At 36.4% G+C, this 57,671-nt stretch carries 48 protein-coding genes and 1 other RNA gene (1 of these 49 running past the window's edge); 16 read left to right on the top strand and 33 right to left on the bottom strand.

Translation table 11 applies throughout. The annotated features are described in order from the left end of the window. The 4 genes from hemN to ACVWYN_RS15620 all read right to left on the bottom strand — a co-directional run. A protein-coding gene (hemN, locus tag ACVWYN_RS15635) for an oxygen-independent coproporphyrinogen III oxidase (RefSeq protein WP_457289813.1) crosses the window boundary here: on the bottom strand, window positions 1-238 show its 5' end (the start). Its footprint begins 1,130 nt before the window's first position; the window shows 238 of its 1,368 coding nt (coding positions 1-238); it begins with the start codon at window positions 236-238; the stop codon falls past the left edge of the window. 96 nt (window positions 239-334) lie between these two features. After that, window positions 335-1,684 (bottom strand): PhoH family protein, encoded by a 1,350-nt coding sequence (locus ACVWYN_RS15630; protein WP_457289812.1) that lies wholly within the window; start codon window positions 1,682-1,684, stop codon window positions 335-337. Window positions 1,685-1,779: 95 nt separating this feature from the next. Next, window positions 1,780-2,415 carry an outer membrane beta-barrel protein gene (locus tag ACVWYN_RS15625; RefSeq protein ID WP_457289811.1) on the bottom strand — a complete coding sequence of 212 codons (636 nt, stop codon included), beginning with the start codon at window positions 2,413-2,415 and terminating at the stop codon, window positions 1,780-1,782. Window positions 2,416-2,999: 584 nt separating this feature from the next. Beyond that, a complete protein-coding gene (locus tag ACVWYN_RS15620; RefSeq protein ID WP_457289810.1) occupies window positions 3,000-5,294 on the bottom strand; it encodes a DUF7133 domain-containing protein in 2,295 nt (764 codons plus the stop codon). 125 nt (window positions 5,295-5,419) lie between these two features. Here ACVWYN_RS15620 and ACVWYN_RS15615 point away from each other — a divergent pair, with 125 nt between their 5' ends. Further along, a complete protein-coding gene (locus ACVWYN_RS15615; protein ID WP_457289809.1) occupies window positions 5,420-5,905 on the top strand; it encodes a peroxiredoxin family protein in 486 nt (161 codons plus the stop codon). Window positions 5,906-6,096: 191 nt separating this feature from the next. On the opposite strand, the gene ACVWYN_RS15610 is transcribed toward ACVWYN_RS15615, so the two are convergent. Continuing rightward, entirely contained in the window at window positions 6,097-7,269 is a 1,173-nt protein-coding gene (locus ACVWYN_RS15610; protein ID WP_457289808.1) for an MFS transporter, read from the bottom strand. 478 nt (window positions 7,270-7,747) lie between these two features. Here ACVWYN_RS15610 and ACVWYN_RS15605 point away from each other — a divergent pair, with 478 nt between their 5' ends. Next, window positions 7,748-8,131 carry a YtxH domain-containing protein gene (locus ACVWYN_RS15605; protein WP_457289807.1) on the top strand — a complete coding sequence of 128 codons (384 nt, stop codon included), beginning with the start codon at window positions 7,748-7,750 and terminating at the stop codon, window positions 8,129-8,131. Here the strand turns inward: ACVWYN_RS15605 and ACVWYN_RS15600 are convergent. After that, window positions 8,118-9,200 carry an MFS transporter gene (locus tag ACVWYN_RS15600; RefSeq protein WP_457289806.1) on the bottom strand — a complete coding sequence of 361 codons (1,083 nt, stop codon included), beginning with the start codon at window positions 9,198-9,200 and terminating at the stop codon, window positions 8,118-8,120. The genes ACVWYN_RS15605 and ACVWYN_RS15600 overlap by 14 nt on opposite strands. Before the next feature lie 189 nt (window positions 9,201-9,389). Here ACVWYN_RS15600 and ACVWYN_RS15595 point away from each other — a divergent pair, with 189 nt between their 5' ends. Beyond that, window positions 9,390-9,695, top strand: coding sequence for a hypothetical protein (locus ACVWYN_RS15595; RefSeq protein WP_457289805.1), 306 nt, complete (start codon window positions 9,390-9,392; stop codon window positions 9,693-9,695). 49 nt (window positions 9,696-9,744) lie between these two features. Next, a complete protein-coding gene (locus ACVWYN_RS15590; RefSeq protein ID WP_457289804.1) occupies window positions 9,745-10,590 on the top strand; it encodes a CvfB family protein in 846 nt (281 codons plus the stop codon). Here ACVWYN_RS15590 and ACVWYN_RS15585 read toward each other — a convergent pair whose 3' ends face one another. From ACVWYN_RS15585 to ACVWYN_RS15525, 13 genes are all read right to left on the bottom strand, one after another. Further along, a complete protein-coding gene (locus tag ACVWYN_RS15585; protein WP_457289803.1) occupies window positions 10,591-13,182 on the bottom strand; it encodes a BamA/TamA family outer membrane protein in 2,592 nt (863 codons plus the stop codon). After that, the gene (locus ACVWYN_RS15580) at window positions 13,179-15,557 is read right to left on the bottom strand and encodes a GAF domain-containing protein (protein WP_457289802.1); all 2,379 of its coding nucleotides are present in this window, start codon (window positions 15,555-15,557) and stop codon (window positions 13,179-13,181) included. Before ACVWYN_RS15580 ends, ACVWYN_RS15585 begins: the two co-directional genes overlap by 4 nt. 136 nt (window positions 15,558-15,693) lie before the next feature. Beyond that, window positions 15,694-16,563 (bottom strand): SdiA-regulated domain-containing protein, encoded by an 870-nt coding sequence (locus ACVWYN_RS15575; protein WP_457289801.1) that lies wholly within the window; start codon window positions 16,561-16,563, stop codon window positions 15,694-15,696. Next, window positions 16,560-18,503 carry a polyphosphate kinase 1 gene (gene ppk1, locus ACVWYN_RS15570; protein ID WP_457289800.1) on the bottom strand — a complete coding sequence of 648 codons (1,944 nt, stop codon included), beginning with the start codon at window positions 18,501-18,503 and terminating at the stop codon, window positions 16,560-16,562. The genes ACVWYN_RS15575 and ppk1 overlap by 4 nt, the downstream gene beginning before the upstream one ends. Window positions 18,504-18,508: 5 nt before the next feature. Continuing rightward, window positions 18,509-19,708: a Pycsar system effector family protein gene (locus ACVWYN_RS15565; RefSeq protein ID WP_457289799.1), complete on the bottom strand. Its 1,200-nt coding sequence runs from the start codon at window positions 19,706-19,708 to the stop codon at window positions 18,509-18,511. 41 nt (window positions 19,709-19,749) lie between these two features. Next, window positions 19,750-20,820 carry a DUF4185 domain-containing protein gene (locus ACVWYN_RS15560; RefSeq protein ID WP_457289798.1) on the bottom strand — a complete coding sequence of 357 codons (1,071 nt, stop codon included), beginning with the start codon at window positions 20,818-20,820 and terminating at the stop codon, window positions 19,750-19,752. Between the two features lie 23 nt (window positions 20,821-20,843). Next, the gene (locus ACVWYN_RS15555; RefSeq protein ID WP_457289797.1) at window positions 20,844-23,771 is read right to left on the bottom strand and encodes an SNF2-related protein; all 2,928 of its coding nucleotides are present in this window, start codon (window positions 23,769-23,771) and stop codon (window positions 20,844-20,846) included. Between the two features lie 151 nt (window positions 23,772-23,922). Beyond that, a complete protein-coding gene (locus tag ACVWYN_RS15550) occupies window positions 23,923-24,381 on the bottom strand; it encodes a hypothetical protein (RefSeq protein ID WP_457289796.1) in 459 nt (152 codons plus the stop codon). A gap of 9 nt (window positions 24,382-24,390) precedes the next feature. Then, a complete protein-coding gene (locus ACVWYN_RS15545; RefSeq protein WP_457289795.1) occupies window positions 24,391-25,701 on the bottom strand; it encodes a sialidase family protein in 1,311 nt (436 codons plus the stop codon). A 7-nt stretch (window positions 25,702-25,708) separates the two neighbouring features. Next, window positions 25,709-28,084 (bottom strand): TonB-dependent receptor domain-containing protein, encoded by a 2,376-nt coding sequence (locus ACVWYN_RS15540; RefSeq protein WP_457289794.1) that lies wholly within the window; start codon window positions 28,082-28,084, stop codon window positions 25,709-25,711. A 220-nt stretch (window positions 28,085-28,304) separates the two neighbouring features. Next, window positions 28,305-28,601, bottom strand: a complete 297-nt coding sequence (locus tag ACVWYN_RS15535) for a hypothetical protein (RefSeq protein ID WP_457289793.1) — start codon at window positions 28,599-28,601, stop codon at window positions 28,305-28,307. Between the two features lie 95 nt (window positions 28,602-28,696). Then, on the bottom strand, window positions 28,697-29,083 hold the full coding sequence (locus ACVWYN_RS15530) for an acyl-CoA thioesterase (protein ID WP_457289792.1): 387 nt from the start codon (window positions 29,081-29,083) through the stop codon (window positions 28,697-28,699). A 42-nt stretch (window positions 29,084-29,125) separates the two neighbouring features. Beyond that, window positions 29,126-30,133, bottom strand: coding sequence for a beta-ketoacyl-ACP synthase III (locus ACVWYN_RS15525; RefSeq protein ID WP_457289791.1), 1,008 nt, complete (start codon window positions 30,131-30,133; stop codon window positions 29,126-29,128). A gap of 507 nt (window positions 30,134-30,640) precedes the next feature. Between ACVWYN_RS15525 and ACVWYN_RS15520 the strand changes: the two genes are divergently transcribed. Together ACVWYN_RS15520 and ACVWYN_RS15515 are read left to right on the top strand one after the other, a co-directional pair. Further along, entirely contained in the window at window positions 30,641-31,240 is a 600-nt protein-coding gene (locus ACVWYN_RS15520) for an SCO family protein (protein WP_457289790.1), read from the top strand. After that, on the top strand, window positions 31,241-31,660 hold the full coding sequence (locus tag ACVWYN_RS15515) for a c-type cytochrome (RefSeq protein WP_457289789.1): 420 nt from the start codon (window positions 31,241-31,243) through the stop codon (window positions 31,658-31,660). Between the two features lie 28 nt (window positions 31,661-31,688). Here the strand turns inward: ACVWYN_RS15515 and ACVWYN_RS15510 are convergent, their stop codons facing one another. Next, complete coding sequence (locus tag ACVWYN_RS15510; protein ID WP_457289788.1) at window positions 31,689-32,684, bottom strand: DUF3500 domain-containing protein; 996 nt, start codon at window positions 32,682-32,684, stop codon at window positions 31,689-31,691. Window positions 32,685-32,799: 115 nt separating this feature from the next. Between ACVWYN_RS15510 and ACVWYN_RS15505 the strand changes: the two genes are divergently transcribed. The 4 genes from ACVWYN_RS15505 to ACVWYN_RS15490 all read left to right on the top strand — a co-directional run bounded on the left by ACVWYN_RS15505 (window position 32,800) and on the right by ACVWYN_RS15490 (window position 36,014). Then, on the top strand, window positions 32,800-33,387 hold the full coding sequence (locus ACVWYN_RS15505; RefSeq protein WP_457289787.1) for a hypothetical protein: 588 nt from the start codon (window positions 32,800-32,802) through the stop codon (window positions 33,385-33,387). A gap of 279 nt (window positions 33,388-33,666) precedes the next feature. Next, complete coding sequence (locus tag ACVWYN_RS15500) at window positions 33,667-34,086, top strand: ISAs1 family transposase (RefSeq protein WP_457289786.1); 420 nt, start codon at window positions 33,667-33,669, stop codon at window positions 34,084-34,086. 84 nt (window positions 34,087-34,170) lie between these two features. Then, an RNA gene (gene rnpB / locus ACVWYN_RS15495) (RNase P RNA component class A) lies at window positions 34,171-34,547 on the top strand. A gap of 57 nt (window positions 34,548-34,604) precedes the next feature. Then, window positions 34,605-36,014 (top strand): sigma-54-dependent transcriptional regulator, encoded by a 1,410-nt coding sequence (locus ACVWYN_RS15490; RefSeq protein WP_457289785.1) that lies wholly within the window; start codon window positions 34,605-34,607, stop codon window positions 36,012-36,014. 48 nt (window positions 36,015-36,062) lie between these two features. Here ACVWYN_RS15490 and ACVWYN_RS15485 read toward each other — a convergent pair whose 3' ends face one another. The 4 genes from ACVWYN_RS15485 to gatB form a co-directional block, all read right to left on the bottom strand. Beyond that, window positions 36,063-36,785, bottom strand: coding sequence for an RluA family pseudouridine synthase (locus tag ACVWYN_RS15485; RefSeq protein WP_457289784.1), 723 nt, complete (start codon window positions 36,783-36,785; stop codon window positions 36,063-36,065). Window positions 36,786-36,815: 30 nt separating this feature from the next. Beyond that, entirely contained in the window at window positions 36,816-37,505 is a 690-nt protein-coding gene (locus ACVWYN_RS15480) for a response regulator transcription factor (protein ID WP_457289783.1), read from the bottom strand. Between the two features lie 108 nt (window positions 37,506-37,613). Next, window positions 37,614-38,726, bottom strand: a complete 1,113-nt coding sequence (locus ACVWYN_RS15475; protein ID WP_457289782.1) for a redoxin domain-containing protein — start codon at window positions 38,724-38,726, stop codon at window positions 37,614-37,616. A gap of 4 nt (window positions 38,727-38,730) precedes the next feature. After that, a complete protein-coding gene (gatB, locus tag ACVWYN_RS15470) occupies window positions 38,731-40,191 on the bottom strand; it encodes an Asp-tRNA(Asn)/Glu-tRNA(Gln) amidotransferase subunit GatB (RefSeq protein WP_457289781.1) in 1,461 nt (486 codons plus the stop codon). Between the two features lie 194 nt (window positions 40,192-40,385). On the opposite strand from gatB, the gene ACVWYN_RS15465 reads away from it, so the two are divergent. Then, the gene (locus ACVWYN_RS15465) at window positions 40,386-40,727 is read left to right on the top strand and encodes a hypothetical protein (RefSeq protein WP_457289780.1); all 342 of its coding nucleotides are present in this window, start codon (window positions 40,386-40,388) and stop codon (window positions 40,725-40,727) included. Between the two features lie 286 nt (window positions 40,728-41,013). Here ACVWYN_RS15465 and ACVWYN_RS15460 read toward each other — a convergent pair whose 3' ends face one another. From ACVWYN_RS15460 to ACVWYN_RS15430, 7 genes are all read right to left on the bottom strand, one after another. Continuing rightward, complete coding sequence (locus ACVWYN_RS15460; RefSeq protein ID WP_457289779.1) at window positions 41,014-42,414, bottom strand: hypothetical protein; 1,401 nt, start codon at window positions 42,412-42,414, stop codon at window positions 41,014-41,016. Window positions 42,415-42,439: 25 nt separating this feature from the next. Beyond that, window positions 42,440-43,063, bottom strand: coding sequence for a YceI family protein (locus ACVWYN_RS15455; RefSeq protein ID WP_457289778.1), 624 nt, complete (start codon window positions 43,061-43,063; stop codon window positions 42,440-42,442). Window positions 43,064-43,150: 87 nt separating this feature from the next. Beyond that, entirely contained in the window at window positions 43,151-43,561 is a 411-nt protein-coding gene (locus ACVWYN_RS15450; protein WP_457289777.1) for a hypothetical protein, read from the bottom strand. A gap of 5 nt (window positions 43,562-43,566) precedes the next feature. Continuing rightward, window positions 43,567-44,157, bottom strand: a complete 591-nt coding sequence (locus ACVWYN_RS15445) for a YceI family protein (protein ID WP_457289776.1) — start codon at window positions 44,155-44,157, stop codon at window positions 43,567-43,569. Window positions 44,158-44,235: 78 nt separating this feature from the next. Further along, a complete protein-coding gene (locus ACVWYN_RS15440) occupies window positions 44,236-44,691 on the bottom strand; it encodes a lactate dehydrogenase (protein ID WP_457289775.1) in 456 nt (151 codons plus the stop codon). Window positions 44,692-44,772: 81 nt separating this feature from the next. Further along, a complete protein-coding gene (locus ACVWYN_RS15435) occupies window positions 44,773-45,828 on the bottom strand; it encodes a response regulator (protein ID WP_457289774.1) in 1,056 nt (351 codons plus the stop codon). A gap of 19 nt (window positions 45,829-45,847) precedes the next feature. Continuing rightward, window positions 45,848-47,032 (bottom strand): PAS domain-containing sensor histidine kinase, encoded by a 1,185-nt coding sequence (locus ACVWYN_RS15430; RefSeq protein ID WP_457289879.1) that lies wholly within the window; start codon window positions 47,030-47,032, stop codon window positions 45,848-45,850. Window positions 47,033-47,223: 191 nt separating this feature from the next. On the opposite strand from ACVWYN_RS15430, the gene ACVWYN_RS15425 reads away from it, so the two are divergent. Both ACVWYN_RS15425 and ACVWYN_RS15420 read left to right on the top strand, forming a co-directional pair. Beyond that, window positions 47,224-49,068, top strand: coding sequence for a hypothetical protein (locus ACVWYN_RS15425; protein ID WP_457289773.1), 1,845 nt, complete (start codon window positions 47,224-47,226; stop codon window positions 49,066-49,068). 65 nt (window positions 49,069-49,133) lie between these two features. Then, a complete protein-coding gene (locus ACVWYN_RS15420; protein WP_457289772.1) occupies window positions 49,134-49,814 on the top strand; it encodes a 3-keto-disaccharide hydrolase in 681 nt (226 codons plus the stop codon). Here the strand turns inward: ACVWYN_RS15420 and alaS are convergent. Next, window positions 49,811-52,519 (bottom strand): alanine--tRNA ligase, encoded by a 2,709-nt coding sequence (gene alaS / locus ACVWYN_RS15415; protein WP_457289878.1) that lies wholly within the window; start codon window positions 52,517-52,519, stop codon window positions 49,811-49,813. The two genes, ACVWYN_RS15420 and alaS, sit on opposite strands and share 4 nt — an antisense overlap. A gap of 190 nt (window positions 52,520-52,709) precedes the next feature. Here alaS and ACVWYN_RS15410 point away from each other — a divergent pair, with 190 nt between their 5' ends. Further along, window positions 52,710-53,045 (top strand): MerR family transcriptional regulator, encoded by a 336-nt coding sequence (locus tag ACVWYN_RS15410; RefSeq protein ID WP_457289771.1) that lies wholly within the window; start codon window positions 52,710-52,712, stop codon window positions 53,043-53,045. On the opposite strand, the gene ACVWYN_RS15405 is transcribed toward ACVWYN_RS15410, so the two are convergent. Beyond that, window positions 53,029-53,589: a thioredoxin family protein gene (locus ACVWYN_RS15405; protein ID WP_457289770.1), complete on the bottom strand. Its 561-nt coding sequence runs from the start codon at window positions 53,587-53,589 to the stop codon at window positions 53,029-53,031. The genes ACVWYN_RS15410 and ACVWYN_RS15405 overlap by 17 nt on opposite strands. A 154-nt stretch (window positions 53,590-53,743) precedes the next feature. Between ACVWYN_RS15405 and ACVWYN_RS15400 the strand changes: the two genes are divergently transcribed. Beyond that, window positions 53,744-56,251: a glutaminase domain-containing protein gene (locus ACVWYN_RS15400; RefSeq protein ID WP_457289769.1), complete on the top strand. Its 2,508-nt coding sequence runs from the start codon at window positions 53,744-53,746 to the stop codon at window positions 56,249-56,251. A gap of 647 nt (window positions 56,252-56,898) precedes the next feature. Then, complete coding sequence (locus ACVWYN_RS15395; RefSeq protein WP_457289768.1) at window positions 56,899-57,411, top strand: transposase; 513 nt, start codon at window positions 56,899-56,901, stop codon at window positions 57,409-57,411. Window positions 57,412-57,671: the final 260 nt, after the last annotated feature.

Genomic DNA, 57,671 nt, shown 5'->3' with positions numbered 1-57,671 from the left:
GGTTTTTTGTGATCCGTGTATTACAGCCACAATAGCTACAAAGATCTTCGCAAAAAGGTAAGTGCAGGTATAAACTAATTTCATGGTCGTTTTCCTGATAAGATACAAGCAATTTATCGAGATACTTTTCTAAAGAAAAATCGGCGTTATCCCAAAAAGGTACAGTTGGATAACTAGTATATCTGGGTGCTGGCGTACGGTATTTTTCTGCGAGGGAACTGCTTGTATTAGCTTTCATGCGTATTGATTTTATGTTTCAAATTTCGCAACTGTCAAATCAACACGTCATGACCTGTATCACATATTTATGTGATTTGCAAACTGCTGGCTATTGCTATAGAAGATCGTTAGCCAGATTAGCAAGCTCGCTGCGTTCTCCTTTATCTAAAGTGATGTGCGCATATAGCGGATGATTGCGGGCATTTTGGATAAGATAAGATAACCCATTACTTTCCGCATCCAGATAAGGGGTGTCAATTTGGTAAATATCACCGGCAAAAATAATCTTAGTGTCTTCACCGGCTCTCGATATGATCGTTTTTATTTCATGAGGAGTAAGGTTTTGCGCCTCATCAACAATAAAAAAGATCTTGGTAAGCGTACGGCCACGGATGTAGGCCAGCGGAGTAATAACAATCTTTTCAGTACTAACAAATTCATCTATACGTAACTGTGCTTTAGGGTCGTTTTGATATTGATCTTTAATAAATTTAAGGTTGTCCCAAATGGGTGCCATATAAGGATCAATCTTCGATTTCACATCACCTGGCAAATAACCCAGGTCTTTGTTACTCAACGCCACTATGGGCCGTGTTACAAATATTTGTCGGTAGTTTTTTCGTTGCTCAAGCGCAGCGGCGAGTGCCAGCAGTGTCTTTCCTGTACCAGCTTTACCTTGGATAGTTACTAGTTTAATTTCTGGATTCATCAAAGCATGCACAGCAAATGCCTGTTCATTATTACGGGGCGAAATACCGGAAACAGGCTGTCGTTCAACTGGGTAAAGTTGTCTGGTTTTTGAATCAAACCAGACAGGAGCAGATTTTCGTCCGCTTTTTAAAATATAGAAAAGATTAGCTGCCTCTTCTGGTAAATTTAGAACAGCCGTTTCTGCACTTCTATTTTCTTTTAAATTAGTAATGTATTGTTCTGGAACTTTATTGATGGTCAATTTACCAGTATATAACTCATCTACATTTTTAACTTTTCCGGTTTCATAATCTTCAGCATGAAGATCAAGCGCCTTCGCCTTTAGGCGCAGGCATATATCTTTCGACACCAGTACTACCTTTGCTGCTGGAAATTCTTGTTTAAGGCTTAGTGCGGCATTTAATATCCTGTGGTCAATTTTACTTGTTCCAAATATGGCTGCCGCATCTGCATGTTGCGTTTTATTGTCCATTACGACTTTAAAACGGCCATTCTTACTTCCTACTAACGGAATCCAATCATTAATGATTTTATCAACAGACATCCGATCGATGAGTCTGATGAAGCTTCTTGCTTCTGCGTTGCGGGTTTCGTTTCCACTTTTCATGTTGTCAAGCTCCTCAAGTACCTGAATAGGTAGTGCCACATCGTGTTCCTGAAAATTTGTAAAGGCATTGTGATCATAAAGAATAACTGAAGTATCCAAAACAAAGATCTTTTTTTGTGCAGAAGGGGAATTTTTCGCTTTACTCATGTTAGCTAAAAATAGTTATTTAATAATAAAGGCACCAAAACTGATGCCTTTATTATTAAATGGGAAACATAAAAAATTATTGTTTACCAACTCAACTAGAATGTTAAGAAAATTTTGAAGGCAAGGTTATTGACAAACCCTGTAGTGGCTAAATTAAAGTTTGTTTGATCGATGTAGCGTAATTTATCTTTTCTCTTAGATTCTCCATAACTTGCATTTGCCGATAATAATTCTGTTTCCAGCGCCCAGCGCTTATTAATAAACCATGCCAGACCACCATTTGCTCCAATAGAATAGTTATTAAACTCATTGTTGTTAGAAGATGGAATACCTTCATTGTAGTCATTGTAAGTCGTTTTGGAACTTGAATACCCAGCTCTTCCACCTGCGAAAGCATAAAGTGTTTTAAATACCGGGATATATTGCTGATAATTTAAATTGATACCCCTTGATTTGACTTTATAGTCAGGCATGCTAATGCCATACTGGTTTTTACTACTACCGTACAACAGGTCAATACCAATCTTTGCTTTGTCCATGATGAAATAGCCATAACTAAGACTGAAATTTGACTGGCGGTTGATGTTTTTTTGATCTGTTGCCGACCCTACATCAGTAGATTGAAATTTGCTCGAGTTGATACCGAGACCTAAGGCATTAGTGCCCTTCATTTGTGAATACCCGTTAATGGATAAAATAACGGCTAACGCAGTTAAGATGCTTAATTTCATATTTGTGTGTGTTTTGTGTTAGACAGCAAGACAACACAAAATATATGCATAAAAAGAAAACGGAGCCCTCTTCTTTCGATTTGGATCTCCGTTTTCAACTTTCGTAACCGTAGCTAATGAAAGTTCTCTAATACCTCGTTAATTTGACATTTCCACAGGCTTTCAGTTCTTTCGAACTTCACATCTGCTAATGATCACCGCCGTGTGATTTTCTCCTTAGAGTGAATCACCTTTAGTAACGTCTGCTCCGACTAGACTATTATTCCGAACCCTAAGGTTCTTTTTTAATGATTGCTCCATCTTCGTTTCCGAAGGATTTAAGCGCTCTGCTAAATCGACCAGTAAACTCCAGAACTAGTGTCCTTAGACTCTTTTTCTTTTTAGAATTACTTTCAGACTGTCAATGTACTCCGTATTTGATAGAACTAATATACAACGTCTTACGTCTAATATCAAATAAATAATAGCGTAGTTATACACATTTTTTGCACATGCACAGACCTATTTATTAACATAAAATTTTAACCTTGTTAACATCCCTACTATGTTTGTAAACAAAAAACTCTAGGTTATAAACAAAATAGCTATTTAATACTGTTCAATTCAGTTTGAGTAAATGCCTTTTGCCTTCCTTTTAATTTAGCCCTAACAGCAGAAACATCTTTTGTTTCTATTTTGGAAGAATTATTTTGCCAGGACGATCTTATAAAACTTAGTAGTTGTGCGATGTCTTCATCAGTAATTTCTTCATTATGCGAAATGGCTGGCATATCTCCTGAAATCTCTGGTGCTTCATAAACCTTACCGTTTACTTTCACCGGACCAGTTAAACCATACAGAACTATAGAGATAACCTTGTCACGATCGCCATTTACCCACTCCGACTTATTTAATGGTGGTGCCAGAGATTTGATGCCATTACCGTCTGGTCCATGGCAAGTTTGACAAGTAGATTGGAAAACAGCCAAACCTTTAGGGTACATTTTAGCAAGCACTTCAGGATCCCTGTTTTTCTGAGTAGCCCTAATGCTATTGATCACCTTTTGTAATTGTTTATTGATACGCAGGTTTGTATCAGGTAATATTTTGGCTATTTGAGTTTCAAAAGCCTCTTCCCGATAAGCAAGATTGCTAATCACGGCGTCAGCAACATAGTTGTTGTTCTTATATTTTTCTGCAAGATTAACCAATAACTTCTCCGATACTTCAGGATCGTAAGACTTCAGGTAATATGTACAGTAAGCTACATAAGGCATTAAACGTTCATCACCTTCATTAAAAACATCCAATAAAGCTTTTCCCAAACTACGATAGGAGCTGTTGTTGATCATCGAAGGGAAAACAGTTAGCGCCTGTGTTTTAACATGCCAATCCTTCTGATGTAAAAAAGCTATGACTTCATTGGTAGTTAAAGCATTTAGTCCCTCCAATGTCCACATGGCATGGATTATCTTTAACGGATTGGTATCTTCCATTAACGACTGATGCAAATAAGGTACTGCAGCTGTGAGATTTCGGTCTATTATAGACTGTTGCGCCATATCCCGGATAAATCCATTTGCATGACCTAATTGTATAACCAATTCTTGTCCAGATTCTGCTATTCTAGTACTTACTCTGCTTTTACCTTTTGGAAAAATCTTGTAAATCCTGCCGCAGGTTATTGGTGCTGATAAATCTCTCTTTTTAATTTCATTTATTAAATACGGTGTTTCGTAAGTTTTGTGCTGAATTATACCGCGATACATATCTAACACATACATTGCGCCATCCGGGCCATTATAAAGTGCTACAGGTCTGAAGCGCTCATCTACACTGGTTAAAAATTCTTTTCCAGCATAGGCTTGTTTACCCTTTACCTTCCAGCCATCTTCGTTAAGGATGTTTCTTTTGATCAGGTTGGCAGATGGTTCTGCAACAAATGCATTAAAATTATAGGCGTCACCAAATAGATCGCCACGATAAACTAGTGGACTACATGCTGCCGTAAAATTAACTAACCTTAAACTATCATCTAGTGTACCCGGCATATAACCCCTATTAACACCTGGTGTTGGTCTGGCAGGATAAACACGATTATTTGGTACTGGCCGTTCATTATAACCACTTACCCCTTTTTGGTTGACATTGGTAAAACCGAAACCAGGGCTAAAAAAATCTCCCTCTACATTTGAAGAATTACCATTGTAATAAAGTCTACCATAATTATCCTGACTAATGCCCCATTGGCCTCTAAAATGCGTATTTTCTAGTATCCATTTTCCACCTATTCTGCGGTATCGCTTGCTGGATTTGGCATTGTATATCCAGTTATCCAGTCCCCGTAAAAGTCCATTTGGCTGGTGCTCCACATTTCCATCTATGGCATATTTTGGATCAACAAGTGTTTTACGGACAGGTTTTTCATTTTCAATATCATAGTACCAAAGGTTTGGAGACTCTGCTACCAAAATACCACCATCTATTAAACAAATCCCCCTTGGTAATACCAATGAATCTAAAAACACTTTACGATCGTCGAATATCCCGTCGTTATTCTGATCACTTAGGATCACTATTTTTCCATTTGGTATTTCCTCACCACGGCCTAAAGTATCAGGCATGTAACCTATCATTTCCACTACCCACATACGGCCTTTTGTATCAAAAGACATGGCAACTGGCGTATTTACCAGTGGCTCTGAAGCTATTAGCTTAATGTCAAAACCTTGCTCGAGCTTCATTTTACTAACAGATTGATCTGCCGGGATAACCGGCGAGCGGCTAAAATCAATTTCCTTAGGCGCAACGGTATTAATAGATGCCGTTTTCTTATAGCTTTGACATTGATATAGGGTAAAAATCAATGCGGCAATCAGGATGTATTTGTATCGTTTCATTTTTATCGTGTAAACAAATCTAAAAAGTTATATCATAATATAGTAGTGTTTTTAATATCAGTGTTGTTACCTGATCTCTGTTTACATACATTTGTAATAACATACTATTGCTTTAACTCAACCCTATGAAACAAATATTGCTAACAATATCTTTATCGTTATTAGGTTTATTCTTGTTTGCACAAGATCCTTTACCAGGATCAATTGTCCCAAATGCAGTGTTTTATAAACTGGATGGCAAAAGTTTCTCAACAAACTCTTTGCCAACCGACAAGAAATCGCTGTTGATGTTTTATGATGCAACCTGTGAGCATTGTCAGCGCGTTGGCGCTGTATTGTCTAAAAGAAGCAAGGAACTTTCTGGCATCAATTTATATATGATAAGTCTGGACGAGGTTGAATCTATCAACTATTTTATGAAAAACTATGCGAAAGGTTTACCTGCTATGAAAAATGTTACCGTATTGAGGGACAAAGACATGGTATTTATACCTTTGTTTCACCCCAAACAATACCCTTCTCTTTATTTATATGGGAAAAATAAAAAGTTAATCTATTTTTCTAGCGCTGAAAAGGACTTACCTAAATTCTTTCCGTTATTAAAAAAATAAGGTACTTTTAATGTATTGTATTGGGAATCCTTTAGGTTTTTTATATTTTGAACTTTTAAAAACACCGTCTCAGGTCGTTCAAAAGACTGTTGAAGGACCATTTCCATTTGCTATTCTTATCTTTTTCCTATAATGTCATATAATCGCGATCTAAGCGGAATATAAAACAACTGTGAAGACACTTTTGCAAATTATACTGCAGGAGAGATATGAACAATGGCTCTTTTGGTTCTGGCGATCAGCAACCAGGCAAATGAAGCCCCTACCAATGCCATTAAAGAACCTACCCATACAGGAGAAGTATAATCATATCCAGCTGCCAAAGGCAATCCACCTAGAAATGCACCTAAAGCATTACCTATATTAAAACTAGCCTGGCTTACAGAAGCTGCTAGCATTTCAGAACCTTTAGCGGTATTAATCATCAGCATTTGAATTGGGGATGCCGCAGCAAAAGCAACAGCACCAGTAACGAAAGTCATGATGAGTGACATGGTTTGATTTACTGATACGTAGTGGACAATAAATAAGGTTATTGACATGGTTAACAGTAATACTACAGTAGCCTTTGCAGGGGAAACCTTATCTGCCAGGCGACCACCTATAAAATTCCCAACCATCATTCCAAAACCCGCTATAATCAATATATAGGTTATGGAGTTAGCAGAGAAACCAGAAACCTCTGTTAGTAATGGAGCTATATAAGAATACCAGGAAAATAAACCTCCTGTACCCACAGCAATCATTAGTATGATTAACCAGGACTCTGGCTGTTTAAAAAAATTAAACTCTTGCGCCAGATTTCTATTTTTAGTAGCTGGTAAATTTGGCATCCAAGTTTTAATACTCAACATTGTAATTAGGCCTACTATAACAATAATAACGAAAGTGTATCGCCAGGAATAATTATGACCTATATAAGTTCCCAATGGTACACCAACGATGTTTGCTATAGTTAACCCAGCAAACATAAGGGATACAGACTGCGCTTCTTTTCCTTTTTCTGCAATTCTGCTGGCCACAACAGAGCCAACACCAAAGAAGGCACCATGAGGTAAACCCGCAAGCAACCTGGCAGCAAACAAAGTGTTATAGCCTGGAGCAAATGCCGATAGTGCATTAAATACCGTAAACATGAGCATCAGCACCATTAAGATTTTCTTTGGCGGATAACTACCCGCAATAACCACTAATAAAGGTGCTCCAATTACTACCCCTATCGCATAAGCAGAAATTAAGTGCCCGGCCTGTGGTATGCTTATAGAAAGATCTTTAGCAATATCTGGAAGGAGGCCCATCATTACAAATTCTGTAATCCCGATACCGAGGCCACCTAGTGTTAAGGTGAGCAAACTTTTCTTCATAAATTCTATAGTTAGTGTACAAAATACACGAAGCAAAAATAACTATAAATGAGGCTATTTCCGTCTTTATTTGGTAAAAAAACTATGGTGGTAATTTTCTAAATTGCTACAAATTGATTTTGTTTTATATGAGTCAGATATAACCTCGCGTTATTTCTGGGTGTTTTCGGCCTTCTAGGGGTATGTTCTGGGTGAATACACCGAGCCAACACCCATCAAACACCGAGAACACACCCATTAAACACCGATTTTTATGTATTTCATATCGAAGAAAACCTTTTTCTTACTTTTTAATAGAAGATTTGAAATTTCAGTATGATTTACAACTTATTTATTCATTTTCTTCTTTTTCGTTTAATCGCACAACACGTTAGTCTAGCTGTTTTACGATTGCAAACCTTAAAACTCTTTAACAAATATTATTATTTTAAACACATTGGTACGGAATGTGTTGTGAAACATATAAAATAACATAACCATGAATTACAAGAAATTAATATCAGGAAGTATATCAGATTTAACAAATAGATCTAGTGATAAATCAGGTGCAATAGTTGCACTATTGGCAGGTCTAGCAGTAGGTGCAGTTTTAGGAGTTCTATTTGCACCGGAAAGCGGAAAAAAAACACGGGAGAAAATATCAGATACTGCGCTTGATTTGGCAGACAATGCTAAAGACAGCATCCATTCTTTAAAAGATAAAATCACCTACGGAAAAGATAGTCTTACAAACTTAAAAGATCGTGTTGTTGAAACTGTGAAACACAAAGTAGATAGTGCCACACAAGAATTTAAGGATTTTAGAGACGAGGAAATCGCTAAATCTAACGGTGCACCTGTAGAAGAAATTACAAGCGCTTAAAAAATGAATTGGTTATTGGTATTAATGCCAAGCCACATATAGCAAAAATAACAAAAGATATTTTCAGGTTAAATGCATGGGCTATATAGCCAATTATTGGTGGCCCAAGCAACATACCTGTTATAGAATAGGTGGCGATTATTGATATAGCCATTCCAGGCGAATATTTTTTTGATGCACCAGCCAGCGCATAAGACATTGGGATTATTGATGCAGTACCGAAACCCACGAGGGAGAAGCCCGCCATTGCGGTCCAGAAATACGGAAATATAATGGCTATCAATATCCCCGCAGAAATGCACAAGCCACTTGCTATGTAGGTAACGTGCATACCAAATTTCGCGATTATAATATCTGATAAAAATCTGGAAATTGCCATGAATGTCATGAAGATTAAGTATCCATAGGTAAAAACATCTACCTTAATAACCTCCTGAAAATATATTCCACTCCAGTCAAACATTCCCCCTTCGCAAATTGCACATAAGAAAACAACTAAACCCAGATGTAAAATATAGGGGTCTGGCTTACTTAAAATCAGTTTATTGCCAGTACTAGAACGATCACCTTTTAAAAGATAGTGGTAGGAATATACGGTTACCAAAAGCATAATTAATGCAACTACCAAAAAATGATAGTTCAAGGAAACATGGCTCATTAATAAAAATGTGGACAATAAGATTCCTGCAATTCCACCAAGGCTCCAAAATCCATGAAACGATCCAATAATTTTTTTATCAAACTGTTTTTGAAGTGTCAATGCCTGCGTATTTACGGAGATATTAAAGATTCTTGTAGTGAAAGCAAATATACTTATGGCAATAAGTAATGTAATAGTGGTATTGGCATAAGCAATGCCTGCTAGTGATAAAGCATTTAAACCATATCCTATTGATAGTGGAACACGGCTGTTATATTTTGATACCAGCCAACCTGAAATGGGCAAACCCAACAACGAACCCAATGGCATAGCCAAAAGGATTGAACCCAATTCTGCTTCATTGAAATCAAAATGTTCTTTAATAGTAGGTATTCTGGATGCCCATGTTGAAAAACTGAAACCAGACATAAAAAAAAATAAATTAAGAAAGAACCTGTGCTTTACCTTTGAAATCATTGGTGCAAAAGTAAGCAACGTTATTATAAAATGCTTAATATTTGAATTTCTTAAAAATATTTTACTTTTTTTTACCGCTATAATTTCCATTATGTAGAGACTTGCACTAGTTAATTACTAAATATTAAAAACTATTGCAAAATGACAGAAGAAAATTACGTTCAAGTTGAGGAAAAAAAGTACAAACTGGAAGAAAGTTTAAACAAGTTGACATACAATGAATACCGGTTTGCAAGGAGCATACTGCCTAAAATTATAGGAAAATGCAACAACACTTTAAACAATTATTCTAATATATTATTGGACTCTAAAGAAGAGATCCCATATACCATAGGAATAAAACTAGAACGCTTTTTTGGACTTGCACCTGGTGAGTTGAGTAATGTGAAAATTGACAATTCACATTTTAGAGAGTTGTACAATGATAGGATGAAGAAAAAGAAGTAACTTTGCATTTCATTAAAGGGGTTAATTCTTGTCCTCTAAATAAATAGCAATGGTAGCAATTGGTCAATACAACGACTTAAGAATAATCAGTAAAACTGATATCGGACTCATTCTAACTGAAGGCAACAGTGAAGTACTGTTGCCTTATAACCAAGTTCCTAAGAATGTAGAAATAGGCGATAATATTAATGTTTTTGTCTATGTTCAAAAAGATGGAAGAGTTACAGCTACAACCAAAAGACCCCTGGCATGTGTTGGAGATTTTGCCTATCTAAATGTAGTTGATGACAATGAAGATGGGGCTTTTATGGGCCTTGGTTTGGAAAAAGATATCTTTGTGCCATCTAGAGAACAAAAAAGACCGATGTTTAAGGGAGAAAGCCATGTTGTTTTCTTGTTTTTAGATGAAACAAATGACCGTATGGTTGCATCTTCAAAGTTGCTTAATTTTGTGGAATCGGAGGAAATTGATCTTGAAGAGGGTGATGAGGTTAGCTTACTTATTGCAGATAGGTCTGACCTTGGCTATAACGCCATTGTAGACAACAAATATATTGGACTGTTATATACCAATGAGTTATTCGATATACTCAATCCTGGCGAACTAAGAAAAGGCTGGATCAAAAAAATACGCGTTGAAGGTAAAATAGATTTAAGTCTGCAGCCGATGGGTTACGGGCACATATTAGATACAAAAGATGATTTATTGGCAGAATTGAGGGAAGCTGGAGGGGTGATTGCATTAGGCGATAAAAGTTCACCAGAAGATATCTATGAGCGTTTCAAAATCAGTAAAAATGCATTTAAGAAAGTAATAGGTGGTTTGTACAAAGATCGTCTCATTACTGTCTCAGACTTTGAAATTAAGCTTTTGATAGATAATGAAGCTGACTAACTAGAAGCTGAAGCCTATAGAAATGTAAGGCATGGTTGCTTCTTTTGAAAAGCCAAGTGCAGCTTGTATCAGTATAAATTCACCAGGAATTACATATACTCCTCCTCCATAACCCTCATGCCAAGTACTTGATTTATCATTTTTAACCCAAACACGACCAATATCATTGAATCCAATTAAACCAACTGTACCGGGTACCAAATAGGAAGTAAAATTAAATAGTTTAAGTCTAAGGTCCAAGTTATGATACAACATGGTTGTTCCTGTAAAACGTTTACTATTAAATCCCCTCATGCTATTAATGCCGCCAATTTGCATCATTTGGAAAAAAGCAGGCTTTCCTGTAACAGACCCTACTCCAATCCTATTTGCGATAACCAGACCAGATTTGCCTGGATTTAAGAAAAACCTAAATTCTGAGGTAGCAGATCCATAACCGACTCCATTTTTATCCAGCCTCTTTTGTGCTAAGAGGGTCGTTTTCCAATATATACCTTTAGTAGGTATGGCCGCATTATCACGGGTGTCATAAGACCATCCGGCTACCAAACCACCGTAGTACTTTGATGAAAAGATATCCTGACTGGGATACTCAGCATTGTAGTCATAAAAAAAGCGTTTTTCATTACCAGAAGACCCGCTGGTGTAAAATGAACCAATAAACCCAGCCTCTACTTTGAGACTATTTGTTAATTTTCTACTGAGTCTAATATCAGCATTCAAATAATCGTATCTGTTTCTGTAGTAAGAAATACCGTCCTTACGCAAGTCTTTCCCAAATGTATCATCGGCATCAATGTATTTAGAGTCGTTTCCAATACCAAAGAAATTACTCAAATTATTCGGCCCAAGAAGATTGACATGAATTAGCAAATCATTTTTTCCAGCTACTTTCTTGAAATCACCCAAATAATCAATAATAAAAGACTGTCTCCCAGTTGAGTAGTTAACCCAAAAATCATTCTTGGATGCAAAAGGTGTCTTCCTGAAGCCTTGCTTTTCTATCACATAACCTAGTCCAAATTGTAAACCTTGATCAATGCTATAATTAAAGCTAACCAGCGGACCAAATCGATCGTATAAGAAATTATTTTTATTAAATGCATTTACACTCGTATCCTTATCTAACCGTAACCTGGCAACAGATCGGTCCGGAAACGTATTTTCTTTGTCAGATCTAACATAGATATAGGGTTTATTAACTACATCACGAGAAACCGCAAATTTATCTATACCAGTGCTTCCAATGGTCCTTATCTTAATCGGCGATGCTGCATTACCTTTTACTTCAAACACATCGTCCCCTCCTATTCCAAATAATCTTATTTCTTTAGTAATACCGGGCTCAAAAGTTCTTTTAAATATAGATCGTCCAATCTTTCCCTCTTTGTTTATGTTGTTAATTTTTATTGAAACAGAACCATCCTTATTGTTGGTGATATCAAAAAATTCATTTTTATCAGATGCAGGAACATCAACATTTATCGAAAGGAACCGATAATAATGCATTGCCAGGCTATCCAATTTTTCTCTTCTAGAGATAAAATTCGTGACAAGTTCTGCCCCGCTTAGCTTATAAATTGTATCTGGCATTTGCCTGAATGCATTATTTATAACAGGTGTGGTTAACTGGGACTGCACATACCTTACGGTTTCTTTCCAATCGCTTTCATCCAGTTCATTTAAAAAGTAACGATCGAGATATCTCTCATTAAAGTTCCAGTGATCTACATCTCTGATATTATTACTATATGGCTGTAGGTGTGACTTTAGCCATTGGTGATTTAATACCCAAGGAAAAATGCCTGAGGTTTTGTAGAAAACCTTGTCCCTATCACGCGGAACAGGTATGTAATTTGTCTCACCATTATCTTTTTTCTCTAACCAGCGCCAGTTGTCTTCATGCCTGTCCCAATCACCAAGAACAAAATCCAGAAGTCTGGCACGTAACATCAGCTTCTGATCGGCACGGGTATCATTATCCTTCTGGATCTTTCGCTGAACCTTGATCGTATTTTCTGTGTCCTCTTCAAAGGGAGAACGAGGCTCTAATAAATAAGCCGCATTTGCAAATTTCTTTCTGTATTCTCCAAGTGCGGGATCATCTTTTACGTACACCATTTCTGGAGTAGCGTAAGACAATCCAAGTGCTTCTGCCAATTTTGGCACTATCAGAGCTGCAAAAGGATGATTTGTTGATACCTGATCCTGCACAATGTATTTAGCAATTGTAGGTTTTAGACTTTCGGGCAAACCCTGTTCAGGATATTTCTGAATGGTCCTTAAAACCCACTCCTTTCCTGAATTATCCAAAAAGCGTAAAGATCTAGTTTGCATACCGCCGCCGAGTTTTACAACTTTTAAACCACCTTTTTCTGTTTGTAGATCAATTACACGTATTTTAACAGGTGTTGCCCAAAGTTTCCGATAACTTTCTCCAAGAAAAAAGCGATGAAATGCGCTTACATCATTATATTCAGGTGCAATAGCAATTGTTATGGAGTCGTTAACTTGACTAGAATTCTGCGCAAAAACAACGCCATTACCAATTAACAAAAGGATGGATAATAAAAACTTTCTTATTCCAATCATAAAAATGATATTGCCCGTTTTAAACTCACTCCTATCCTTAAAGCCTTTAAACCCTCTACACCTTGTAATTCTTCTATTTCCAGATATTCCAAATCATTATTTAAAAGACCCTGCTTTTGAAGTATTTTAATATAGCCAAGATACTCCCTCGCCTTGGAGCTGTTAAAATAAACGATTGCAATTTTTCCTGGCTGTGTTAAGCGCTCATCTGATCCTTTAATATGGGCCTTGTCGATACGTTTTTTAACCATTTGATATCGAATATTATAACTGCCCTCTACATCAAATCGTTGTTCATCAATTCTAAAACTTACATCAATCGGCTTATCATAAACAAATATAAGTTGAGTTGTTTCTAAAGGCAAGGAAAAGTATGGACCAAGATTGTTAGTTGTTTGTGCTATTTCAGCTAATACACGCAGCTGTTTAAGCCTAAAAGTTGTCAGTAGCTCCTCGTAAAAAGGCCGCTTAGGCGATATTGACTGACCCAGGTAAATATCAAACTCAACACCATCAGTCCTGAACTTCTCAAAATAGCAAGGAAAAATGGTTTGCAATTCTACATTAAAATCATCAAGATGCCTAGTTACTGCAACGTTGATCATTTGCATGCTTTTTTCATAACGCTCCCTATTGATAAAAACCTTGCCATATGTACCTGTTAGCTTAAAGTATTCATCAATAATATAATTAAGTTTAGGGTGGATAGTCTTAAGATGCGCTAATGATTCAGGAATTTGTCTCTGAAGATAATCTTCTGTTTTCAGTATCTCTCTATCAGAAAGCTCATCCAAGGACTTATTATTCCAAATGGACTTTTCATGTGGGATTTCATCTTCCTTACCTAGCGATATTGTACTTTTAATCGACGATATTGTACTTTCCAATATTTCAAAGTGTGTATAGAGATCCCTTCTTATTGCTGAATTACGTTGTATGCTAGAATTCCTGATATCAACAGCACCATAAAAAGGATATACCGCCTTAAAGAACACGGACTCTATTGGAAGGTTGCGTTCCCTTGCACCGGACTGCATATAGTTATACGCAGCCTCATTAAAACGCCACTGTATTGACGGTTGCAATGCAGTAAACTTATCTGTAATGACATCTTGAATATCATTACTAAAATCAATAATGATATTCTGACAAAGCTGTGCAAGCAGAGGAAATGCCGCCTCTATTTTAGTCAAAGTGCCTCCATTAAACTGAGTCACATCTTTAGTGTATAATTCAAGGCAGCCCACTAACTTTCCATTATAGTACAAAGGAAATAAGGCGTAAGCCTTTACATCAATTTGCCCTAAAAGCTTTAACATGGGGTAATTTTCAGACTCCTCATCAGAAATCTCAGGAAAAATAAGGGTTCTTGGATTTGCCAGGTATTCTTCGATTAGACCCTCATGATTGTCATTTTCAATGCTCTGATCCTTCGCAAGCTTAATTAGAATACTTGTAAACCCAGAAAATTCATTAACCTGAAGTTTCCCATTCAACTTTAAGTAAGGCACTAAGCCAAATTCTAATTGGTCTGAACCTAATAGCGTCTTCAAAGCAATTGATATATCTTTAGGATATTGTCCTCTTTGAGTATCACTGTGTTCGATAACAAGATTTTTGATGCTTTCCAATGCATATTCACTGGTAACATCAGTAAGGGTTATAATAGAAATACCCTCGATAGTGAAAATTTCAGGTGGGATAAGTTTGGATAGTATCTTTAATGTATTCCGTTCGTCTTTAATATAATCTTTAACATCGCTTAGCTGATAATTTGGCAACTCTACATTAGCCTTTATGTCTAGAAATCTAGTATCAACGTTTAACCGATAATATTTTAATAACTGCGTATGGTGATCAATTATAGAATTTACTATTACATGGTTACCGGACATTGATATATTGTAGAATCGTTCCAATACAATATTATAAAATGCGCCAAGCATATTTTTCTCCATTTCCCTTTTAGAGGGTAAGCTGAGATCATTTCTTAAACTGCAATTGCTATGATCCATCAATACATTATAAAATGCATCTGTTCCATAATGAAAACAACCGGAAAGTGGGGTGCCGAGCGCCCAAAACTGGTGATTTTCATCATTTATGATTGGTGAAAGTGCCGTGTAGATTAGCTCATAAAGCTCAGTATATTTGTTTGAATTTTCTAAGGATATCGGATCTTTTAGCTCGGGAAAGTTACTAAACTGTTGTATAATATATCTGTAAAAATTAACCTTGGTTGTTTTTTCAGTCTCAGCTCTTTTGGTAATATACAGTATAAATGGATTTAAAGAGAGTTTAATATCAGCACCAATCAGTCTTTTTACTGGTTCAAAATTAGCACTATTATTAATATTTAGCGTTATAGTCTGCATTGGATTTAAAATACGTGTTCAAATTTACCATCTGTTTCCGCATTATAAGTAAATGTTAGGTAATAATATAATAACTATACAATAGGTAAACTAGGATTCAAGAATGCATTTCCTATTAGTCACGGAAGAAATTATTTTATTTTGACTTTAGATATTTGAATTTAAGTACGTTTCCATCTGTCAATTCATCACCTTCGTTTGAGATAAATAAGTTATTCTGCCGGTCAAAGGCAAGCCCTTCTGGTTGATTAAATACGGACGAATTTAATTTGTGTAATTCCTTAATATTCCATGAAGAATCTGTAACTACTAATAACTTATTCATTGTAGATAAAATATACCATTCATTAGTTAATATATTTTTGGCAAGTGCGGATGGATTGAGATTTGATTTTAACTTTGGATTTAACACAGGTATTTTCTTAAGATCTACCTTAAAACTATCTGCTAATGCAAATGCAATCTGATCCACATTAAACTTCAAAATGTATCCCGTAACTTGCTTTTTCTTCTTATCTATCGGACAACTTTTACATAAAACATAGATCTCACTATTTTTTTGATCAGCATAAATACCTTCATACTCTCCTTTAGGAACTAGCTTTTTTGCTTCCTTTACATTTTTGGTTTCTTTCTTGCCCATTTCATTCAAAGGAAATGTGTAAAAACTCCCATTACTTTTAAATGCGATAACCATGTCTTTAATGATAGCCAGATCTTCGAAATCGCCCTTTGATGCAAACTTTAAATTTTGTTGCTTCTTAACTTGCCACTGTTGCCTAAATAACTTTCCATCTTCATCTTGTATGCTGTATACCGTATCGCTTTTTCCATTTTTAAAAGCGATACCAGATATCTCAAGCAGACTTGAAGGCATGTTAAATTTTTCTGCTTTGGTAAAATCATAACCAATTGGACTACTGTATTTATTATCGTTCTTACACGAACTTATAAAGCACAATAAGAATAAGCATATCACTTTAGCACCAATAAATTTTTTCTTCATGAGTTGCTTAATTGTTCTAGATACTGGTAAACAGCCTGTTGTTCATTTTCCATTAACTGCAAATCTATTATATGTTGAATGGTTTCTTTAACGTGCCTTGAATACAATGGAAAACAAACTTCTATTCTACTGTAAATATTCCTGCTCATCCAGTCAGCAGAACCCATAAAATATTCAGGATCATTATTGTTATGAAATATAAAGATCCGCCCATGTTCCAAATACCTATCTACAATCCTTTTAACGATAATGTTGCCACTTGGAACTAAACAGCAAATACCTCTAATAATAAGTATTATCTTGACTCCCGCTGAAGATGCCTCATAAAGTTTATTAATAAGGATTGGCTCTTCCAAATTATTCAGCTTAATGGTGATCGCAGCAGTCAGGCCAGCTTTAGCATGATCAATCTCCCGTTGAATGAGGATTAAAAACCTATTGTGTAAATTAAACTGTGCAACTAATAAATCTTTAAAAATAATTTCGCTGTTTAATCCTTTTTTTGGCTTTGTAAGAAAAGAAAATAATTTTTCAAGTTCCATGAGCATCGACTGATTAGCTGTTAGCAAAATATGGTCTGTATAAAATCTTGCCGTATTTTCATTCAAATTACCTGTCGCGAACAAGCCTAAATGCCTATTTTCAATACCCGAGAGTCTTTTTACCAATACTACCTTAGCATGAACCTTTAAGTCGAGACTGCTATAAACTATCTTAACACCAGCAGTTTTCATCTGCTTTGCCCATTTAATATTATTTGCCTCGTCAAATCTGGCCTTGAGTTCAACAATTACCACAACCACTTTACCGTTTTTTACAGCTGTAATTAAAGCACTTACAATACGAGAATTACTTGCTACTCTATATAAAGTAGTAAAAATCTCGCCAACCGAATGGTCATTTGCAGCTTCATTAAAAAATCTTAAAACGGGATCGTAACTTTGGTATGGCACATTGATCAAAATATCGGTTTCTTCTATTTTATCAAATAAGCTTTTATGAGCGGGTATGGTAACAGCCGCAATTGGGTTCCATTTTGGGTAAACTAAATCAGTCCCGGTTAATGGAAACTCTGCCAGATCTTTAAGGTTATGATAATTTCCTCCCTCAACTACAGAAGCCCTTTCAAGACCCATCCGGTAAACCATATAATAAAGGATCCGAAGAGCAATACCTGGCTGTGCTAAAAATCTGGTTGCAAACCCAAAATCTCTCCTTTCCAGCTGTTTTTCAATTGCATTGGTAAGGTCACCCCTATAATTTGGATCTATATCAAGAGCTGCATCCCTTGTAATCTTTAAGTTGAATACATCTAGTATTTTCTCATTTGGGAAAAGATAAGCTACATTACTTTTAATGATATCTTCTAAAAAAAGTACATAAGTTAATCCTTCAAATTTAATGGAGTATAGTCGTGGAATAACATCCGATGGGGTATTAATCAATTTGATGCGCTCGTTTCCATGGGCATCAATTAGAACAACAGCCTGATAAAGTTTATTGTTTTCGGCAAAAAAAACACTCAGGTCATCATTTACGTCTACTGAATAAATATGAGCGAGCACTTGGTTATAAAATAGTTCCCTTATTTGATCTTCAATTTTAGCTGGTAATGGTGAATTATAAATCCAGAATATATTATGCTCTTCAAGAGCAGGTAATATTCCTTCTTTAACTATGTTACCAAATTTCTGTTGTTGCCTGTTAATTTCCGCTTTAGCTGCCTGATATAGATCAACAAAATCATTAACTGTTCTTTGTGATAGCGCCATTAGAACTGGTATTCTCACCCTATAAAATTCATCCAGATTAGAGGAATAAATAGAAAGGAATTTTATTCTTTCCAGTAAAGGAACAGTTTCCTTTGCGGCCTCTGATAACACCCTATCATTAAAGCTTAACCAACTTAAATCTCTATTCAGGTAAATGTCCTGTTCCATAATAGTTAAAGGGTAACTACTGCCACTGAAATTGTAAACGCAAGTACCGCAGCAATTATCCCGAACATGAAAACGTTGTACGCTATTCTTAATAATCGATATTTTCTACCCAAAACAACACCTTGAGCATATACATCCTTTATTAAGCTACCATAAAGAAAGTCCCTGTCTTCCATCATTATATTCATTCCATTCTCATAATCCGGTAAACTCATTCTATAAAAATTTCCGAAGAACAAAAGATTGACCTTTTTTTTCTGTATGTCATCAGGAGTAAAGACACCTTCAGGTATTGATGGTCTGGTTGCCAATATTGAGAATACCATAGTGACCACGCAAATAATTAACAGCAGCATTGTTGGAATGATTAAATGTGGATTATCTTCTAGTTTTCTAAGTAGTAAACTCAATATTACTGATAGTATAATAGAGTTAGTAGAGATCATAATATGAGCCTTATTATCAGCCATATCACTAAGTCGCTGATGATTGGTAGAAGTAATTCTAAACATCGTTTCTACGCCTCTTTCAGGTTTATCCTTCTTTTTGTTTTTTCCAGACATGTTAGTTATAATTTTTGGTTTATGGGTCTGCTGGGTTGCAACTTCTTTGATTTCCAATTTGCTTTTTAACTCATCAAGGTTTTCCTGCTTCTTTTCATTTAATAAATGTTGTGCATATTCAGTATGAAAATGATGCATATTAAACAGATGTATTGTTTTGCTATGCCACTCTACTTTATTCAATTTGTGATCTAAAAAAGCCTCTGCTTCTTTCCGCATCAACTTATTGCGATCTTTAAAACTATTACTACCCAAATGAAACAGATCTGCATCGCATACAATTTGTTGTAGCAACCCATCAGGTTCCTGCGGCATCCTGGTAGCCATTATGCAGCCTTTAATCTTATTTATAACCTCCTGATCGATAACTTTATCACGCAGAAACTCTTCTAGTAATTCTGCTCCTTTAACCTCGTGATTGGATTTATCAAAAAGATAACCTATATCATGAAACCAACTTGCTGCAACAACTATAAAGAAGTCATGATCCAAAAGCTGATAATGATTGGCTATTTTTACTGCATTTTCTACAACCTGCTCTGTATGTTCCAGGTTATGGTAATAAAATTTATCGGCTTTTTCAGTCTTAAAAAGCCAGGTAACATGCGTTCTAAGCTGTTCTAATATTTCTCGGTAATTCATTATCTATTATGATTTTCGTCAATCTTTATAAATATCATGGTTTAATTTAACTCTTCAAACTTTAATCTAGTTCGCATTAAAAATACATTATAAGGTTGCCACATGGACATCATGAAATATAGTTCGTCGCTATCTGTTAAAGGATAAATAAATGCCCCATATAGCGCAGGGTATTCTTTTCCTGAAACCAATATTTTTTCATAACTCCAATCGTTGGTAATCTTTTCTGTATCTCTCAAAACCAATGCTGATTTATCCTCATTTAAATAGGTGATTATCCAACGTTTAAATTTGGTATGATAAAGTAATGATGCTTCTCCCACTGGTCCACTAATTATTTCGTCGGCAAATAGTTCGTTGCCTTTACACCATCCCATAACTTTATTATAGAATTCATATAATTCTAGATGCTCTATATCTTGCTCTTTAACACGAGCTAGATAAGCTGGCCCACTCCTGCCTGCGTGTGTGCCAATCATATAAACATAACAATCCTTTTTTGCGTAAGCTACCTGAGCAAATTTACTTGATTCAGAAAACTTCAATTCCTTAATTGGATACCAGCTTACTCCGTGATCAGCAGATTTAAATAATCCGGAATAATTTGTGAACCAATTACCTGCTTTGCCCCACTTTTTTATGTCCATAAAATGAACATAATCTAATTCATTGGCATGAATTGCGGACGTTGGGATCGAAGTATGACTACCCTTACCATCTGTTTGATGTGGACTTGGGATAATCTCCTGGCTAAATATTTTATCAAACTTTATTCCGTCAGACAGGATTTTATCACCAGAGATACCGAGAACGTTCGATCGCCAATCACCTGCTGCTCCGGGACCACCACGCTTTGTTAGTAACCATCTCTTACCATAGGTATCTCCAAAAAAGAACCCTGTTTTACCATTTTCCATATCCCATGCAATCCCCAAATCTGTGCCTCCAACATTGTATAACTCATCAGTTCTGCTTGGATTGGGCAACTGTTCTCCAGGTAAAGATTTTCCTGTGATTCTTGCAATACGCTGTAAATCAAAAGGTAAAATATGTTTCACCTGAGCATATATAGATGTGCTTATGAAAACAAGTAAATAGATCAGCTTCTTCATAATGATTTCGTATACAATAAACCTTAAAGAAGATCAAGCAAATCTGCTTTGGTTAGATTTTTAAAAATGGAATCGTCTGTTTTGATCAATTCATCTGCAATATCCCTTTTTGATGCCTGCAACTTCATAATCTTCTCTTCAACAGTATCTGGACAGATCAACCTTACTGCCACAACTTTTTTCTGTTGACCAATTCTATATGCTCTGTCTATCGCCTGGTTCTCCACTGCTGGGTTCCACCATGGGTCAACCAAGAAGACATAATCGGCCTCAGTTAAGTTCAAGCCAGTTCCTCCGGCCTTTAAACTGATTAGAAATACCCGCTTATTTTTATTATTTTGAAAGGAAGATACCACAGTTTCTCTTCCTCTAGTTTGGCCAGTTAGGTATTCAAAGTCTATATTTCTCGCCACCAATTCAGCTTTTATCAAGTCTAGCATCGTCACGAACTGAGAGAATACAAGAATTTTATGGTCTGTCGACTTATTTTCAATCTGTTCTATCAACATATCCATTTTGGATGAAATATTACCATAGAATTTATCATCCTTTATCAAAGCAGTTGAATTACATATTTGCCTTAACTTAGTAATTCCACGCAATACATGCATACTACTTCTTGTCAGCTCGTCTTGAGTATTTCCCATTAAGAAATCCCTGATTTCGTCCCTGCAAGAGTTATATATCTCACGTTGCTGATTTCCCATTTCACAATAAATGACCATTTCGGTCTTATCCGGCAACTCAGTAGCCACCTGCTGCTTGGTCCTTCTTAAGATGAAGGGTTTGATTCTTTTTTGCAACTCTTCGGCCCGCTTGCTATCCTTAAATTGATCAATCGGTACAGAATAAAATCGCTTAAATTCCTGCTTATTACCTAGTAAACCAGGGCAAGCGAATGACAATTGACCATAGAGATCAAAGGTATTATTCTCTAAAGGTGTGCCAGTTAACACTACTTTATTGCGCGACTGCAGTAACCTTACCGCTTTATACCGTTGTGAATCAGGATTCTTAATCGTTTGAGACTCATCAAGAAATATATAGTTAAACCTATAATCTTTTAAAAATCTTACATCGGCGAGTAAAGTTCCGTAAGAAGTTAATATGATCTCGTATTGATCAAAGTCGCTCACCACCTTTGCTCTCTCCGCACCATAAAGCGTAAATATCTTCAAAGAAGGGGCAAACCTAGCGACTTCCTGTTGCCAGTTAAAAACCAACGAAGCAGGCACAACTACAAGATTTGTATTGAAACCACCTTTTTCTTTTTGCGATAACAAAAAGGCAATTACCTGAATCGTTTTTCCTAAACCCATGTCATCGGCCAGACAAGCGCCAAAATTAAACTCATCTAGAAAGTTCAACCAGTTTAACCCCTGCTTTTGATACTCACGCAATTTCGCATTTAAGCCTATAGGAACTGAGATATCTTTAATAGACTCGAAATTAGAGATCTTATCACTATATAACTGAAGTTGATCTTTAACCTCATCATCTAGAAATTCACTTTCGTAAAGCTCATTTACAGCATAATAATTAATAGCTGGTGTCCTGATTGTTTCGTCAATTAATTCTCCTGCAGCAAAATAACCCTCAAATTTAGTAATCCACTCATCGGGAAGTATCCCCATAGTTCCATCATCCAGTTGCACAAACTTATTCTTATTCCTGATGGATCTATGTAAATGTTTTAACGATACTGTTTCGTTGTTAAACTTTACTTTAATCGCAGTTTCAAACCAATCCAAACCACTAATTACCTGTATAGCTATTTCTGCCTTAAAAGCGTTAAATTTATTGTCTTTCAATTCATTAAAACCCAAAACAGCCATCCCTTTGCTCCTCCAGGATACAAAGGCATCTAAAAACCATCCAGAATCCATGAAATGTTTTCTATGCATGTAAAAGCAGTCCGCGTGCTTTTGATCAGGAAATTCATTCATCTGTTCTATAAGATATGGGTGCGCCCTTGCAATATCAGATATCATTTGCAGTTCCTTTTCCTCGTCTCTATTCAATTTAAACATGTTTCCAAGTTTATCTTTAGATCTGATTTGCTTTTGTGAAATAACAGGAATCTCCAGGCTACCATACTTAATCACAGGGGTAATTAGCACAAAATCTCCAGACTCCGATAAGTAGACATTTTTTTCATTTTCCAGGTCAAAACCCTTTTCTTCGATCTGTTTCCGACTGGCAGGTTGCAAATATGAATAGTTAATTTTTACCTTCTCTTCTATCTTTGAAAGTACTTGTTCCTGAAAATCCTCATATTCAGAATCATGAACAACAATAATATCTGTATGTTGCTTAAAAAATGAAAGCACACTTAAAAAATAAGGGTTATTAATTAGATATAAATGATGCTTAATTTGTATAAAATATTGGTATTTCAGCTTAAAACTATCCAGAGGATAAAACTTACCCTCAAGTAATAGCTTGCCAGATAACTCATAGTGATTGTTCTTCTTATTTACCCAAAGCGTTAAGTCTATCTTTAACACATACAATTTAGCTGGTACCAGAGACGAAGCACTTATGGTCGATGAAATACTTTCATTATGAATGTAAACATCCAACTTAAGAGGATTTCTAGCCAAAGCCTTTAACCCTTCCAAATCAGAGTCAGATTTACCCTCGTGCAGGTTATTTCTAAATTTATTAACCGCACTGTAAAACTTCAACTCATTCTGATCATTGGTCTTCCAGATTTGTTCAGAAGCATCAATAAACTTTAAAGGATTCTTTAACTTTCCCTTAGCGCTAATGGCTGCTCCAGCCAATTCAATAACTAGGTTTCTATAAAAACGGTGCTGACTAAATATCAGCACCGTTTTTTCATTTTCTATTATTGATAAGGGTATTTTAATGCTTTTATTGCTATGTAGCAAATTACTTAACCTAGACAGGTCAATATTCTCCAGCTTAAAATCTTCTTTTTCCTTCATCAATACTTTAAATGGCTATAAAACTAGTCATTTAGTAGCACATCCATATCCGCCATCATCATTTTTACTTCCAGTTTCAATGTCCCATAATAAGCTTTAATTTTCTTCGAATCTTACTTACCTTTAACGATATAATTACATAGCTAAAGCATCACTTATATGCCACAGAATTTCGTAGCTTTTTAAAATTAAGCAAATATGAATCAGATATTTTAAGCTGATTTTTATACATGCTGTCAATATCTTTAATTTTAACTTCTTCCTTTTTAAAGTAGTCTACTGCATCCTGGTCTGATTTACCGCTCACATCGGGTTCAAATTGCTGCATCCAATTATTCATCCGATCATCTGCATCTGCCAGTGCTTTTAATAAGCTATGAATTTGCGCTTTCTCCGTATTTGTATCCAAAGAAGGAATTTTCAGTTTAATCAAGCTCATAGTTTTAAGCAGAGTATCCAACTTCATCTGATTGCTTACTATCTTTTCCTGATCATCCATTACCAGGTTGTGAAAGCCCATAACCTCCTCTCTAACCTTCTTATAGTCTTCCTTTTGCGTACAAGCTGCCAATACAACAACTATAAATAAAATCATTTTTATTCCTTTCATAATTTTCATCTATTTATTTTCAATATTCAGATTGGCATAAAATATCTTTGAAACCCCAGATTGCTCCCTAACCCAGGCTACCAGAGTGTTTTTTCCATCATTGGCTAATACTGCATGGTTATCTGCTTCTTTTCCATCAGTTAGGTATATCTTTTTTTCTACATTTCCATTTGAAATTAATCTCAATATCAACTTTGCATTCGCTGCCGGTCCGTGACTCATCATGTTCATACTTGCACTAGCAGGATTCATCTTCATCTCTGTAGTCCCCATCTTCATCTCATGATGCTCATTTACTACTGTTTCCTCACAGACCATCAAATCTTTGCCGCCTATTAATGAAATCATCTGTGGGTGTCTTCCTGTTGCAGAAATCAGCTTACGTAAACCAAAATCTTTTGCACCTGGTTGTAAAGAGGAATAATATAATCCGGCACCGCCTCCGGCGGTAAACCAAACTACGTTTACTTCATTATTGGAACAAGTTAAAGAGGGACCCGAATGCGGACAACCATCTATTTGCCAATTGTCATTACTTATAGGTTTTGATAAGCCGAAAGTCTTTCCATCATCTATAGATGTCTTATAAACCATAACTCTTACCTGTTTATCTGATAATAGAGATGGGAACTGTATACTTCTATAAGCCAAATGTATATTTCCTTTATCATCCTTAAAAATATTGGTTCTACAACACTCACAGGTTCCTTTATCAATACAAGTATCCTTATCGAATCCTTTACCCTGTGTAGTTCTACTAAACATCAGGGCTGATCCCTTTATTGCTTTACCAAAACGGCCGTCTAGCCAAACGGCCGCTACCTCTCCATCTTTAAGATTAACAACATCAAAGAAACTACGTCCATAAGTATGCGCTGTATCACTATGTAAAAACCTAGCTAACGACCATGTCTTACCCAAATCAGAAGAACTGCTGTAATAAATAGCACCCGCAAAAGGATTCTTCTCTTTCATGAAACGCTTAGAAAAAATAGCAATGACTGTTCCATCGCTTTTAAAAGCTATTTTACCCATACTTTCTGCAGAGGTGTTGCTACCCTGAGATACCCCAACAGTAACAGGTAAACCAAAATTGCTTGCGGCTATATTATAGATTGCGTATTTTAAACGATAAAGGGAGTCCTTTCCTTGTTCAGTCCAGCATAAAACCTTATTTCCTTTTTGGTCTTGTGTAAAATACGGACCAACAGCAGATATTCCTTCCATTGGCATCCTTTTTAATACCAATTCTTCTGTTTTGTTTTTGCAACCTGCCCACAATAGCAGACATGGGATTGAAAATATCAATTTATTCATCATAGAAAATTTAAAAGATGTATTTAAGGTTTAGCCCTCCATATCCTGTGCGTTTAGGAGAGGGGTTGAAATATGCGGGCTGGGAACCGTTAAAGCCTGCAGCATTAATAGAAAGAATTGAGGAATAGCTTTGGTCCAATATGTTATCTATACCGGCATATACATTTGCTTCAAGATGTTTGAGAACCAATTTCTTATAGCCAACCTTTGCATTCAGTAGTTGGTAAGATGGATTGTAATCTGTACTTGCGTCATTTAGTGGAATCCGATCGTTATAAAAGTAATTTCCAAACAGATAAACTCCTGTATTTGTTTCTAAATCAAGTCCGGCATTTAGTACCCAAGGGGAAATTCCAGTTAGCTTGTTGCCACTATAATCAGACGTAACAACATTTTTCGCATTTAAGATTTTATAATCTTTAAATTTAAAATCCGAATAAGTAATTGCCACAAAAGGCCTTAAAGTAGTAAGTTGGCGCTTGTCCTCTGCTTTTAATAATTGGTATGAAAAAGCTAGCTCCGCTCCATTGTGGCTGGTCTTTCCTGAATTGTTATAAATGGTAATGCCCTGTTGTATAGACTGTGCAATTAGCTCTCCTTTCATATCCATTTTGAACAAAGCCAAATCATATTGAAATCTAGTTTTTAGTAAATTCCCTTTAGCATTTAACTCGTAATTAATGGCTTTCTCTGCTTGTAATTGAGGATTAATAGAGCCATCTACATTCTTTATTTCTGAACTTGAAGGAGGAGAAAACCCTGAACTTACACTGGCATGCAAACTTAAATCATCCCCAAAAGTATGACTTAAGGCAACCCTTGGTGTTGCCTGTGGATCAAATGTTTTAATGCCACTCTGATTTTGCTTTAAATAATCCTCTACATCATATTTCAAACTATTATAGCTTATTCCAAGGATTAAGGTAGTTTTCAATCCAAGAGAAGTTTCTGACTGATAAAACAGAGAATATTGGGTATTCCTGAAATCAATGTTCGAGTTAATTGCACCTTCATTACCTTTGTTATTTACATACTGATTTCCTTTTGTCAAACCTGCATTAAACTCAGCACCTAAGGTAAATTTAGTGGCCAATATTTTAAATTCAGGATCAAAAACGAAACGTGTGCGACCACCATAACTCTGATAAAAATTACGGATATAGGCATACGGCAGTGGATGATTCAAATCATAGAAATAAGTAAAAACACTGCTAGTGTTTGAAATTTGATCATTAAACCTATACTCTTGTCCTAACCCTATTCTTGTCCAGTTTTGATACCTTCCTGCTGCTTTGTCCAGGTTAGTTAAATTCGCCTGCAATGGATTTACCGCTACCTGATTGGCTGTAAGCCCCCCTGGAATTTGAGAATACTGTGTTGTCCTGTTTAAAAGTAAAGTTATTATACGTTTGTCACTCGGGAAGAGTTGAAAATTACCTGTCAAGAACCGGCGCATATCATTACTATGCTCCCTGTAGCCATCATATTGCTGCCAGCCATAAGAAACAAAACTATTTATATGATCTCCTCCATTTCGGTAGGTTGTTGCCAGACGGTATAAGCTATTGGATCCAACCAATGCAGTACCTTCAATGCTCTGTTCTTGGTAGGGCGAGCGCTGTAATTGAAAGTTTATCACTCCTCCGGTTCCTGCTCCATAAATACTTGAAGCAGGGCCTTTAATTACTTCTGCCCTTCCAATACTGTTTACGTCCAGCGCTTCAATTCTTGTTGTTCCATCTGCTTCTGTTACAGGAATCTCATTCACGTATACTTTAACATTACGGATTCCAAAGGAAGATCGTACTCCATTACCCCGAATAGAAACACGCGCTTCAGAAAGCGTGCTTTGATCCATACGTACACCCGGAATGGAATTTAAGGAAGATTGTAGAGAAACTGCACTTCCCCTATTTATATCCTGACTAGTTATCAGTGCAACTGAACCAGCTGTCTCTTTACTGGTCTTGGCGCCAGAAAATCCCAGTACACGAACTTCGTTCAAGCTGACACCATCTGCATCCATCTGAACATTAAGTATGTCAGAACCAGACAATATTTTAACCAATTGCGTACGGTAACCAACCAAAACAACTTTTACCAAAAGCTCAGTCTGTTCACGCTTAACCTCAGAACTATCATTCTGAACATTTTTACTCTCAAAATAACTTTGTTTAGTTATAATAATCTCAAAATACCCGTTTAAGTCGGACTGTGTAATGGGTTTTACCAAAACCAAATTAGCGTCAACAGCATAAATAGCAACATTTGCCAATGGCTGCCGGGTTTGAGAATCGTATATACGCCCTTTTATGGGCTTAATTTGAGCCATCGTCTGCGCTACACAAAAAACCAGGCATGTAGACAGCAAGTATCTAAATAACATATAAATTAAATAAAAATAAATGAGAATAAACTTACCACGTTTTCGAAGAAAACTGGTATTAAATACTTCGTTATAGAAATCCACATAGTGCAAATTCAACTAAAAGCAGCATTAATACAGCCTAATTAATTTGTATATAAAGGAAATCCAATCCTCTGAAGAAGAGTAAGAGTCATTTGCGCCCTTCACCGCAACTGATTCTAGCCTCACAGGAAAATAGTTAATTTTCCTGTGGTGGATGAAATATAGAATTCTTAATACTTTTAACCATTCCTGTAGAAAAAGGAACGTGAAGTTTAAACTCTGCGAAAGCATATCGGTTAAACGAAACAGGCATTTCAATAAATACATCTGGCAACTGACTCTGCTGCGACTGTCGTTCCTGCTTTTGCTCTTTGTCTTGAGCTTGCTTTAACTTTTTCATTAAATAGCACTTCCCATTGCAATGCATCTGGGGCTTGTCTTTATTAATACAAAGTTCGGAAGCAATGTATTTCTGATTTACTTCAAAACCCATATACAAAAATAGATTTGAGCAATTTGCACTAAGCAAACAAAACAAAAGTAATATTGATAGGAGTTTTAGAAACATTTCGTCAGCAAATATACTAACTATTTTATAACGGGAATAGGTTTCTTGTTCTCATCTATGGCAACAAAAGAAAATTCACCTGTTACAGCCTTTTCTCTCAAATCAGAGTACATCTGTTCAATCCAGATATCAACTCTAACCTTCATGCTAGTATTACCAATATGAATAACCCTGGCTATCAGCTCTACAAAAGTCCCTGCTGGGATAGGCTTTGTGAAATCTATCCGATCGCTACTTACCGTAACCATTAACTGTCTGCTAAATCTTGTTGCGGCAATAAAAGCCACTTCATCCATCATATGCATAGCTGCACCGCCAAAAAGCGTATCATAATGATTGGTAGTGTTAGGGAAAACTGTTTTAAACACCCTGGTTTCAGATGCATCTATCTTTTCTTCTATCGTCATCGATTTTCAATAGTAAACAACATTGCGCAAGCGAAGCGTTGCTTAATTCTTAGTTCTTAATTTTCCCCATTTTAAATAGGTGGCACCCCATGAAAAACCAGCTCCAAAAGCTGTGAGTATCATCTTATCACCATATTTAAAATCGTCTTTAAAATCCCACAAACAAAGCGGTATTGTTGCAGCAGTAGTATTTCCGTAACGGTCTATATTCACCTTTACCTGCTCTTCAGAGAGGCCAAGATAATCACCAACAGATTGTATAATTCTTAAATTTGCCTGATGCGGAATCAAGTAATTAATCTGAGAACTAACCAAGTCATTAGATTTTAACACTTCATTACAGGTATCAGTCATACCCTGTATCGCAGCTTTAAAAACCACCCTTCCATCCTGGCGAACAAAATGCAATTTGTCATCAATGGTTTTCTGCGAAGCAGGAAATTTTGATCCGCCAGCAGTAACAATCAAGTTTTCTTTACCGCTGCCATCCGTTCTAAAGAAACTATCCATCAAACCTACCGGTTCTTCCGTCTGCTCCAGCAAAACTGCACCTGCACCATCACCAAATAAAATACAAGTATTCCTATCAGTATAGTTTACAATAGAACTGTTTTTATCAGCACCAATAACAATTACCTTTTTACAGCGACCGCTTTCAATCATGCTTGCTCCAAGTGTAAGTGCATATAAAAACCCACTGCAGGCGGCGTTGGTATCAATACCCCAAGCATTCTTTAAACCTGCTTTTTCACACACCATACTTCCAGTAGAAACCATAACATAGTCTGGAGTTGAAGTAGAAACAATCACACATTCTATCTCATCAGGATTTACATTACCATCTTCCATTAATCTTTTCAAGGCATAAGTTGCCATATCAGAGGTGGCAATATTTGGATCGTTAACGATCCTTCTCTCCTTAATACCTGTTCTTGAAATAATCCATTCATTATTGGTGTCCACCATTTTTTCCAGGTCATGGTTACTCAAAACAGTATCAGGAACATAACCCCCAACCGCAGTAATGACTGCATTTTTCCTTGTTCTCATTTGTGTGCTTGTAGTTCTCTAAAAAAGAGCGGGACTAGGTACCTGCCCTTAATTTTCACAAAGCTACGGGTTCTTCCACAGATTATTGCAGAACTTTGATAACATTGAATGTTTCCTTATTATTTAAATCATGTTAATATTCAAACTAACATGATTTTTTAAGATATCAAATTCATATAACAATTTTATTTAGTTAATTATATATAAATATTTCATTATAAATGAATTATTAAATTTTTTACTTAAAATTTACCTTTGTTTAACCAAACAACATCTATCCTTAATAAGTATGTTAAAATAGTACCATTGTACTGTTTTTTTAAAAAAAAATAATTTTTTAATTACTTATAATCAGAATATTACACACATCAAATTAAGTATTAATTTATCAAATAAAATATTTATAATAAGAGGTTACAGCTTTTAGTGAAATTTCAACATCACTCGACAATTTACCTCAAAAGGATACCAATACAATTCGTAACTTAGCCGTACAAATACTCAAAAATGAAACTTATTAAACATATCCTTACATCAATTTTACTTACCGCTATCCTCTTCAATTCAGCTTGTAAAGAAGAAAAACCTTTACCAATAATGGGAAATGCACCGATAGCTGATTTCAATTTTCTTAATCAGGATAGTGTGAGGATTACCAACAATACTTTTAAAGATAAAATATACATAGCCGATTTCTTTTTCACTTCATGCACTAGCATCTGCCCCATTATGCACCGTAATATGAAAGCCATTTATGATGAATACAAAGACAATCCTAATGTAATGTTCCTTTCGCATACCATCGACTTTAAATACGACACGCCATCTAAGCTGAAAAAATATGCACAAAAACTTGGAGTAGATGGTGGTAAATGGCAATTTGCGTACGGCAGTAAAGAAAGCATATATGATATTGCAGAAAAGAGCTACTTATCAGCAGTTATAGAAGATACCACTGTTAAAGAAAACTATATCCATCAAGGTTATTTGATACTGATAGACAAAAATCGGCACATGCGTGGTGCCTACGATGGCACTAAAGATGAACAAATAGCGCTATTAAAAAGAGATTTACCAATATTACTTGCAGAAGAGGCTAAGAAATAGATGCGCAACTATTTTATTTTATCGGTATCTGCAGCCATAATTGCAGCAACCATAATTTCTTGTCAGGACGCCAACCGCATCCAGTACGACATGTATTATACCAATGGACGTGATTTATACATCTCTCACTGTCAAAACTGTCATGGAGCCAAGGGCGAAGGATTAGCTGCACTTGCACCTCCGCTTACAGATACTACCTATCTGAAAGAAAATAGAACCAAAATTGCTTGCTTCATTAAAAATGGCTTAACAGATACCATTTTTGTAAATAGCAATAAGTATGATGGAAAAATGCCTGCAGAAAACTTTGCAAACATAGATATCGCACAAATTATAGTCTATGTTACCAATACATTTGGCAATAAACATGGTAATTACAGTCAAGAGCAAGTTGCAACAGACTTGAGTAACTGCAAATAGAATAATTATGCTGTGTTAAAATTCTGCATCAAAAACTAAAACTATTGCCATAATCATTTACATGATCTCTGTAAACAGTATGATAATGTATACCCTGTGGGTAAACCGCACCTGGTTGACAAACAAACTCAATCCATACGCCTGGTCCATCTATTCGAACGTAATCTCCTTTTTTATTTAGCGATATATTTCCAAAATAGGAGACATATGTATCATCAAGTTGTCTGACATATGCCTTTAAGATTGATTTAAACGTTTCATTGTCAGCAATTTGAATCCAGTTTCGCATAGCGACTATTAGTAAACTTTTTTGTTTTTTACTAAGTAAAGATCCTTTGATACCTAATTTTACTACCGGAAATTCACCATCCTTACCCGGACCTAGATATACATCGTTAAATCCCTTATCGAGTTTCGCTATAAAACACTGGTTTGGACTTAATGAGGTAAGCAATTCGATCATCGCATCATGATTGAATTTTAATGTAGGATCTTCTGGCGGTTCCAAACCCATAAATAAGGGCGTTATTCCTGTTACTATTCCATTATTGAAGGTTAGATTAACAGCTAAATGGTGACCACCAATTTGCAGCTGCCACTTACCAGTTGCACTTGGTGCCCCAAGAAATGCGATAATGTAGTTATCTGAAGAATAGCCATCTTTGCTTTTGCCCAGCGCAGCATCTGCCTTCATGATGCCTATTACCTGTTCATAACCAGAACCAGAGTTACTTCCTAATGCTGCCCTAGCCACTTCCCGAGCTAATTCTTGTTGATGTGTAGATAATGAACTGAATAAAATACCCACCCTGCAGGCTAGTCCACATGGTAAATTAGTCCACTTAATTGCATTGGTTTGTTTATATTCTACTATGGCGTTAGATTTTTGCTGGGGTGATAAGGCATTAAGAAAATTATCGGAAGCGGATAGTAAGCCTTCTATGTTCGTTAAGGGTCTAAATGCATAACTATTGATGTTAAAAAAAGTACAGAAAACTAATAATGGCAGAATAATTTGTTTCATTTTATTTGGTTCATTTAATTTATTTAAGGTAGTAATTAAAGATGAAACTTAACTCTTTCTACTTATATTGTTAAAGTTACTGCTGTTGTGACAATTATCATTAACTTTTAAATATATGCTGTTTTATAAAAGAATTTTAATAATTGTGTCTTTGGCTGCCATAAATTCATTAAGCTATGCGCAAACTATAAGTAGCGCTAACTTTAGAATTTCTGATAAAAGAAAAGGAATAAACTCGGTAGACTTAACCTTAAACGGGGATATATTGGTTGGTGTTAGTGGCGACGGAGAAATTAACTATGTAGATGCAGAAAAAGATGTAGAATATTATGATAGCAGTGAAAAAGAAAAAGCGGGAAAGATCAAAGCTATTGGAAATATTCAAATTGATTATTACGATAATTTCGACATCAATGATCCTAAGGGAAAACTTAAATCTATCGGTAACATTAAATTTGTTTATAACAACTCATTCGATATTAGCGAAAAATTTGGATCGTTAAAATCTGTAGGCAGCATTCTTATTAAATACTACAATGGTTTTGATATACATGATCCTAACGGACAAGTAAAATCAATAGGCAACGTTAATATTCTTTTTTACAACGCATTTGATGACAAAGAACTTTTCGCTAGGATAAAATCTATTAAAGGGAATTCCAAAACGGTTTACGTTACAAAATATCGCGGCCGGCAATACTAGACCTTGAAACCCTCATTTCCCATTCCCCTTACCAGTCTTTGTAATGCGATTAAGATTTCTTGCCGTTACGCTTCACTCGAGATTACAAGAATACATTATAAAGGGTCTAACAATAAGTTCCCTTTATTAGTCAATTTCTTATGAAATATAAACAAAAATAGCTTATCTGGAGAGGCCTAGGGATTTCCACCAAGAGCAGACGCATTAAAATAAATACGAAATGATGTGAAATATATACATATAAATAACTGAATATTAGTCAATTATATCTTTTTTTCAATGTTTCATTTGTATTTTAGCACGATGAAATACCATCGTTTGAACAGGATGAAAAAGCATCAGATGATGGATATTATTTTCATCACTATTGCTGCTGTATTGTGCGGTGCAGAAGATTGGTATGATATTGAAGATTTCGGAGAAATAAAGAAAGAATGGCTTAAAACGTTCTTAACATTGGAAAACGGCATTCCCTGCCATGATACTTTTAACCGTTTTTTTGCCAAATTAGATCCCCGTTCATTCGAAAAATGCTTTGTATCCTGGATAATGTCGCTTCAAGGGGTTACCAAAGCACAATTGATCAGTATTGATGGTAAAACGATCCGTGGCGCCAAAGAAAACGGTAAAAAATCCCCTGTACATATTGTCAGCGCATGGGCGAGTGAAAATAAGCTAATCAACATTTTAAAATTTTAATGCGTCTGCCCTGGATTTCCACCCTTTTTCTGAACGAAAAGTTCCAGCCTCGTACGAGAATACTTTTTTGTATCTTAGCAAAAAAATGCAAGCCGTTCTACCGCTGCGATTTATTTCGAAGAGGAAAGTCCGGGCAACACAGAGCATCTCGCTTCCTAACGGGAAGAGGTTTAGGATTGAAAGCCTGAATTATGGAAAGTGCCACAGAAAGTGTACCACCGATGGCCTTAAGGCACAGGTAAGGTTGAAAACGTGAGGTAAGAGCTCACGAGGTAACCAGGCAACTGGTTGCTTTGTAAACCCCGGGAGTTGAAAGACCAAATAGGCTAACGCATGTAGGGCTGCTCGTCCGATGTTAGTGGGTAGGTCGTTAGAGATAAATGGCAACATTTATACTGGATTAATGGTAGAAGTCTTAATTTATTTAGATACAGAACCCGGCTTACAGGCTTGCATTTTTTTATATTCCAATAAAAAAAGTAATATATTAGCGCACAAATAAATCTGACCCGATATCTATGGCAAAACTGTTAATAATTGATGATGAGAGAGCGATAAGAAGTACTCTTCGTGAGATTTTAGAGTATGAAAACTATGAAGTTGAAGATATTGACAATGGTATAGAAGGCTTAGAACTGATCAAAAAAAAGAAATTTGATCTGGTACTATGTGACATCAAAATGAACCGCATGGATGGCATGGAAGTTTTGGAACAAGCCTTATCTTTTAGTCCTGATCTTCCTTTCATCATGATCTCTGGTCACGGTACCGTAGAAACTGCAATTGAAGCCAGCAAAAAAGGTGCTTTCGATTTTATATCAAAACCACCAGATTTAAACAGGTTATTAATTACTGTTAGAAATGCACTAGATAGGGGCACTTTGGTTACAGAAACTAAAGTTTTAAAAAGAAGAGTCAGCAAAACAAGAGATATACTTGGCAGCTCTGTTAACATTAATAAGATAAAAGAAACCATTGATCGCGTAGCGCCTACAGAAGCACGCGTTTTAATTACTGGAGCTAATGGCAGTGGTAAAGAATTAGTTGCACGATGGCTGCATGAAAAATCTAATCGTGCCGATAGTCCGCTAATTGAGGTAAACTGTGCTGCAATCCCTTCTGAACTAATAGAAAGTGAATTGTTTGGGCATGAAAAAGGTTCATTTACATCGGCTGTTAAGCAACGTATAGGCAAATTTGAGTTGGCTAATGGTGGTACACTTTTTCTTGATGAGATTGGAGACATGAGTCTTTCTGCTCAGGCAAAAGTATTAAGAGCACTTCAGGAACAGAAGATAAGTCGCGTTGGTGGTGAAAAGGAGCTTGAGGTAAATGTAAGGGTAATTGCAGCTACTAATAAAGATCTGATGAAGGAAATTGAGGATGGTAATTTCCGTATGGATCTTTACCACAGGCTAAACGTGATCAACATCCACGTTCCGCATCTACGAGAACGTATTGAAGATATCCCTGAAATTGCACAGAACTTTTTGGAAGACATTTGCAGGGATTATGGTATGCCAGTTAAGAAAATAAGTGAAGGCGGTATGACTGCATTACAAAGCTTACCGTGGACTGGCAATGTGCGCGAATTACACAACATGATTGAGAGATTGATTATTTTAAGTGATAAAATAATTACGGAGCATGATGTAATTGCTTTTGCTAATCCAGGGGGGGGTACAAACATTGGGGCAGCTGTTGGAAACGGGGAACCTCTTATTACTACTAATGCTTCATCAGAATTGGATTATGAGAAATTCACTAATTTCCAGGACTATAAAGATCATGCTGAGAAAGAATTTATCAAATTTAAGTTAGAAAAAAATAATTGGAATGTATCTAAAACTGCTGATGACATAGATATTCAGCGTAGTCACCTATATAGCAAAATCGAGAAATTTGGCTTGAAAAGATTAGCAGAATAAAGATAGCTGCTGCTTCATTTTACAAATAATGAGGCAGCAGCGAATTATTTATAAATCAAATTTATCCAATAGCTTAATAAGCGTCGCAAAATCTTTAGGATATGGCGCATCAATTACAATATCCTGATCATCTAGCCCTTTAAAGGTAACAAATCTTGCATGTAAGGCAAACCTCTTCATTATTGGAAGCTCTTCTTCATCTTTTGCAATCCTATAACCTTTTTTCATACTGGAAAGAAAAACAGGTTTACCCTTATACATTTCATCTCCTACAATAGCAGCACGTTGCGTAGCTAAATGAATCCTTATCTGGTGCATGCGACCAGTGATAGGTTTACACTCTACAAGTGAATAATGTCGGTAATGCTTGATGGTTGTAAAAATAGTTTCTGCACGTTTGCCTTCTTTTCTATCTATGGTAACGCTTTTATTCCCATCATTTAAAATAGGAAGATCTATAAACAACTCATTAAAAGAAAATTGACCATCAACCACCGCATGATAAACTTTATTAACTCTGCGCTTTTCAAATTGTATTGCCACATGGCGATAGGCCTCAGGCGTTTTTGCTATGATAATGGCACCAGATGTTTCTTTATCTAAACGGTGACAAACTTGTGCATCATCACTATACTGCTTTGCCAGACGTAAGATGTTTACTTCGCCTGACCCGCCGCGTTCATCTAATGAGGCTACAAAAGGTGGTTTATTTACAACGATGTAATCATTGTTTTCGAAAATTATAAGGTCTTTAAAGGAAGGGTATTTCAATTGTTTTGCTTTCTTGTGAATGCAAAAGTACTAAGAAAGTTCGAATTTATAGCCCACTCCCTTTACTGTTGCTACATATGTCTCACCTAATTTCTCTCTTAACTTGCGTATATGGACATCTATTGTACGATTGGTAACTACAACTGAATCTTCCCAAATGTTTTTTAATATAGACTCACGGGTATAAACCTTGCCTGGTTTTGAAGCCAAAAGATACAAAAGTTCAAATTCCTTTTTAGCAAGAACAACTTTCTGTCCGCTTTGATAAACTAAATAAGCTTCACGATCAATCACTAAATCTCCAATTTCTACCTTATTCTCAGAAATTTCATCCGCACTGGTATTTCTTCTTAGTATGGCGTTTATTCTGCTTACTAATGCTCTTGGTTTAATTGGCTTCGCAATATAATCATCAGCACCAACATTAAAACCGGCTATTTCTGAATATTCCTCACTTCTTGCGGTAAGAAATACCATAAATGTATTTTTAAATTCTGGAATTGCCCTCATGATACGGCATGCTTCTATACCATCCATTTTAGGCATCATGATATCAAGGATGATCAAATCAGGATGAACCTTTTTTGCAACGTTTATTCCTTCCTGACCATTATTCGCTAGAAAAACCTGGTATCCTTCTTTTTTTAGATTGTATTCTATCAGCTCTAAAATATCCGGTTCATCGTCAACAATAAGTATTTTTTGGTTTGAGTTACTCATAGCTTTAATTATTTGTTACGAAAATACGCGATCAGTTATAATATAGCGTTAAACCAAAGTTAACAAATTGTTAAACACATCATATATTTTAACATGAATTTAGGATTATCATAAAGTCTTAGCTAAAAAGACTTCCAATTCTTCTCCCCTTAAATTTTTAGCAATTATAACTCCCTTAGGATCAATAAGAAATGAACTTGGTATAGCCTCTATTTGATAAAGTCTAACAGTTGATCCTTCAAAGTCTGCCAGCTCACTGGCATGATTCCATGTTAATTTATCAGCTTCAATTGCTTTCTTCCAGGCTGCTGGATCCTTATCAAGTGAAATTCCCAAAACAGTAAAGTTTTTATCTTTGTAGGTATTATAGGCTTTTACCAAGTTAGGGTTTTCCTGTCGACAAGGCATGCACCATGAAGCCCAAAAATCCACCATTACATATTTGCCTTTAAAATCTGATAGCTTAACCAGATTTCCATTGATACCTTTTATTGTGAATTCTGGTGCTGGTTGTCCAACTTGCACTGCTTTTAAGCCCGCCATTTTCTTTAAAAACTCTGTAACCGCCGGGTTTTCATTGAAACTACTTTTAATTTTATCTGAATAAGCAACCATTTCCTTTTCATACTCTGCAGGGTTTAAAAGGTTAATGGCATAAAAGCCCGCTAAAGACTCTGTATTTTCTTGAGCAAATTTTAGAATAGCTTGATTTAGTCCATTCACTTCAACCATGTACTTTGGTCTCATTTGTTCCATAATCATTTCGCGCTTATCTGGCTGGGATTGTACTGTTTGATCAAACTGTGCCTGGATTGCATTTATCCTGCCTATATATTGATTTTTAGTTGTATTTAATTCATGTAATTTATCTGCTTCGGCAGCACCAGAAATGGTGTAAGTCAAATTTTTATCGGCAATATCAGCAGCAATTTTAATATGATCTCCGTTTTTAGCGATGACCATATACTCGTTTGAGCCCGTGCTAATTCTAAAAAAATCAACACCAGGGGTGCTGTGTTCAAATTTAAACGCTCCTTTTTCAGAAAACACGGTAGAATCTATTGCCTGGGCACTGTCCTTTTGTAAACCAAAAAGGTAAACTTTACTTTGAGGTTTAGTATTTGTAAACTGTCCTTCAATAACAAATTTAGTGCTATCCTTACAGGCAGCAAATGTGATACATAAAATAAGGAGACAAGCGATCTGCTTTAATGATTTCATAGAATTATGATTTTAATTTTTCTTGTAATACTTCATTGATCTTTTGAGGATCGGCTTTGCCTTTGGCTAGTTTCATGACTTCGCCAACGAATAGACCCAATACTCCTTTTTTACCCTTTTTATAGGCTTGCACCTGTGATTCAAACTTAGCTAGTACTTCATCTACGTATTTGCTTAATTCATCTGCATTTTCTTCAATAAGCAGGTTTAGCTGTTTAGCCAAATCCACTACATTATTATTTGTTTTTACCGAAGGGATAAGTTGCTGTAAAGCTGTTTGCTGGCTAATCTTTTTTGAATCAACTAAATTAATTATTGCAGCCAGTTGTTTTGCATTTACATTAAAACCAGCAATACCAATTTGTTTTTCGTTTAGCAATGCCCTGATGGATCCGGTTAACCAGTTTACCAGGCTTTTTTTATTATTAACCAAGGGCAAAGCGATTTGGAAATAACTTAATAGATCAGTATCTTCTGCCAACATTGCAGCTTCGGCATTGTTAATATTGAAATCTGCCATCAATGTTTTTGCTATTTGTGCTGGCAACTCAGGCATGGCAATTTTAATGCTGTTTAACCATTCATCAGAGATGTGTATTGGTGCTAAATCTGGATCGGGGAAGTAACGATAATCGTTAGCCTCCTCTTTACTTCGCATTGGAGAGGTAGTACCTTGCTCTGCATCAAAATTAAGTGTGCTTTGTATTATTGAGCCACCATTAGTGATCACATCAAACTGTCGGTGAAATTCGAAGTCCATCGCTCTGCGTACGTTCCTTATAGAGTTCAGGTTTTTTACTTCGCAACGAGTGCCAAAAGTTTTCACGCCTAAAGGACGAATAGAGATATTGGCATCGCAACGCAAACTACCTTCTTCCATATTTCCATCGCTAACGTTAAGGTGCCTAACCAATTTTCTCATTTCTAATAGCAATGCTGATGCTTCTTCAGAACTGGAGATATCTGGTTCTGTAACGATCTCTATTAATGGAACTCCTGCCCTATTTAGATCTACATATGAATATTTTGCATTTTGATCGTGCAGGCTTTTACCGGCATCTTCTTCTAAGTGTATCCTGTTTATACCAATGCGTTTCTCTGCCCCATCAGACAGTTTTACAACAATAAATCCGTTCCGACAAATGGGTTCATTGTCTTGCGTGATTTGGTACCCTTTAGGAAGATCTGCATAGAAATAATTCTTACGGTCGAAATAATTTAGTTGATTAATAGAACAGTTTAGGGCTAATCCCATTCTGATCGCCTTTTCTATCACCTCTTTATTTAGTTTAGGCAAGGCCCCTGGCAATGCCAAGCTTATTGCAGAAATGTGCTCATTTGGATTTGCACCGAAGGCAGCACTGTCTGATGAAAATATTTTTGTTGCTGTATTGAGCTGTACATGGATCTCAAGACCAGATACCAATTCGAACTCTGATGGAGATACAGTTGTTTTAGTACTCATTTATAGGCAATAATTAGCTTAAATTCTTTGTGTTTTCGACATACAAACATAACCATTTATGCGTTATTATAAGAGAATTTAGTATATAAATGCTTTATGGCACAGCCTTTGAATATTAAGATATACACATAAAGTTAATTGATAATGCGCTGTAAATCGTGTTTATCCTAACCGAAACCTAAATTATAACAGTTATGAAAAAGTTAATTTTATTAGGATCTTTATTAACCGCAATCACCCTTACCTCTCAGGCACAAATAAGTGTTAACATAAATCTTGGGCCTCAGCCACAGTATGTTCCAGTAAGGTATAATTCTTCTAATTATTATTATTCTAAACCAGTAAGATATGTACCTGTACGCACGCCGGTTTATATACATCATGTAGATGCAATTAGGCAACCATATTATGTAAATTCAATAAGAGCCGAAAGACGCCCCATAGTTTACCGTCGTGTTCATTACAAAGAGAATAATGGGCACAACAAAAACAAATGGAAGATAAAAGGTGGCCATCATGGAAAAGGCAGAAGATAATTATAAGATACCCTTTGAATCACGACGTTCAACAATATTGTTTTTAATCAGTCTAGCAAATGTAACCAAATTTACTGATAGGAGCTAATTGTTTAGATCTTTGGAAAACGTAAACCAGGTGTTCCTGAATTGGAAACTAGGAGAACGGCACTTCCTACTTCATCCTAAGCATTATAATAATAATGCTGGAAACCCCAAATACCGATAGAAAAGCTGGCCTTTTAAAATGGCTTAATCATATCGGTATTTGGGATTTTTATTTTTTCTTATTAAAAAAATACTTTGGCTAGAATCCTACAACAGCTTCTATTACATAACCATTGAATTTCCCTCCTGCTCTATAATCTGCAGTTGGGAAATTCTTATATTTCTGTACTACATACTCGCCTTTTAATAATACATTCTTGGTCATAAACCAACCCGCAGCTGCCGCTACCCTATTTAACTTTACATCTCGTGTGTAAACAATTGGTCCGGCACCTGTGCCAGTTGCGTTATCTACTAATCTTGCAGATACAGTATTGTATTTTAGGCCTATAAACAAATCTTCTGCTTTTCCGAACCTGTATAGGCCATCTATTGCGAATTGTTTAGCATCTCTGGTATCGGTTTCCCTTGCGTTGCGGCCAGATGCAGTTTCGTATGTTCCAAAAATCTCCAAACCTTTTGCTTTAATAAATCCATTAAACATAAATGTATTGATTTTTTTACTAAAGCCTGGGTTAAAGCGACCAGAGAAGGCCAGCGGTGTACCTGCACCAGATGAGCTGCTTGGGTTTGCAGAATTCTGTTCCATAATAAACTGATAATTGGACCCTGAACGATCTCCGCCAAATATAGTATTACCTCCGCTGCTTTGATTACCATAATAAGATCCGCTTACTCTTACTCTTACATCTGAAGTTAATTTGGTATCATAACCTCCTTTTAAAATAATGGAAGGTGATTTATGGTAGTCACCATCAGGATTGGAAGCAGCATATAAAGAATCTATGTTACCTTTTATCATTCCGTTTGTCACGCTTAGCATTCCAAATAAACCGTTCTTTTTCAAATAAACTTCTCCACCGATCTCTGTAGCAAACTCATCCATAATGTTTCCTTCAACAAAAGGGTTGTAGATCGCTTGACCGCCATCAGACCTGCGAAAATGTTCATCACCATAGTTCACTTCAAAGTGACCAATTTTAACAGTTGCAACTTTCATTAGCTCTTCCCAAAACACGCCTTTAAACGGAAGTTTGTCAAATTGAATAAAACCACCTTTTACCCAGGTTTCATTATGGTGTTTTGTAGACAAGTAGCTGGTAATATTTAGCCTGATACCATCTGCCAATTGTACATCCATAAATAAATTGGCCTGTGCGGTTTGAAAACCAGGGGTGATAACCTTTAACCTGTTACCTGGAGTAGAAACACCGCCTGAAAAGGAACCAATATTATTTTTTAGTGCATCGGGATTCTCGTGCTTCAGATTTTGAAACTGCTGGGTAAATCCAGCACCAAACTTAAGTTTTGGTCCGTCAAAAGTACTTGCAGAATCTTTAGGATCTTCAAATACATTGATCCCTGATTTGTCATAAGGTCTGATGTTTTGTATCCTTTGTTGTTGTGCAAATGAAAGTGCAGGTACAATGGCCATTAATGCTACCGCAGTAATACTGCGATATAAAATATTAGTTTTCATGATGTTGAGTATAATTTTGTAGAGGTTATTTTTTAAAGTTTAGGGTGTAACTTACAACAAGTTCATTGGCTACCTTCATCGCGCCTAGCATAAAACTTGGCGGATCTATATTGTATTCTGTAAGTTTAATGGATTCAGAACCAGTACAAATAATGCTTTGATCCGCTTTAACATCACCGTTTACCTGCATGGTAATATTCTTAGAAACACCAGCTATAGTCAATATGCCTGTAGCTTTAATAGCAAACTTATTTTTGGCAACAGCTGATATTACTGCATTACTAAGTTTGAAAGTAATTTTAGGAAAATCATTAGCTTTAATGGTTTTATAAGTACGTGTGTCCATAGAGCTATGTTCACTCTTCAGACTTTTTGCGAGTACTGTAAAGCTTAATTCATTTAGACTTTTAGGGATATTATCTGATCCGACTAAAGGTCCGAAATCTGCTTCTGCGATTGGGTTTAATGCAATCATTATCCAGTCGTGCACATTAGATTTCCCTGCTATTTTTATAAGGTTATCTTTACTACTTAATTTATAAGCTGCTTGTCCGCTTACGCTTGTTATAGATAATATAGGTATAAGCAATATTATGGCCAGGTATCTTTTAATAGCTGTAAGTCCGGTTAATTCATTAAAGGTTTTCATATTCTGATTGTTCGTTATCAATACTCAAACGTACAGCTAACCTATTGCCCTATAAATGATAAACGGTATTAGAATTAGTGACCTTAATCACATTGGGTTTAGTTTTGCAAATATAATTCCGGCTATAATTGCCTGCATTAACCCATAGCAAAACCAGCTTACCACAATTAGAAAAGTAATGTCGAGCGAACTAAAGATAATCCACATTACAGGAAGAAGGGCCACTATAGCATATACCAATCCAAATTCAAGTCCCCTCAGTAAAAAATGTCCGTGAAACAAACTCTTAAATCTATCCCAGAACCATGACAATGCAAAACTGATAATAAATGCATGCATATAAAACAAAACATCTCGGCTCCCATCTGAATTAAATAGCGGATTGTTATACTCAAAAAACGAAGCAGGAAAAAACTTTACGGCAAGGAACAGCCCACCATAGCATACAATAAATAAGATCGTTCCTGCAATAAATCCTGATACGATTATTTTCTTCATGGTTCTTAATTTAAAATGGCTGCCTTGAGAATGAACTCAACATCGAGCATGTTATTGGTTTTAATCATTCCTCCCAATTTTCTTGGTGGTATGATATTAAAATCAGAAAAATTTACTGTTTTCTTCCCTATTAAGCTAATGCTTTTCAAGCCATCCGGATTGCAAAGATAAGCTACTTCAAAACGCTTGTTAACGCCCCCTATTGAAATGTTGACAATACCTGAAATAGTGCTTTCGCCTTTGGCTAGATCTGGATATTTGCTAAGACTAGTGAAGGTTATTATAAGTTTTGGAAAAACATCTGCTTTTAATGTTTTCCTGAGGTCTTTCGTCATGATAACATTATGGCAGTCGAAGCTTTTGATATCAAGGATCATTTGTCCGGAAATCTTAACTTCCTCTCTACCTTTATGAGCATACATGATTAACGTATCTGGGTATATATACTCAGGGATAAAACAACTAAATTTATTGATATTAGTACTACCGTTTACTTTAAGGGAGCAATTTTTGGTTAGCACCCATCTAACCGGCTTAACTTTGTCCTGTGCCATTAATAATAGCAGCAGGATGATCAAAAAATATTTTACCTGCATCTATTTTATGTTTTTATGACCGAACCTTGTTCAACTGCTAGTCTTTCAGAATATCCAGAGAGAAGCAGTTTTCATTGCTTAGGTAAGATGATTTGATGATTTAGGTGAAACATCGCAAGCTTTTGCGCAGATGCAAGCAGTACCAAGGCAACAGTTTTCCTGCCATTTATCCAGGTTATTAATTGTTTCCATAGCCAGTGCCATTGGAAGATCTTCGAGATTTAGTGGTGTTAAAACAAGATGTGGTACATTTCCTACCTTGATATTTCGCGAACTGGTAGCAAGTTGATCTATATGAGATACATCGGTAGATCTTGTTGCTATATATTTCACCCCCAAGTCTGCCAATCTATTTACCACAGCAGCACTTACATCATCATTACTATAAACAAGAATTGCTTCTTTACCAGCAGCAAAGGAAACTGTCTCCGCAGTTAAGGAATTGGAGATTAAGGTAATTTCGTGTTTTTTGTGATTTGCAATCGCAAGGACTTCCTTCTCGCCTGCTTTAATACTATATGCTACTACTCTCATGCCTTCGATTATATCAAGCAAATGTAGAGGTAACAGGGTAGCTAATAAATGAGAGGCGTCATCAGGAAATAGTGACGTTCATCAATTTTTCATGTTTTCCAGCTTAACATGATTTAGAACAGTAATATAACTTCCTTTGCGTTCTATCAAACCTTCATCTTTAAAATCACTAAGCATTCTACTAACTGTTTCAGTAGCTATGCCCGCCATTGCTGCCAAATTATCACGAGATATATCTAATGTATTATTGTTTGCACCTAGATTTACATTTTCCAAACGGATAATAACTTCGGCCATCCGCTTTCTTACTGAGTGATAGGCCAGTTGCAGGAGTTGCTGTTCTTTATCAAGCACATTATTAGCTAGGATTTTAATAAAACGCGATGCTACATCCGGAAATTTATTGAGCAGACGATCCATTAATTCTTTAGGTAAAAGGCATATAGAAGTATTTTCTACAGCTTCCGTAGTATCTGTATAATTTTCACCCGCAAGAAGAGCTGCAACACCAAAATATTCATCAGCAGCATACATTCCGATTAAAAGTTCTCTTCCATCATCAGCTACTTTAAAAGCTTTAACTTTACCTGCTGTCACCAGATAAATTCCATTTACAGTGTCGCCTTCATAGTAAATAATTTGCTTCTTTTTAACATTTCTTATTTTACGGGCTGCAATAAAGCTTTTAAGCTCTTCCATACCTTTTCCATCTATTATAGAGTTTAGGTTGTCAAGCGATTTACTGTATGATTCTGCTAGTATATCTTTCTTTTTAAGTCTGGACTCAATGGCATTAAATAACTCTACATCGTCAAAAGGCTTAGTCAGGTAATCATCAGCTCCCATTTCCATGCCTTTGCGCATGTCTTGCCGCTCAGTCTTTGCAGTTATAAATATAAATGGAATGACCGCAGTTTCAGGATTTTTTCCTAATAGATGAAGTACTCCGTAACCATCCAGTTCTGGCATCATAATATCGCAAAGTATAAGATCTGGAAGATGCTTTGCAGAAAGTTCAACACCTATTTTCCCATTTCTAGCTTCTAAAACCTCGTAATTAGCAAGCGTCAGAATCTCTGCTGCACTTTCTCTGATGTCGTCATTGTCTTCAATGAGTAAAATACACGTTCTCTTCATAATCGGAATTTAGCAAGAATTAACTTTTAAATGATAGGCTAAACTTAGCCCCCTTATTCAGTTCACTTTCAAAATGCAACTCGCCATTCATCAATTTGGCATAGCGCAGTACGATGTTCAACCCTAATCCTGTTCCTGGAATACTGCCAGTATTGTGTGCCCTAAAAAATGGCTGGAATAGGTGTTGCTGATCGGATTCAGGAATCCCTATCCCATTATCGTTTACAGTAACTGTACACTCCTTTCCATTGAGTTCAGTATTGAATTCAATGAAAGTATGCTCACCCGAGTATTTAATGGCATTTGAGATCAGGTTGATCATACAGTTTCTAAGTAAGTTTTGGTCCATTTTAACCATGCTTTCAACACCAGTATGCTGATAAATAATATTCTGATTTGCTTTAGTGATCATCTGCATCTCTTCAGTAACCTCTTCTGAAAGTTTTACCAAATCAAAAGGTATAAAATTAGGCTCAATGTTGCCAGCTTCCAATTTTTCTAATGAAAGAAAATCGTTTAATATGGTAGTTAAATTTCCAACTGCATTTTTTATCTTAATAACATGTTTTCTAATATTCTCATTATCAAATGGCTCCGCATATTTGTCAATTAATACTGAAGATAGCTGAATAGAACTAAGTGGTGTCCTAAACTCGTGTGAAGCCATGGAAACAAAACGACTTTTCATTTGGTTAAGCTCCTTTTCTTTAAATAAGGATAGGCTAACCTCTTCTTTAGCTTCTTTAAGGGCAGTAACAGTTTTTCTTAATGATATTGTTCGTTCTTCTACCAGCTCTTCCAATTCTGCAGCATATTCCCGTAAACGTTGTTCAGCTTCCTTTTCTTTGGAAAGATCATGAATAAAGCCAGTATAGATATTACGCTCATTATACTTTACTTCGTTTACTGCCAATCGAAAAGGGAATGTGGAACCGTCTTTTCTCAATCCCCGAACTTCCCTTCCTGTTCCTATTATTCTTTTCTCCCCTGTATGTTTATACCTTGCAATATAACCATCATGTCCACTCCGGTCGGGTTCTGGCATTAACATAGAAATATTTTTTCCTATCACTTCTTCTATGCTATATCCAAAAAGCTTTTGTGCGGCTGGATTTAAGCTTTCGATTAAACCACAATCATCTATGGTGATAATGCCGTCAATGGCTGATTCAATAATTGCCTTTAGGAGTTTAGCACTTTCCATCATATTTATTTTCTCAAATATAGCCAAATTGCCGGCTTCGACTCTCGCAAATGTAATCCGGTCAATTGTCTTTTTATATGATTTAGGTTAGGCTCTTCTATTACCTGCATCACTAAAAATGGTGACCGCAGTCACATTTTATCAGAAAGTTTCTGGCCTATTTTGCCTTGTCACCAACTCAATTTAATAACATGAGCCATACATTTCATATTCCAGTTCTAGGTTTGGGTTACTCTATAGATACTCCTTTACGTGTTGCCAGATACGGCATATCTTCAGTGGTTTCCATTGTAGATGATGACCTGACTGAAAGAATGCGCGAATTAATTTCAGAAGTTCACAAAGAACCTTACCTGCCAATTAAAAAGAATGAAGCCAATTGTAGGGCCCTCAGGATAACTGCATACCTCAACCTGCTGGACAAATTGGTGAATGAGCAGATCAGCGCCATGAAATTTCAAAGCTTTGAAGAGGAGAATGACCTATGTAAGTATTTCGAACTATTGCCAAAAAAAGACAAACTGGCTATTGAATACCAAGGGATGCTTAAAATTCCAGCTGGTTGTAAAAGAAGTCGGGTTCAAGCTAATTTAAAAGGTAAATTAATGCCCGGAAAGATTTCTGTGAACATCATGTCTAAGGTGGATAAATTAAATTATAAAGATGGGATTTATCTGGGTGATGATAATACGGATGCTTTAGCTGCACTTCGTGGTTTCGCAGAGAGCACAATTAACGGATCTGTGGTGATTTCAGCTGGATTAAATCCTAAACTTTTTTCTTACATGACCTCTTTTAAAGTTTTTAATCCACTGCCAAACGGTAAGTTCTATAAATCTATAGTATTAAAGGTGAGCGATTACCGCTCTGCATTAATACAAGCAAAAGTATTGGCAAAAAAAGGATTGTGGGTATCAGAATTTAGGATAGAATCTGGGTTAAATTGCGGTGGACATGCATTTGCAACTGAGGGCTTTTTACTCGGCCCAATTTTGCAAGAGTTTAAAGATAAACGTGCAGAGCTATACAATGAACTATATCATCTTTATGATCAAGGATTCCTATTAGCAGATTCTATTGTCAAGTGTCCGACTAAATTGAGTCAGAAAGTAACTGTACAAGGTGGAATAGGTACTGCAGAAGAGCACGATTTCCTAATAGAATATTACCAACTGGATGCAGCTGGCTGGGGTAGTCCATTTTTGTTGGTACCCGAAGCAACCTGCGTAGACACGCAGACTTTAAAAGACCTGGCTGAAGCAGTTGAGAGCGATTACTACTTAAGTGATGCCTCCCCACTTGGCGTACGTTTTAATAATTTTAAAAAGAATACGGCAGATAAACTGCGACTGGAAAGAATTGAGCGCGGAAGACCGGGCAGTCCATGCACTAAAAAATACCTTATAAACAATACAGAGTTCACTACTCAACCCATTTGTACAGCCTCAAGAGAGTATCAGCATTTAAAGTTAAAACAGCTCAATTCTTTAGCTTTATCAAAGGATGAATTGGATAAAAAAACTGCTTCAATAGTTGAAAAACTGTGTTTATGCGAGGGATTATGTACTTCTGCATACCAAGTCAACAATATACTTAAACCTAAAGAAAATAAAGCTGTAAGCATTTGTCCTGGCCCTAATCTAGCCTATTTCAACAGTAAGTATACTTTAAAGGAGATGATTGATCACATCTATGGCAGAATGAACTTATTACAGGGTGTTTACAGACCTAATTTATTTATAAAAGAGCTGAGCCTATATTTGGATTATGTGCAACAGGAAATCTCTGCTAGTCTGAATGTGAAAACAGCACAGCTAGAGGGTTGGAAAGAAAAGCTAACTGAAATTAACAGCAAAAAAGCAAAGTACTTTGAACGCTTTTGCAGTCAGCTTAATAGCGGCTTAAATTATTATAGGGAACTTTTTATAAAAGCAGACCCAGCGTTAATCATGTGGAGTTCAGAGCAGTTGCAAAAACTAGAACAGGTATCGAAAAGTTTGCATTCTTTATATCCAGCAGAAATATCATTGGGCTAATTTCACATCATAGCAATAATTGATTGTCTAAATTAGTATATTGATAATCTAAACAAATAGTAAACATGAGCATTAAACCTAAAAGCTACCTCCTTTCACTCCTTCTTATCACTTGTTGCATAGGAGTTTCCGGCCAATCTAAGCGTCTATTTAACGGAAAAAACCTTAAAGGATGGCATGTAGATGTTCCTGAGATGGACAAAAACCCAAATGCAGTCAATCCCTTCATTATACGAGATGGCATGCTTGTTAGTTTAGGCACACCTGGTGGTCACTTGATTACAGATGCCATTTATAAAAATTTTAAAATTGAAGTACAATATCGCTTTGCAGGCAAGCCAGGCAATTGCGGTTTATTGGTTTTTGCTTCTACACCGAGGGCATTGTATGATATGTTTCCAAAATCAATTGAAGTGCAGATGGAACATACTAATGCAGGAGATTTCTGGTGCATACAGGAAGACATTTCAGTGCCCGACATGGAAAGCCGCAGGGGCGATAAAACGCGGTGGGGTGTTAACGGCGATAAACTTCGTAAGATTGAGCGTTTGGTACAGGGCGTTGAAAAACCTGTAGGAGATTGGAATAAAATGGTTGTAGAGTGTAAAGGAAACCAGATTAAAGTATGGGTAAACGATATATTCGTTAATCACGGTTCCAACTGCACAGCAAACAGTGGAAACATCGCACTACAATCTGAAGGATCTGAAGTTGAGTTCAGAAAAGTTGAACTCACAAAACTTTAAACAGTTTTGTGAGCTAGTTCTTCTGCCTTCTGTAGAACAGCTTTTAGTCCATCTTTATTCTTACCACCCGCAGTAGCAAAGAAAGGCTGACCACCACCTCCACCTTGAATATCTTTAGCTAATTCTCTAACGATATTAGAAGCATTTAAGCCCTTATCTTTAACCAGATTTTCTGACAACATTACAGTAATTCCTGGTTTATCTTCTATTAGTGAAGTAAATACCAGAAAAAGCTCATCAACCAAGTCCTTAACAGCAAAAGCAAGGTTTTTTACTGCGTCAGCATTTGGAAGATCTACATAAGTCGCAATAAAATTGATACCATTTATGGTTTTAACATGATGTACGATTTCATGCTTCAAATTTGCAGACTGTTCTACAACAGCTTTTTCAGCTTCTTTTTTAAGCCTGGTATTTTCCTCTATCATTGCAGATAGTGCAGCTGTCAAATCCTTTGTTCCTTTAAACAATGATTTTAGCTCATTTAATTCACGATTTTGCTCCAAAATAAATGCTTCAGCTTTATCTGCTGTGATAGCTTCAATTCGCCTTACTCCTGCTGCAATACCACTTTCAGATGTAATTTTAAAATAACCTATATTTCCGGTAGCCTGAACATGAGTACCTCCACAAAGCTCCTTTGAATAATGATCATCGAATGTGATGACCCTGACTAAATCACCATATTTTTCACCAAACAAAGCGGTAACCCCACTTGATATCGCCTGATCGTAAGGCACATAGCGCTGCTCTTTTAAAGGAATATTTTCTCTAACCTTTTGGTTTACCAGATGTTCTATCTTAGCAAGATCATCATCGCTGATCTTCTCAAAATGAGAAAAATCAAAACGCAAGTAGTTAGAATTCACCAATGATCCTTTTTGATTCACATGGTTTCCCAAAACACGCTTTAAGGCCGCATGCAATAAGTGTGTAGCTGTATGGTTAGATTCCGATAATTCTCTTTTTTCCTCATCAATTACAGCCCAGAATTGACCTTCCAAATCTTCAGGCAGGGTATCTGTAAAGTGAACAATAACACCGTTCTCTTTTTTAGTATCAGTAATTTCAACAAAGAAAAGCCTGCTATGGTCTTCCAATCGACCAGTATCACCAACCTGACCACCACTTTCTGCATAGAAAGGTGTTTTACTCAGCACAATCTGGTATTGTTCCTTTCCTTTAGAAATTATCTTACGGTATTTTATAATTTCTGTTTCAGCTTCAAAATCATCATAACCCAAAAACTCTACTTCAAGATTTGGATTTACTATAACCCAATCTCCTGTATCTATAGCTGTTGCAGCTCTTGACCTTTCCTTTTGCTTTAATAATTCTTTATGGTAAGCTTCCATGTCTACCAGCCAGCGCTGCTCTCTGCCCATTAAATCTGTTAGATCTATTGGAAACCCGTAGGTATCTTGTAATTCAAATGCGAACTCTCCTGAAATCACCATCTGGTCTTTCAAAATACTGTAAACCCAACTATCTGTAAACGACTTTTCAAGCTCAATTGCATTCTCAGACATCAATAATTCACCTTGCTTTTTAGTATAGCTATCAAAACGTTGTATACCTGTTGCTAAGGTTCTTAAGAAGGAAATTTCTTCTTCCAAAACAACCTTTTGCACAAAGTCTTGCTGTAATACAAGCTCTTCGAATACCCCTTTAAATTGTTCCGCTAAAATTGGAACCAACTGATTAAGAAAAGGATTTTTAAGATTTAAAAAAGTATAAGCATAACGTACCGCACGGCGCAAAATACGGCGGATTACATATCCTGCTTTATTGTTTGAAGGCAATTGTCCGTCAGCAATCACGAAAGCAATGGCGCGAACATGGTCTGCCATAACACGCATCGCGATATCAGTTTTTTCATTGGCACCATACTCAACGCCTGAATGTTGCGCAATGTACTGGATCAGCGGCTGGAATACATCGGTGTCGTAGTTTGATGATTTCCCCTGAAGTACACGTACCAATCTTTCAAAACCCATACCCGTATCTACGTGCTTTGCAGGTAAAGAATGTAAAGAACCGTCTTTTAGGCGGTTAAACTGCATAAATACATTATTCCAAATCTCTATCACCTGAGGATGATCGGCATTAACTAACAATTTACCAGATACTTCGTTACGTTCGTTTACAGGTCGGCAATCCACATGGATCTCAGAACATGGTCCGCAAGGTCCAGTATCTCCCATCTCCCAAAAATTGTCCTTTTTATTACCAAGGATAATGCGATCCTCAGGCACAAACTGCTTCCAAAGGTCGTATGCCTCGGTGTCTCGTTCAAGGCCTTCCTTTGCATCACCTTCAAAAATAGACACGTAAAGTTGGTCTTTGGGTATCTTGTATACTTCGGTAAGTAGCTCCCAGCTCCAGGCAATGGCTTCCTTCTTAAAATAATCTCCAAAACTCCAATTCCCTAGCATCTCGAACATGGTATGGTGATAGGTATCAATTCCTACCTCTTCCAAATCATTATGTTTGCCAGAAACCCGGAGACAGCGTTGAGTATCAGTTACACGCGGATATTTGATCGGTGCCTCACCCAGGAACAAGTCTTTAAACTGATTCATTCCTGCATTGGTGAACATCAGTGTAGGATCGTTTTTAACCACAATAGGCGCTGACGAAACAATATGATGTTGTTTTGATTCAAAAAAATTTAAATATGCCTGTCTGATTTCCTTCGCTGTCATCATTAGATTGATTAGACGGCAAACTTAGATAAAATTGCAGTTCAAAGCAATTTTATACCAACACCAGTACGCATTTATATGCATTATCAATTCAATAAATCTGAGATAAAGTGTTTGTAAATAAAACTATTTTATCTAAGTTTGAATACTTTAAATAAATGCTGTAAAACTCTAATAATCAACCTCAATTATGCCATATAAAGAACGGGAAATCAACAAAATGTACTACACCATGGGTGAGGTTACTGAAATGTTTGGCGTAAATGCTTCCCAGATTAGGTTTTACGAAAAGGAATTTGATGTACTTCAGCCAAAGAAAAATAAGAAGGGCAATAGGCTTTTTACGCCAGAGGATATTGAGAACTTAAAGATGATTTTTCACCTGGTGGACGATAAAGGTTTTACCCTTAAGGGTGCCAAAGAGCACCTTAAAAGCAATGGCAGTGAAGTAAAAGAAAATCAAAAAATCATTGCATCTCTGGAAAAATTGAAAGACTTCTTATTAAAGCTTAATGAGGAGATCTAAAAACAGACAATATTTCTGCCTGGAAGCTCTTACCCTTATCTTCATTATACCATTTCTGCAATTCAGTTTTCAGTAAATTAAAATCGGCACCATCCTCTTTTAGCTTGTGGTACAATTCCTGACATTTTGCAGGTCGGGGCCCCCAATTCACCAAATCCTTGCCCTGTTCATCTCTGATAATAAATTTAGGTATGGCTTTTCCACCATTTGTTAGGTATTGTGATATTAGAAACGGCTCACTATCACGCATTTGGTAATCTATAGTGATCAAAGGATTTAGCAAACTCAATTTGTGAATAAATGGTATAGTATGAGATGCATCTCCGCACCAAGGTTCTGTAATTACTATCCAACTTTGCGGCTTATATATAGAAGCCACAGCTTTTACCAAAAGCGGATCCACTACCCCAACTTTAAGCCAGCGATGCTGTCTTGCCCTGTTCATTTTTGTATAGTCGAGATAATCGATATTGTTGTAAGGTGCTGGAGCATTGGGGCTTCCAAGGATTTCCTCAAAGTAATCCTGATACTGTTCAAAGTTCATTTCGATAGCTTTATAGAACAAAATTGATGATTTTGGAGCGTTATCTCGTCTTCAAATTGCCATAAAACTGGTAGTTACGAGGAAAATTGATATTTTAGCGAATTAATAACGCTTGGCATTTGCAATCTATTTACACCATTAACCCACACATTAAATGAAAAAAATCAACCCAGTTCTAAAATTGAAGATCTCTATACAAGGAGTGCTAAAACGTTTAACGTTTTTAGGATTTATTGTTGCTAGCGGATTTTTAAAAGCGCAGGACAGAAAAGCACCCTCGTATCCGTTAATTACACACAATACGTATTTCAGTATCTGGTCTAACTCAGATAACCTGTACGACTCTTCTACTTCTCACTGGACTGGAGTTGACCATTCCCTACTGGGCATGATCAGTGTAGACAACAACATTTACCGTTTTCTAGGTAAGGAGACACCAAATTTTAAAACCGTTATTCCTGCATCAGATGAAAAGGCTTACCAGGTTAGCTATACAGAGAAAGAACCTCAAGGAGATTGGAAATCACTTGAATACAGCGCTGGCGATTGGGAAACTGGGTCTGCACCTATAGGTGATGATGCAAAAACTGTTAAAACCTCATGGAAATCTCATGATATATGGGTACGCAGAACGTTCGACGTTGCCAACCCATCGGCTATAAATGAATTATTCCTAAAAATAAACCATGATGACAATATTGATCTCTATTTAAATGGAAAAAAAATATACTCCAAAACAGGATGGACCAACAGTTTCCAGTACATCTCATTGAGCAATAGTGATAAAAGTGCAGTTAAAGCTGGCAAGAATGTTATTGCAATACACCTGATCAATACGGCTGGTGGCCGTTTCCTTGACTTCGGTTTAGCAGACAAACTGAAAGACAATGCCGCTGCTGTTCAATTGGCTAAACAAAAAAGTGTAGACATTAACGCAACGCAAACCATTTATAATTTTACTTGCGGCAAGGTAGATCTTAAACTTACGTTTACCTCGCCTCTATTGATGAAAGACATGGCTGTGTTTGCACGTCCAGTTTCTTACATCACTTATAAAGTTCAAGCAAACGACGGTAAAAATCACCAGGTAAAAGTATACTTAAGTGCATCTTCTGATATCGCGGTTTACAATCCTTCACAGGAAGTTAGCGCAACCAAATACAGCACTGCTAAGCTTTCTGTTTTAAAAACAGGAACTTTTGAGCAACCTATCCTCAAAAAGACAGGTGATGATATGCGTATTGACTGGGGTTATTTCTATGTGGCAGCTCCAAAAACAAGTGGTGCCGTTCAATTCATTACACAGCAATCTCAGGCTAGTGATGCTTTTAGAAAAGGAAATTTAACATCAACAGCAAAAAATGGCAAATCGCTTGCATTAAACACCATACTCCCATTTGGTACAGTTGGAAAATCTCCTGTGGAGAAATACCTGGAGCTTGCTTACGATGAAATATATTCAGTTCAGTATTTCAACAAAAATTTAAGACCATGGTGGAATACTTCTGGTAAAGAAACCATTGAGGGTCAGTTAACCGCGGCCTCAAATGAATATAAAACCGTTATAGCTAAATGTGAGACTTTGAACGCCAACTTATATGCAGATGCACTACAATCTGGCGGAAAAGAATATGCGCAACTGTGTGTAATTGCCTACCGTCAAAGTATTGCTGCACACGCATTGGTTAAAAGTCAGCAAGGCGAACTATTGTGGTTGTCTAAAGAAAACAACAGTGGCGGTTTCATCAACACAGTTGACGTAACATATCCATCAGCGCCATTATACCTAATTTACAACCCACAGTTGCTACAGGGCATGCTAAATGGTATTTTCTATTTCAGTGAAAGCGGAAAATACCCTCACCCATGGGCAGCACACGATTTAGGAACTTACCCATTGGCAAACGGACAAACTTACGGAGAGCCAATGCCTGTTGAGGAGTCTGGCAACATGATTATCCTTACCGCAGCAATTGCTAAAGCAGAGGGTAATGCTGAATATGCTAAGAAGCACTGGAAAACACTTACTACCTGGGCTGATTATTTGACAAGAGAAGGTCTTGATCCAAAAACGCAGTTGTGTACCGATGATTTCGCTGGCCACCTTGCCAGAAATGCAAATTTATCTGTTAAAGCAATAGTAGGTATTGCCTGTTATGCTCAAATGGCACAGACACTTGGTTATACAGATGTGGCAAAAAAATACAGAGCTATTGCTGATAGCATGGTGCCAAAATGGATAGAAATGGCTGATGCTGGCGATCACTATGCATTAACGTTTGATGACAAAAACACATGGAGCCAAAAATACAACCTGGTTTGGGATAAGGTATTAAAACTAAACTTATTCCCTCAAAGGGTTTATGATACTGAAATTAAGTATTATAAAACTAAAGTAAATAAATATGGTTTGCCTTTAGATAGTAGAAAAGCTTACACTAAGAATGACTGGATTTTATGGACTTCAGCTTTTACCAGCAATCAAAAGGATTTTGAAGCTTTAGTTATTCCTGTTTACAAGCATGCTATTGAAACTGAATCAAGAGTACCGTTAAATGATTTCTATGATTCAAACACAGGAATTCGCGATAATTTCAAAGCGCGCAGTGTAGTTGGCGGTTTCTACATGAAAATGCTGAAAGATAAGTTGTCAGATAAATAACTTTAATCCCTGCCCTTACGAGCCAGCAACGACGAGTAAACATCTAAGTTTCCGTTATTGCTGGCTCGTTTTGTAATGTATTTTCATGAACAGCATTAAGATCTGGAGAAACATAACATACTGTTCATCTGTATGAAAATAGAAGCTCCTATCAACAAGCTTTTAATACGTCAATGAACTTCTTCTACCCTGCTATCACAGCTGGCAGTTTAAATCTAATTAGTTAACTAATTAAAAAGTTGAAACCGGTACACTTGCCTATTAATTTTAGCTGATCAGCGATGGCGGAGTGTGTTCCAGATGCCCAAAAATTATTCTGGTTTAACCGTTGTATTATTATGATTTTAGCTTATCAAAAGCTCATTTTATTACAAGTGCAAATATAGGTAAAATAATTGATATTTCAAAGTGAATTAACGGAATATTAAGAATTAAACATGTTGATTTACAGTTGTTTAATTAAATTTTTTACAGACATGGAGAGATTGGTCTTATAGTTGAATTATAGCTTTTATTGCTACTATATTTAGAGCTTGGTTCAACCTATTTTATCTCAAGATTCGTTGCTATACGTTCAGGGCACCTTATTGTCTCGTCCTGAATTAACTATACACCTGACTTATTAACACTTATTAGTACTTTGGACAATGTCAAAAGAAGTATCGGGTAAAAGATTTGGGCGACTTTATTTAGAGTCCTTCAAACAGGATATAGTAAAGGAGGCAGAGCTCGAGGGCAGTCTGGCCCTGGTTTGTGAGCGACATGGGATAAGCAAAACGGCTATTCAGGATTGGATGAAGCAATATGGGAGTGCTTTTTATCATGCAGGTAAAAGGAAAAGACGTAGCCTTTCAGAGCGAGAGGGTATTGCTCGTGAAATTGTTTCAGGACATCTTAGTATAGAAGATGCAATGCTGAAATACAATGTCAATGACCGGGATACGGTAAGTCTTTGGCTCCGTCAGTATAAAAAAAGGCAGCAGGAGCTTTTAGAATTATTGCCGCAGGCAAATGTTTTAGCAGAGCTGGAATCACTGCCGGGGTCAGCATCAGAATTAAAGCTGGCAGAGCTGAAGATCAGAGCATTAGAGGTCATGCTTGATATCGCAAGTAAGGAATTTAAAGTGGACATCAGAAAAAAGTTTGGGGCCAAACCGTGATACAACTCAGAGAACAAGAGCTGAATATAAGTGTATCCACACTATGTTCACTGTTTGGCAAAACCAGGCACGCCTATTATAATCATCTCTGGCAATTGGAGCATGTTGTTCTTATACAGGAGATTGTACTTCAGGAAATAGCCTCTATAAGAAAAGATCTACCTGCCTTGGCACCAGAAAACTTCATTTTTTGCTAAAGGAGCCACTTCTTAAACATAAAATAGCTGTAGGAAGAGACTATCTCTTTGACTTGCTTGCCA

This window comes from Pedobacter sp. UYP24 (genome assembly GCF_054057295.1).
Note: the sequence above shows the minus strand (reverse complement) of the source record. Positions and strands in the feature narration are given on the sequence as shown.

Excerpts from the sequence above, each read along its gene's own strand:
- ACVWYN_RS15405 (WP_457289770.1), bottom strand. The coding sequence starts at position 53,589 with ATGAACTTTGAACAGTATCAGGATTACTTTGAGGAAATCCTTGGAAGC.
- ACVWYN_RS15630 (WP_457289812.1), bottom strand. The coding sequence starts at position 1,684 with ATGAGTAAAGCGAAAAATTCCCCTTCTGCACAAAAAAAGATCTTTGTT.
- ACVWYN_RS15410 (WP_457289771.1), top strand. The coding sequence starts at position 52,710 with ATGCCATATAAAGAACGGGAAATCAACAAAATGTACTACACCATGGGT.
- ACVWYN_RS15625 (WP_457289811.1), bottom strand. The coding sequence starts at position 2,415 with ATGAAATTAAGCATCTTAACTGCGTTAGCCGTTATTTTATCCATTAAC.
- ACVWYN_RS15465 (WP_457289780.1), top strand. The coding sequence starts at position 40,386 with ATGAAAAAGTTAATTTTATTAGGATCTTTATTAACCGCAATCACCCTT.
- ACVWYN_RS15425 (WP_457289773.1), top strand. The coding sequence starts at position 47,224 with ATGAGCCATACATTTCATATTCCAGTTCTAGGTTTGGGTTACTCTATA.
- ACVWYN_RS15445 (WP_457289776.1), bottom strand. The coding sequence starts at position 44,157 with ATGCAGGTAAAATATTTTTTGATCATCCTGCTGCTATTATTAATGGCA.
- ACVWYN_RS15455 (WP_457289778.1), bottom strand. The coding sequence starts at position 43,063 with ATGAAAACCTTTAATGAATTAACCGGACTTACAGCTATTAAAAGATAC.
- ACVWYN_RS15565 (WP_457289799.1), bottom strand. The coding sequence starts at position 19,708 with ATGAATTACCGAGAAATATTAGAACAGCTTAGAACGCATGTTACCTGG.
- ACVWYN_RS15520 (WP_457289790.1), top strand. The coding sequence starts at position 30,641 with ATGAAACTTATTAAACATATCCTTACATCAATTTTACTTACCGCTATC.
- ACVWYN_RS15595 (WP_457289805.1), top strand. The coding sequence starts at position 9,390 with ATGACAGAAGAAAATTACGTTCAAGTTGAGGAAAAAAAGTACAAACTG.
- ACVWYN_RS15585 (WP_457289803.1), bottom strand. The coding sequence starts at position 13,182 with ATGATTGGAATAAGAAAGTTTTTATTATCCATCCTTTTGTTAATTGGT.
- ACVWYN_RS15560 (WP_457289798.1), bottom strand. The coding sequence starts at position 20,820 with ATGAAGAAGCTGATCTATTTACTTGTTTTCATAAGCACATCTATATAT.
- ACVWYN_RS15525 (WP_457289791.1), bottom strand. The coding sequence starts at position 30,133 with ATGAGAACAAGGAAAAATGCAGTCATTACTGCGGTTGGGGGTTATGTT.
- gatB (WP_457289781.1), bottom strand. The coding sequence starts at position 40,191 with ATGAGTACTAAAACAACTGTATCTCCATCAGAGTTCGAATTGGTATCT.
- ACVWYN_RS15505 (WP_457289787.1), top strand. The coding sequence starts at position 32,800 with ATGCTGTTTTATAAAAGAATTTTAATAATTGTGTCTTTGGCTGCCATA.
- ACVWYN_RS15555 (WP_457289797.1), bottom strand. The coding sequence starts at position 23,771 with ATGAAGGAAAAAGAAGATTTTAAGCTGGAGAATATTGACCTGTCTAGG.
- ACVWYN_RS15515 (WP_457289789.1), top strand. The coding sequence starts at position 31,241 with ATGCGCAACTATTTTATTTTATCGGTATCTGCAGCCATAATTGCAGCA.
- ACVWYN_RS15610 (WP_457289808.1), bottom strand. The coding sequence starts at position 7,269 with ATGAAGAAAAGTTTGCTCACCTTAACACTAGGTGGCCTCGGTATCGGG.
- ACVWYN_RS15575 (WP_457289801.1), bottom strand. The coding sequence starts at position 16,563 with ATGAAGAAAAAATTTATTGGTGCTAAAGTGATATGCTTATTCTTATTG.
- ACVWYN_RS15500 (WP_457289786.1), top strand. The coding sequence starts at position 33,667 with ATGTTTCATTTGTATTTTAGCACGATGAAATACCATCGTTTGAACAGG.
- ACVWYN_RS15510 (WP_457289788.1), bottom strand. The coding sequence starts at position 32,684 with ATGAAACAAATTATTCTGCCATTATTAGTTTTCTGTACTTTTTTTAAC.
- ACVWYN_RS15615 (WP_457289809.1), top strand. The coding sequence starts at position 5,420 with ATGAAACAAATATTGCTAACAATATCTTTATCGTTATTAGGTTTATTC.
- ACVWYN_RS15535 (WP_457289793.1), bottom strand. The coding sequence starts at position 28,601 with ATGGGTTTTGAAGTAAATCAGAAATACATTGCTTCCGAACTTTGTATT.
- ACVWYN_RS15435 (WP_457289774.1), bottom strand. The coding sequence starts at position 45,828 with ATGAAGAGAACGTGTATTTTACTCATTGAAGACAATGACGACATCAGA.
- ACVWYN_RS15395 (WP_457289768.1), top strand. The coding sequence starts at position 56,899 with ATGTCAAAAGAAGTATCGGGTAAAAGATTTGGGCGACTTTATTTAGAG.
- ACVWYN_RS15580 (WP_457289802.1), bottom strand. The coding sequence starts at position 15,557 with ATGCAGACTATAACGCTAAATATTAATAATAGTGCTAATTTTGAACCA.
- ACVWYN_RS15475 (WP_457289782.1), bottom strand. The coding sequence starts at position 38,726 with ATGAAATCATTAAAGCAGATCGCTTGTCTCCTTATTTTATGTATCACA.
- ACVWYN_RS15550 (WP_457289796.1), bottom strand. The coding sequence starts at position 24,381 with ATGAAAGGAATAAAAATGATTTTATTTATAGTTGTTGTATTGGCAGCT.
- ACVWYN_RS15480 (WP_457289783.1), bottom strand. The coding sequence starts at position 37,505 with ATGAGTAACTCAAACCAAAAAATACTTATTGTTGACGATGAACCGGAT.
- ACVWYN_RS15620 (WP_457289810.1), bottom strand. The coding sequence starts at position 5,294 with ATGAAACGATACAAATACATCCTGATTGCCGCATTGATTTTTACCCTA.
- alaS (WP_457289878.1), bottom strand. The coding sequence starts at position 52,519 with ATGACAGCGAAGGAAATCAGACAGGCATATTTAAATTTTTTTGAATCA.
- ACVWYN_RS15460 (WP_457289779.1), bottom strand. The coding sequence starts at position 42,414 with ATGAAAACTAATATTTTATATCGCAGTATTACTGCGGTAGCATTAATG.
- ACVWYN_RS15430 (WP_457289879.1), bottom strand. The coding sequence starts at position 47,032 with ATGGAAAGTGCTAAACTCCTAAAGGCAATTATTGAATCAGCCATTGAC.
- ACVWYN_RS15600 (WP_457289806.1), bottom strand. The coding sequence starts at position 9,200 with ATGTCTGGTTTCAGTTTTTCAACATGGGCATCCAGAATACCTACTATT.
- ACVWYN_RS15440 (WP_457289775.1), bottom strand. The coding sequence starts at position 44,691 with ATGAGAGTAGTAGCATATAGTATTAAAGCAGGCGAGAAGGAAGTCCTT.
- ACVWYN_RS15490 (WP_457289785.1), top strand. The coding sequence starts at position 34,605 with ATGGCAAAACTGTTAATAATTGATGATGAGAGAGCGATAAGAAGTACT.
- ACVWYN_RS15420 (WP_457289772.1), top strand. The coding sequence starts at position 49,134 with ATGAGCATTAAACCTAAAAGCTACCTCCTTTCACTCCTTCTTATCACT.
- ppk1 (WP_457289800.1), bottom strand. The coding sequence starts at position 18,503 with ATGGAACAGGACATTTACCTGAATAGAGATTTAAGTTGGTTAAGCTTT.
- ACVWYN_RS15530 (WP_457289792.1), bottom strand. The coding sequence starts at position 29,083 with ATGACGATAGAAGAAAAGATAGATGCATCTGAAACCAGGGTGTTTAAA.
- ACVWYN_RS15400 (WP_457289769.1), top strand. The coding sequence starts at position 53,744 with ATGAAAAAAATCAACCCAGTTCTAAAATTGAAGATCTCTATACAAGGA.
- ACVWYN_RS15545 (WP_457289795.1), bottom strand. The coding sequence starts at position 25,701 with ATGATGAATAAATTGATATTTTCAATCCCATGTCTGCTATTGTGGGCA.
- ACVWYN_RS15540 (WP_457289794.1), bottom strand. The coding sequence starts at position 28,084 with ATGTTATTTAGATACTTGCTGTCTACATGCCTGGTTTTTTGTGTAGCG.
- ACVWYN_RS15450 (WP_457289777.1), bottom strand. The coding sequence starts at position 43,561 with ATGAAGAAAATAATCGTATCAGGATTTATTGCAGGAACGATCTTATTT.
- ACVWYN_RS15605 (WP_457289807.1), top strand. The coding sequence starts at position 7,748 with ATGAATTACAAGAAATTAATATCAGGAAGTATATCAGATTTAACAAAT.
- ACVWYN_RS15590 (WP_457289804.1), top strand. The coding sequence starts at position 9,745 with ATGGTAGCAATTGGTCAATACAACGACTTAAGAATAATCAGTAAAACT.